Origin of the sequence: Haladaptatus sp. CMSO5 (genome assembly GCF_036689885.1) — an archaeon.
Taxonomy (GTDB): domain Archaea; phylum Halobacteriota; class Halobacteria; order Halobacteriales; family Halococcaceae; genus QDMS2.
In genome coordinates, this window is the sequence record NZ_JBAHVW010000001.1 from 1,107,550 (window position 1) to 1,165,220 (window position 57,671).

51 protein-coding genes (2 of these 51 only partly in view) are annotated in these 57,671 nt (G+C 61.2%); 19 read left to right on the forward strand and 32 right to left on the reverse strand.

All coding sequences use genetic code 11. The features are described from left to right. A protein-coding gene (locus V5N12_RS05885) for an MFS transporter (protein ID WP_332898223.1) crosses the window boundary here: on the reverse strand, nt 1-970 show its 5' portion. The gene continues 236 nt to the left of window position 1, outside the view; the window shows 970 of its 1,206 coding nt (coding positions 1-970); the start codon lies at nt 968-970; its stop codon lies beyond the left edge, outside the window. Between the two features lie 418 nt (nt 971-1,388). Then, entirely contained in the window at nt 1,389-2,693 is a 1,305-nt protein-coding gene (gene aspS, locus V5N12_RS05890) for an aspartate--tRNA(Asn) ligase (RefSeq protein ID WP_332898224.1), read from the reverse strand. Nucleotides 2,694-3,331: 638 nt separating this feature from the next. Here aspS and V5N12_RS05895 point away from each other — a divergent pair. The 3 genes from V5N12_RS05895 to V5N12_RS05905 all read left to right on the forward strand — a co-directional run bounded on the left by V5N12_RS05895 (nt 3,332) and on the right by V5N12_RS05905 (nt 4,779). Beyond that, the gene (locus V5N12_RS05895; protein WP_332898225.1) at nt 3,332-3,955 is read left to right on the forward strand and encodes a DUF7344 domain-containing protein; all 624 of its coding nucleotides are present in this window, start codon (nt 3,332-3,334) and stop codon (nt 3,953-3,955) included. Nucleotides 3,956-4,051: 96 nt separating this feature from the next. Continuing rightward, nucleotides 4,052-4,516, forward strand: a complete 465-nt coding sequence (locus V5N12_RS05900) for a winged helix-turn-helix domain-containing protein (RefSeq protein ID WP_332898226.1) — start codon at nt 4,052-4,054, stop codon at nt 4,514-4,516. A gap of 38 nt (nt 4,517-4,554) precedes the next feature. Next, nucleotides 4,555-4,779: a hypothetical protein gene (locus V5N12_RS05905; RefSeq protein WP_332898227.1), complete on the forward strand. Its 225-nt coding sequence runs from the start codon at nt 4,555-4,557 to the stop codon at nt 4,777-4,779. A gap of 180 nt (nt 4,780-4,959) precedes the next feature. On the opposite strand, the gene V5N12_RS05910 is transcribed toward V5N12_RS05905, so the two are convergent. Both V5N12_RS05910 and V5N12_RS05915 read right to left on the reverse strand, forming a co-directional pair. Next, the gene (locus tag V5N12_RS05910; RefSeq protein WP_332898228.1) at nt 4,960-5,895 is read right to left on the reverse strand and encodes a glycosyltransferase; all 936 of its coding nucleotides are present in this window, start codon (nt 5,893-5,895) and stop codon (nt 4,960-4,962) included. Between the two features lies 1 nt (nt 5,896). After that, nucleotides 5,897-6,118, reverse strand: coding sequence for a hypothetical protein (locus tag V5N12_RS05915; protein WP_332898229.1), 222 nt, complete (start codon nt 6,116-6,118; stop codon nt 5,897-5,899). A 243-nt stretch (nt 6,119-6,361) separates the two neighbouring features. Between V5N12_RS05915 and V5N12_RS05920 the strand changes: the two genes are divergently transcribed. Together V5N12_RS05920 and V5N12_RS05925 are read left to right on the forward strand one after the other, a co-directional pair. After that, nucleotides 6,362-7,486, forward strand: a complete 1,125-nt coding sequence (locus tag V5N12_RS05920; protein ID WP_332898230.1) for a Gfo/Idh/MocA family protein — start codon at nt 6,362-6,364, stop codon at nt 7,484-7,486. Further along, nucleotides 7,483-8,361 (forward strand): glycosyltransferase family 2 protein, encoded by an 879-nt coding sequence (locus V5N12_RS05925; protein ID WP_332898231.1) that lies wholly within the window; start codon nt 7,483-7,485, stop codon nt 8,359-8,361. Before V5N12_RS05920 ends, V5N12_RS05925 begins: the two co-directional genes overlap by 4 nt. A 31-nt stretch (nt 8,362-8,392) precedes the next feature. Here V5N12_RS05925 and V5N12_RS05930 read toward each other — a convergent pair whose 3' ends face one another. The 3 genes from V5N12_RS05930 to V5N12_RS05940 form a co-directional block, all read right to left on the reverse strand. Next, entirely contained in the window at nt 8,393-9,055 is a 663-nt protein-coding gene (locus V5N12_RS05930) for a hypothetical protein (RefSeq protein ID WP_332898232.1), read from the reverse strand. Nucleotides 9,056-9,103: 48 nt separating this feature from the next. Next, nucleotides 9,104-10,273 carry an FG-GAP repeat domain-containing protein gene (locus tag V5N12_RS05935; protein WP_332898233.1) on the reverse strand — a complete coding sequence of 390 codons (1,170 nt, stop codon included), beginning with the start codon at nt 10,271-10,273 and terminating at the stop codon, nt 9,104-9,106. A gap of 74 nt (nt 10,274-10,347) precedes the next feature. Continuing rightward, complete coding sequence (locus tag V5N12_RS05940) at nt 10,348-11,847, reverse strand: lipopolysaccharide biosynthesis protein (RefSeq protein WP_332898234.1); 1,500 nt, start codon at nt 11,845-11,847, stop codon at nt 10,348-10,350. Between the two features lie 242 nt (nt 11,848-12,089). Here V5N12_RS05940 and V5N12_RS05945 point away from each other — a divergent pair, with 242 nt between their 5' ends. Continuing rightward, entirely contained in the window at nt 12,090-13,058 is a 969-nt protein-coding gene (locus V5N12_RS05945) for a glycosyltransferase family 2 protein (RefSeq protein ID WP_332898235.1), read from the forward strand. Here the strand turns inward: V5N12_RS05945 and V5N12_RS05950 are convergent. From V5N12_RS05950 to V5N12_RS05980, 7 genes are all read right to left on the reverse strand, one after another. Further along, nucleotides 13,031-14,704: a hypothetical protein gene (locus V5N12_RS05950; protein ID WP_332898236.1), complete on the reverse strand. Its 1,674-nt coding sequence runs from the start codon at nt 14,702-14,704 to the stop codon at nt 13,031-13,033. The two genes, V5N12_RS05945 and V5N12_RS05950, sit on opposite strands and share 28 nt — an antisense overlap. A gap of 99 nt (nt 14,705-14,803) precedes the next feature. Then, nucleotides 14,804-17,356: a hypothetical protein gene (locus V5N12_RS05955; protein WP_332898237.1), complete on the reverse strand. Its 2,553-nt coding sequence runs from the start codon at nt 17,354-17,356 to the stop codon at nt 14,804-14,806. A gap of 504 nt (nt 17,357-17,860) precedes the next feature. Then, nucleotides 17,861-19,117, reverse strand: a complete 1,257-nt coding sequence (locus V5N12_RS05960; RefSeq protein ID WP_332898238.1) for an AI-2E family transporter — start codon at nt 19,115-19,117, stop codon at nt 17,861-17,863. A 113-nt stretch (nt 19,118-19,230) separates the two neighbouring features. Continuing rightward, the gene (locus V5N12_RS05965; protein WP_332898239.1) at nt 19,231-20,805 is read right to left on the reverse strand and encodes an alkaline phosphatase family protein; all 1,575 of its coding nucleotides are present in this window, start codon (nt 20,803-20,805) and stop codon (nt 19,231-19,233) included. Between the two features lie 58 nt (nt 20,806-20,863). Continuing rightward, nucleotides 20,864-21,979: a glycosyltransferase family 4 protein gene (locus V5N12_RS05970; RefSeq protein ID WP_332898240.1), complete on the reverse strand. Its 1,116-nt coding sequence runs from the start codon at nt 21,977-21,979 to the stop codon at nt 20,864-20,866. A gap of 20 nt (nt 21,980-21,999) precedes the next feature. Next, nucleotides 22,000-23,952: a hypothetical protein gene (locus V5N12_RS05975; protein WP_332898241.1), complete on the reverse strand. Its 1,953-nt coding sequence runs from the start codon at nt 23,950-23,952 to the stop codon at nt 22,000-22,002. Between the two features lie 87 nt (nt 23,953-24,039). Further along, nucleotides 24,040-25,248, reverse strand: coding sequence for an antibiotic ABC transporter permease (locus V5N12_RS05980; protein ID WP_332898242.1), 1,209 nt, complete (start codon nt 25,246-25,248; stop codon nt 24,040-24,042). Nucleotides 25,249-25,439: 191 nt separating this feature from the next. Here V5N12_RS05980 and V5N12_RS05985 point away from each other — a divergent pair, with 191 nt between their 5' ends. Next, nucleotides 25,440-26,528 (forward strand): DUF354 domain-containing protein, encoded by a 1,089-nt coding sequence (locus V5N12_RS05985; RefSeq protein ID WP_332898243.1) that lies wholly within the window; start codon nt 25,440-25,442, stop codon nt 26,526-26,528. An 81-nt stretch (nt 26,529-26,609) separates the two neighbouring features. Further along, nucleotides 26,610-27,071 (forward strand): SRPBCC domain-containing protein, encoded by a 462-nt coding sequence (locus V5N12_RS05990; protein WP_332898244.1) that lies wholly within the window; start codon nt 26,610-26,612, stop codon nt 27,069-27,071. A gap of 1 nt (nt 27,072) precedes the next feature. On the opposite strand, the gene wecB is transcribed toward V5N12_RS05990, so the two are convergent. From wecB to V5N12_RS06035, 9 genes are all read right to left on the reverse strand, one after another. Continuing rightward, nucleotides 27,073-28,161 (reverse strand): non-hydrolyzing UDP-N-acetylglucosamine 2-epimerase, encoded by a 1,089-nt coding sequence (gene wecB / locus V5N12_RS05995; protein WP_332898245.1) that lies wholly within the window; start codon nt 28,159-28,161, stop codon nt 27,073-27,075. Then, nucleotides 28,158-29,255 (reverse strand): glycosyltransferase family 2 protein, encoded by a 1,098-nt coding sequence (locus tag V5N12_RS06000; RefSeq protein ID WP_332898246.1) that lies wholly within the window; start codon nt 29,253-29,255, stop codon nt 28,158-28,160. Before V5N12_RS06000 ends, wecB begins: the two co-directional genes overlap by 4 nt. After that, nucleotides 29,256-30,596, reverse strand: a complete 1,341-nt coding sequence (locus V5N12_RS06005) for a nucleotide sugar dehydrogenase (protein WP_332898247.1) — start codon at nt 30,594-30,596, stop codon at nt 29,256-29,258. It lies immediately after the preceding gene. Further along, on the reverse strand, nt 30,593-31,579 hold the full coding sequence (locus V5N12_RS06010; protein WP_332898248.1) for a Gfo/Idh/MocA family oxidoreductase: 987 nt from the start codon (nt 31,577-31,579) through the stop codon (nt 30,593-30,595). Before V5N12_RS06010 ends, V5N12_RS06005 begins: the two co-directional genes overlap by 4 nt. After that, nucleotides 31,576-32,673, reverse strand: coding sequence for a DegT/DnrJ/EryC1/StrS family aminotransferase (locus V5N12_RS06015; RefSeq protein WP_442904958.1), 1,098 nt, complete (start codon nt 32,671-32,673; stop codon nt 31,576-31,578). Before V5N12_RS06015 ends, V5N12_RS06010 begins: the two co-directional genes overlap by 4 nt. 5 nt (nt 32,674-32,678) lie before the next feature. Continuing rightward, nucleotides 32,679-33,314 carry a DapH/DapD/GlmU-related protein gene (locus V5N12_RS06020; RefSeq protein ID WP_332898249.1) on the reverse strand — a complete coding sequence of 212 codons (636 nt, stop codon included), beginning with the start codon at nt 33,312-33,314 and terminating at the stop codon, nt 32,679-32,681. Between the two features lie 186 nt (nt 33,315-33,500). After that, nucleotides 33,501-34,085, reverse strand: coding sequence for a metal-dependent hydrolase (locus V5N12_RS06025; protein ID WP_332898250.1), 585 nt, complete (start codon nt 34,083-34,085; stop codon nt 33,501-33,503). 2 nt (nt 34,086-34,087) lie between these two features. Next, nucleotides 34,088-35,077, reverse strand: a complete 990-nt coding sequence (locus V5N12_RS06030; protein WP_332898251.1) for a DUF1616 domain-containing protein — start codon at nt 35,075-35,077, stop codon at nt 34,088-34,090. 230 nt (nt 35,078-35,307) lie between these two features. Then, nucleotides 35,308-35,586: a PadR family transcriptional regulator gene (locus V5N12_RS06035; protein ID WP_332900075.1), complete on the reverse strand. Its 279-nt coding sequence runs from the start codon at nt 35,584-35,586 to the stop codon at nt 35,308-35,310. A 428-nt stretch (nt 35,587-36,014) separates the two neighbouring features. Between V5N12_RS06035 and V5N12_RS06040 the strand changes: the two genes are divergently transcribed. Both V5N12_RS06040 and V5N12_RS06045 read left to right on the forward strand, forming a co-directional pair. Beyond that, entirely contained in the window at nt 36,015-36,518 is a 504-nt protein-coding gene (locus V5N12_RS06040; RefSeq protein WP_332898252.1) for a DUF7344 domain-containing protein, read from the forward strand. Nucleotides 36,519-36,582: 64 nt separating this feature from the next. After that, entirely contained in the window at nt 36,583-37,020 is a 438-nt protein-coding gene (locus tag V5N12_RS06045) for an NUDIX hydrolase (protein ID WP_332898253.1), read from the forward strand. On the opposite strand, the gene V5N12_RS06050 is transcribed toward V5N12_RS06045, so the two are convergent. From V5N12_RS06050 to V5N12_RS06060, 3 genes are all read right to left on the reverse strand, one after another. Continuing rightward, nucleotides 37,017-37,325 carry a HalOD1 output domain-containing protein gene (locus V5N12_RS06050; RefSeq protein ID WP_332898254.1) on the reverse strand — a complete coding sequence of 103 codons (309 nt, stop codon included), beginning with the start codon at nt 37,323-37,325 and terminating at the stop codon, nt 37,017-37,019. The genes V5N12_RS06045 and V5N12_RS06050 overlap by 4 nt on opposite strands. Before the next feature lie 395 nt (nt 37,326-37,720). Further along, nucleotides 37,721-38,425, reverse strand: coding sequence for a phosphoglycerol geranylgeranyltransferase (locus V5N12_RS06055; protein ID WP_332898255.1), 705 nt, complete (start codon nt 38,423-38,425; stop codon nt 37,721-37,723). A 40-nt stretch (nt 38,426-38,465) separates the two neighbouring features. Next, the gene (locus V5N12_RS06060; protein ID WP_332898256.1) at nt 38,466-40,949 is read right to left on the reverse strand and encodes a DNA topoisomerase I; all 2,484 of its coding nucleotides are present in this window, start codon (nt 40,947-40,949) and stop codon (nt 38,466-38,468) included. A gap of 166 nt (nt 40,950-41,115) precedes the next feature. On the opposite strand from V5N12_RS06060, the gene V5N12_RS06065 reads away from it, so the two are divergent. Next, nucleotides 41,116-41,592 (forward strand): hypothetical protein, encoded by a 477-nt coding sequence (locus V5N12_RS06065; protein WP_332898257.1) that lies wholly within the window; start codon nt 41,116-41,118, stop codon nt 41,590-41,592. Here the strand turns inward: V5N12_RS06065 and V5N12_RS06070 are convergent. The 3 genes from V5N12_RS06070 to gatB form a co-directional block, all read right to left on the reverse strand. Continuing rightward, entirely contained in the window at nt 41,589-43,172 is a 1,584-nt protein-coding gene (locus V5N12_RS06070) for a S8 family serine peptidase (RefSeq protein WP_332898258.1), read from the reverse strand. The genes V5N12_RS06065 and V5N12_RS06070 overlap by 4 nt on opposite strands. Before the next feature lie 23 nt (nt 43,173-43,195). Beyond that, nucleotides 43,196-43,819, reverse strand: coding sequence for an ArsR/SmtB family transcription factor (locus V5N12_RS06075; protein WP_332898259.1), 624 nt, complete (start codon nt 43,817-43,819; stop codon nt 43,196-43,198). Nucleotides 43,820-43,899: 80 nt separating this feature from the next. Then, a complete protein-coding gene (gene gatB / locus V5N12_RS06080) occupies nt 43,900-45,387 on the reverse strand; it encodes an Asp-tRNA(Asn)/Glu-tRNA(Gln) amidotransferase subunit GatB (RefSeq protein WP_332898260.1) in 1,488 nt (495 codons plus the stop codon). A gap of 178 nt (nt 45,388-45,565) precedes the next feature. Between gatB and V5N12_RS06085 the strand changes: the two genes are divergently transcribed. The 6 genes from V5N12_RS06085 to V5N12_RS06110 all read left to right on the forward strand — a co-directional run bounded on the left by V5N12_RS06085 (nt 45,566) and on the right by V5N12_RS06110 (nt 53,046). Further along, nucleotides 45,566-46,417, forward strand: coding sequence for a DUF3100 domain-containing protein (locus tag V5N12_RS06085; protein WP_332898261.1), 852 nt, complete (start codon nt 45,566-45,568; stop codon nt 46,415-46,417). Continuing rightward, nucleotides 46,417-46,875: a hypothetical protein gene (locus V5N12_RS06090; protein WP_332898262.1), complete on the forward strand. Its 459-nt coding sequence runs from the start codon at nt 46,417-46,419 to the stop codon at nt 46,873-46,875. The genes V5N12_RS06085 and V5N12_RS06090 overlap by 1 nt, the downstream gene beginning before the upstream one ends. Before the next feature lies 1 nt (nt 46,876). Then, nucleotides 46,877-48,199, forward strand: coding sequence for an amidohydrolase (locus V5N12_RS06095; RefSeq protein ID WP_332898263.1), 1,323 nt, complete (start codon nt 46,877-46,879; stop codon nt 48,197-48,199). Between the two features lie 107 nt (nt 48,200-48,306). Further along, on the forward strand, nt 48,307-48,576 hold the full coding sequence (locus tag V5N12_RS06100; protein WP_332898264.1) for a DUF7518 family protein: 270 nt from the start codon (nt 48,307-48,309) through the stop codon (nt 48,574-48,576). Between the two features lie 74 nt (nt 48,577-48,650). Then, nucleotides 48,651-52,223: a chromosome segregation protein SMC gene (gene smc / locus V5N12_RS06105; RefSeq protein ID WP_332898265.1), complete on the forward strand. Its 3,573-nt coding sequence runs from the start codon at nt 48,651-48,653 to the stop codon at nt 52,221-52,223. Continuing rightward, entirely contained in the window at nt 52,216-53,046 is an 831-nt protein-coding gene (locus V5N12_RS06110) for a ScpA family protein (protein ID WP_332898266.1), read from the forward strand. Before smc ends, V5N12_RS06110 begins: the two co-directional genes overlap by 8 nt. 228 nt (nt 53,047-53,274) lie before the next feature. On the opposite strand, the gene mtnP is transcribed toward V5N12_RS06110, so the two are convergent. The 3 genes from mtnP to V5N12_RS06125 form a co-directional block, all read right to left on the reverse strand. Next, nucleotides 53,275-54,135, reverse strand: coding sequence for an S-methyl-5'-thioadenosine phosphorylase (mtnP, locus tag V5N12_RS06115; RefSeq protein ID WP_442904927.1), 861 nt, complete (start codon nt 54,133-54,135; stop codon nt 53,275-53,277). A 36-nt stretch (nt 54,136-54,171) separates the two neighbouring features. Further along, nucleotides 54,172-54,867 (reverse strand): phosphoribosyltransferase, encoded by a 696-nt coding sequence (locus V5N12_RS06120; RefSeq protein WP_332898268.1) that lies wholly within the window; start codon nt 54,865-54,867, stop codon nt 54,172-54,174. 94 nt (nt 54,868-54,961) lie between these two features. After that, the gene (locus V5N12_RS06125; protein ID WP_332898269.1) at nt 54,962-55,126 is read right to left on the reverse strand and encodes a hypothetical protein; all 165 of its coding nucleotides are present in this window, start codon (nt 55,124-55,126) and stop codon (nt 54,962-54,964) included. Nucleotides 55,127-55,235: 109 nt separating this feature from the next. Here V5N12_RS06125 and V5N12_RS06130 point away from each other — a divergent pair, with 109 nt between their 5' ends. Together V5N12_RS06130 and ppsA are read left to right on the forward strand one after the other, a co-directional pair. Continuing rightward, nucleotides 55,236-56,135: a PhzF family phenazine biosynthesis protein gene (locus V5N12_RS06130; protein ID WP_332898270.1), complete on the forward strand. Its 900-nt coding sequence runs from the start codon at nt 55,236-55,238 to the stop codon at nt 56,133-56,135. A gap of 138 nt (nt 56,136-56,273) precedes the next feature. Beyond that, nucleotides 56,274-57,671, forward strand: the 5' portion of a protein-coding gene (ppsA, locus tag V5N12_RS06135) for a pyruvate, water dikinase (protein WP_332898271.1). The gene runs 876 nt beyond the window's last position; the window shows 1,398 of its 2,274 coding nt (coding positions 1-1,398); its start codon is at nt 56,274-56,276; the stop codon falls past the right edge of the window.

A 57,671-nucleotide genomic window follows, 5' to 3' on the forward strand; every position in this document is an offset into this window, starting at 1 on the left:
TCAGGTGCTGTTCGACCATCGGTAGCGCCGCGTTGAACGTCGTGTGCATGAGCAAGAACGCCGGGAGCGCGACGAGCGGGACGGCGAGCGTTAACAGCAGGCTCATCCCCAGCGCGAGCGATGCAGCCATGAGCCAGCGCTGGACGCCAATCCTCTCTTTGATTTGGTCTGCGTAGCCAGACGCAATCGCCCCGGCCACCGCGAACGCGGCGTACATGATGCCCAACTCGCCAAAGCCAAGGCCGATTCGCGTGCTCACCGGCTGGACGAGAATCTCGATGCTCCACGTCGCGGCGTAGAACAGCGCGACGAACATGACGAACGCCCTGAGCGGCGGGCGAAACAGCTTGCGCTGGATGACCTCGCGGACGTGGGCAAGCGAGAGCGTTTCTGCATCCGACGCCGCCTCGATGGTCGGCTCCGGCATCGTGAGCAGGACAACCGCGCTCAGCACACCCATGATGGCGAACGCGACGAACGGATAGCGGATATCTACGTCCGCGAGCCAGCCTGCCGCGAGCGACGATGCCGCACCCGTCATGAGCAGAACCGAAAAGCCTCGCCCGCGAACCCGCGTGAACGTCTCCTCCGTGCCGTACTGCTTCAGCGTGTCGTAGAGCCACGCGCTGTCGTTCCCAGAGCGCATGGTGATGGCAATCGCCCAGATGAAGTAGACGACGAGGAACGTCTCGAAGCGCTGGGCCACGGCAAACGCGAGCGAGCACCCGCTCACGATGAGCGCGCTCAACAGCATGCTCGTCCGCCGCCCGATACTGTCCCCGAGGTACCCCGTCGGCACCTCCGCGAGGACGATGGTCACCGCGAACACCGCATCGAGCACCATAATTTCGGTAAACGAGAGATTTCTCGATTCGAGCAGGACGACCCAGATGGGCGCGATGAAGCCGAATGACGCGCCTGCCATGTAGACGTAGTAGCGGACAATCAGGCTCGTCTGTGTTCGTGTCATCCCCGTCCCCTCCAGTTAATAGAAGGAGGAATGCGGGAGGGAAAGCCGTTCCTCTGGGCAGTGCTGACACTGCGCAGGTTAGCAAGTGAAGAATTAGTGGTAGTGGTTCGCTTCCCGAGTCTTCGTCCTACGGACTCAGACGTTGGCGGCCTAACGAAACTCGCTTCCGCTCGTCTCGTTGGCAGTCAGGTCTTCGCCCTACGGACTCAGACGTTGGCGGCCTAACGAAACTCGCTTCCGCTCGTCTCGTTGGCAGTCAGGTCTTCGCCCTACGGGCTCAGACGCTGACGGTCTCGCGGGAACACGGTCGCAACAAGTTGCTCCCTGCTCCCACTCGATGGGTCGCGCCGTCGCCTATGGCGACAGGCGCTGACGGTCTGGCGAGACCTTCGGCCTCGCTGAAAGCCAAGCCTTCGTCCTACGGACTCAGGCGTTGGCGATCTCGCGGGAACAGAACCGCTTCACGAATGTTCGACAGTCCGAGCATCGTCATGACGAGACGCTCGACACCGTACGCCCAGCCGGCGTGTGGCGGCATGCCGTACTTGAACATCTTGGTGTAGTATTCGAAGGCGTCCGGGTCGAGCCCCTGCTGTTTGAAGCCTTCGACGAGGTTGTCGTAGCGGTGTTCACGCTGGCCGCCGGAGACGAGTTCCATGCGTGGGTGCATGAGGTCGAAGCCCTTCGAGAGGTCGGGGTCGTCGTCGTAATCCTGAATGTAGAACGGCTTGATTTCGCTTGGCCAGTCGATGATGAAGTAGTGGCCACCGACGTCCTTGCCGAGTGCTTTCTCGCCTTCGGTCGGAAGGTCGTCGCCCCAGACGAGCTGCTCGTCGAGTTCGCCCGTCGCGTTGATGCGCTGGATGGCTTCCTCGTAGGTGAGGCGTGGGAAGTCGTCTTCTGGCACTTCGAACTCGTCTTCGAGACCAAGCAGTTCGAGTTCGCGCTGGCAGTTCTCTGCGACCGCAGTGTAGGCTGCCTTGAGCGTGCCTTCGCACACGTCCATCGCTTCCTGGTGATCGATGAATGCGCTCTCGAAGTCGATCATCGTCGCTTCGTTCAGGTGGCGCGGCGTGTTGTGCTCTTCTGCGCGGAAGATGGGACCGATTTCGAACACGCGTTCTAAGCCAGAGCCGACCATGAGCTGTTTGAACAGCTGTGGCGACTGGTTCATGAACGCTTCCTGCCCGAAGTAGGTGATTGGGAACAGTTCCGTGCCACCCTCGGTGCCGGTTGCGACGATTTTTGGCGTGTTGATCTCGGTGCCGCCAACGGAGCGGAAGTAGTCGCGCACGGCGCGGAGAATTTCGGCGCGAATCTCGAAGATGGCCTTCGTCTCGTCGCGGCGGGCGTCTAAGGTGCGGTTGTCGAGGCGCGTCGAGAGTTCAGCGTCCACTTTTCCCGATGGGTCGAGCGGAAGCTCTGGCTCGGCCGGTGCGAGCACTTCGATGGAGTCGGGGACGATTTCGACGCCGGTTGGCGCGCGTGGCTCTTCTTCTGCCTTGCCGGTGACCTGCACGACGCTTTCGCGCGAGACGTGCGTGCCCGTCTCGACGAGGTCGTCGTCCATCTCGTCTTTCTCGAATTTGACCTGAATCTTACCGGTCTTGTCGCGAACGATGAGGAATGCAATGCCGCCGAGGTCGCGCGTCTCGTGCGCCCACCCCGCGATAGTGACCGTTTCGCCGGGCGAAACGTCTGCCGTGTGTGTCCGGTCTTCCATACCGGCGCATTTGGAGGCACTCCCTTTAACACCCGCGTTTTCACCGCTCACACACACCTCCTAAAACGAGGCGCATTCGCACCACGCGTGCCCTGCAATTTCTGCAACGCGCCCGTTTTCGTGACTTTCAGGGTTAGTATATTGGATACCGCAACGCGCCTTCGCTCTTCCATTCACACGCCATAGACTTACCATTCTGTGTGGGATTTATGTCGGACTTACCTATTCTAGTAAACCTGACACTCCAACGGCAATGAATATCAAATTCTAGATAGTATCGGATCCGTTGTGTGGGAGCTTCCGAGAGACTACGGCGGTATCTGTGGTGGTATTCTCATACTACCAGTATACTCCGATTCTGCCATGTTATTTAATATCTGCACATTTTTTGCGTAAATAATATCCGTTTCTAACTATTCTCCGTCAATTCGTGCGAAAGTAGCCCAGAACATATTCAAAAACTGCAACGTTGGATTAACCTTATCTTAAGAGAGCACATACTATTGTTTGGTTAAAGGTAACCAGCATGGTGGGCGTGGGGGCCCAAGGGGAATACAATGGGGGAACGGCCAGTGTATCTGTGCCATCAGTGTCTCTTGGTAACTCGTACGTGCATTTTGTGCTCAACGGTGATATACATGAGTTCACTACAATCCGTCGCGCAAGACGCAAACGTGGGGGGAGACGTTGCTATTAGAGCAGAGCCGCTTGAAAAGGACGTCATCTTCGAAATTTTGAAGAACCGCCGTCGCCGCGATGCGCTCCGCTATCTCGAAGAGAACGGGGGAACGGCCCGTCTCGACGAGCTCGCAGAGTACATCGCAGCGAAAGAGAACAACATCACGGTCATGGAGCTGTCCTCCGACCAGCGAAAGCGGGTGTACATCGGGCTTTACCAATGCCACCTGCCAAAGATGGACGGCGCAGGCGTCATCGCGTTCAACAAGAACCGCGGGACGATTCAGCTCCTCGATGCTGCTGGCCAGCTCGACCCGTACCTGACGGAGACGCAGCCAGAAGCCGCATCGTCGCTCGGCAAGTACGTGATGGCCGTCGCCATCACCATCGGGCTCGGCGTCGCCGCGGCCCTCGCCGGACTTTCGCCGTTCACGGCGATTCCCGGCCTCTGGTGGGCCGCGCTCAGCACGGCCACGCTCGTCGCCGTCACCGGCGTGCAACTCTACCAGCAGTACCTCCCGGACGGTCGCCTGTTCGAGCTGCTCTCGGCCCTTCGCGCCCAGCAAATCCAGCCTGCCGACTGAATTCGGTCCATACCGCACCTGAAACGGCCGCTGACCGGCCCATTTTTTTTGTGAGCGAACATACATATCCGATGGCATCCTTTTAGTAACGTGAATATGGGGCATATGGGGGGCAATGGAGACGGAGGAACGACGAGCAAACGCGTCCTCGACCTACTTGGCGATGCGGTTGCGCGCGAAATTTTACAGGCGGGCGTCGATGGGCCAGTGACGATAGACGACCTCACGGCGCGCACGTCGGTGTCCCAATCGACGATCTATCGGCGTCTCTCTGCGCTCATAGAAAGCGGCCTCATGCGCGAAGAACACGGCGTGACGAGCACACCGAGTAAACGTGCGTACACCACGACAACCGAGCACATCGGCATCGACCTTGCCGAAGACGATTTCCGCGTGCACCTTGACCCGGCGATGCCGTACACGAACGCGCCGCGTGAAATCGACATCGAGCCGCTGCGCGTCGACCTCGATACGCGAACGGTTACCATTGAACTCTCGCCCGACGATGCGCTGTTCGAACAGTTCGAGCGGTTGTGGGAGCTCCAACAGGAGTCGAAATAGATTAGCGTTCAAATAGATTCGGTGCGTAGAGAACGGATATGGCTAGTGACCGACCGGCTTCGGTGGCCAAAGCAGACCACTACCGACTTCCCGATGGCACGGTTGAAATCGTGTTCGCCGTCGAAGGTGGGCGCGTACTCACGTTCAGAGAGTACCAGTCGCCAGCGGAGTTCTCCACTGCGGTAGAAGACAGTGAGTATCTCGGCAGCCATGCGGGCGTCGCAGACCTCCCGAACGTGGAAGCGTTCCGTAATGATTTGTAACCTCACGGCTCTCGAAACTGTCTCCTAACCGTGATACTATCCAGAGCGTTTATCAGCCGACAGAACAAAAATACAGTTGCTCAGGGCCGCGACGCACCTATGCCAGTTCGCGTGCCAGCGACTATTGTGGTTGCGGCCCAGAGCCATTCTTAATTCATTGACATATCAACAGCCGGTGGCTCAGGCGCGGCCTGACAGACGCGGCCGGCGTGTCCCCTGAGAACGCCGGTCTTGGGCAGCGAACGCAGCTTCGAGTTGTCCGTAGGCTTTCGCCAGTCTGAGCAGGTAAAACAGCGCAAACACGCCGACTTTCTCGCGCACGCTGAGTGTCTCCCAGCCCGCGACGAGCGTCCGCAACGCCTTGGGCGTCGGCGGCAGGTACGCACCCGGATTCACGAGTCCTCGGCGTGGCCGCCCGTACCGTGCGGGATACAGCTCCCTGAGTTGGGTTTTCCCGTGTCCAATGCGGATTGCCTTTTTCACGAGCGACCGCACCGAGGTTCGCGCCGGGTGCCGAGCGACGATGTCGGCGGCAAAGCCGAGGGGATAGCCTGCCGCCGCGACGCGGTGTCCAAATTCGAGGTCGCCGCTCGACGTAAGCCGGTCGTCGAAGGGGCCCAATTCTTCTATCAGACTCGCGCGGACCACGAGACAGCACGTCGGCGCGAAATCGAGCCGCGAGACGAAGTAGTCAACGCGCAAGTCGGTCAGGCGATTGTACTTCCCGGCGAAGGTTTCGGTGCCTGGTGAGTAGATTTCGACCGCACACGCGAGGTAGGGCACGTCTTCTGCCATGCGCGCGACGACGGCTTCGAGCCAGTCGGGTTCGACGGTCACGTCCGCGTCAACGAACGCAAGCAACTCGCCCGTCGCGTGACGAATCCCACGATTGCGCGCCGCGTAGGAACTCTGGATGTCGGCTTCGACGTGCAACTGGATGCGCGAATCGCGCGCGGCGAACTCACGCACTACCGCACGGGTGTCGTCGGTCGAGTTGTTGTCCACGACGAGCACTTCGAAGTCGTCGTCGGTCTGTTCGAGCAGGGACGAGAGGGTGAGCGCGATCCCGGCTGGGTCGTTGAAAACAGGGACGATAACCGAGACCCGTGGGGCCATCTCAATCGCTGCCGTGGCGGTCTTTCCACTCGCTTACGGCGGCCGAATCATGGCGGACGGTCAGCGTTTTCGGCTGTGTCGGTTCTTCCGCTTTGCGCGCGCTCCACCGGCCAGATGCATAGTAGAGGGTTCGCGTCTCCTCCGCTTCTTTGCCGAGCAACGGTTGGCACAGCGCACAATCACTGGTGCGTCCGCCGGGGCGGTGCGGGCATCGCTCGCTCATAGGCTTCAATCGGGAACAACTCGCTTAGTTATGAGAGCGCTTCTCACACCGATGTTGGCGGTCGGTGTGGTTAATCGTCGGTTTCAATGAGAGATTGGCGTTCCCGTCCCACAGGTCACATCAAGGTACAGACACGAAGTCGCCAAAAGACGGTGTTTTCGAGCGCCTGCTGGCCGCTCTGGTCGTGAGTGCTGTTTAACCAGTCTATACTCTTGCACGTTCCTCCCCTCCTCTCGAGTAGGAATGTTTTCAGTTGCGTTCGTGGGAACGGGAGCAAAGCAAGAAGCCCCGGGTAAACAGGGTTTTGCGATGGCGTATCGCCACGCCGCGGCGTATGCTCGCCTCCCACAGTGCCGGTTGGTTGCCTGTGCTGATATCGTCCCGGAGAATGCCCGTGCGTTCGCAGATACGTTCGACATCACGGGCGTCTACGACGACTATGCCGCGATGCTCGACGCCGAGAATCCGGACATTGTGAGCGTAGCCGTCCCGCCCGGCGCACACGCCCCAATCGTCATCGGGTGTGCGCACCATCCCTCGGTGCAGGCCATCCACTGTGAGAAGCCAATGGCACTTACCTGGGGCGACTGCAAGGAGATGGTCGCCGTCTGCGAACAGGAGGGCGTCCAGCTCACCTTCAACCACCAGTACCGCTTTGGTAAGCCGTTTCGCCGCGCCAAAGAACTCCTCGACGCGGGCGACATCGGGAGCCTCCAGCGCATCGAATTTTCCGACAGAGACCTCTACGATACGGGCACCCACCTGTTCGACCTCGCCAACTACCTGACCGACAACTCGCCGGTCGAATGGGTGCTCTGTCAAATCGACTACTCAGAGGAGAATCGCTGGTTCGGCGCGCACAACGAGAATCAGGGCCTCGCCCAGTGGAAGTACGCCTCCGGCGTCTACGGCCTCGCCGCCACCGGCTGGGGGCGCGACCTTGTCGGGTGTTATCTTCGGCTTGTGGGCACTCACGGTGTCATCGAAATCCGCGAGGGCAAGCCCGCGCTGTTCGTCCGCACGAGCGGCGAGTGGCAGGCAATCGACACCGACGGGGAAGGCATCTACGGCCCGCCAAAGCAGGGGCGCGTCGGCGCGCTGCTCTCGCGGGTTGGCAGAGGCGACGAGCCACTCAGCTACATCGACCGGGCAATCGCGTCGGTGGTTGACTGCCTCGAAACCGGCCGCGACTGTGAACTGAGCGGTGTGCACGCACTCGCCGCGACTGAGGTCATCTTCGCGTGCTGGGAATCTGCGCGGCGGCGGGGTCGCGTCACGCTCCCGCTCACCATCGAGGACAACCCGCTTCAGGCGATGGTCGACGCTGGCGACTTACACCCCGAGCCAAACACCTCACCGACCGCATGAGCGCTGTGACCGCCTCTCTCGACGCCCGCTACGCCACTCACATCGAGTCGATAACTGACTACACCATCCCCGCACACGAGGTGCTCGCAACTGTGGTCGTCACCACCGCCACGGCCAACCGCGACCTGCTTACGACGGTGCTCGACGCGCTCGACGCCCAGACCGAAACGGCTTACGACGTGATTGTCGTGGATCGAGGAACTGCGTGGAACCTCTCATCGCTCCTCGCCACGACCCGCCGGGTCAGGCTCGGGGTTCGGGTCAGAGATGACACCAGCGCGGTGCTCGCGCACAACATCGGCGCACAGCTCGCAACCGGGCCGTTGCTCATCTTCCTCGCTGACGATGCGGTGCCAACGGCGACGTTCGTCGAAGCCCACCTGCGCGCCCACCGGGTGAACAACATCGTCGCCGCACGCGGCCGCGTGCTCCCGCACACCGCCCACCTCTACAACGCGACCCAGCCCGCCTACGACCTCGGCTCCGTGCAGTTTCCGACGTATCTCGACCTCGCGGGAAACCTCTCGTTCGACCGCGACACCTTCCGGTCGCTCAGCGGGTTCGACGACCAGCCCACGGGAAACGCGGCGCTTGACTGGACGCGCCGCGCGCTCGAAGCCGGAATCCCCCGAGAGAAATGCATCTACTATCCCGAGGCGGTAACCAGCCACGACTACGCCACCGATTTCTGGTCGTACCTCCACCGCCGTCGCCGCGATGCGAGGGTCACTGCCCCAGCGCCACCCCTCGATGCCGTGGTGGCCGAGTACGACGAGCGCCCGACGGTCGAACAGCCGCCGCTCGCCCGCCGCGACCGGCTAAAACTCCGGGTTCTCACCACGCTCACCGAACCGCTCACTGTACGCACAACCTGACGACGTTGATTTTTCGAGTGAGAAAAGCCGTTTACAACAGGCCGAAGTCTGCGAGTTGCGAGAGCGCGAGTTGCGCGCCGATGACGATGCCGAAGATACCCGCCGTCGCTTTCAGATAGGTCGAAAACTGCGTGTCGAGGGTACGTCCCCAGAGGAAGGAGACGGCGGCCATCGTCACGACGGTGAGCACGCTGAACGCGCCGAGGAAGGTGAGTGCGGTTTTGACCGTCGGCGCAGACGAGACGAGCGCGATGACGAGGATTCCGCTCCCGGCGACGCCGTGGAGGATGCCCACGAGAAACGAGTCGTCGTCTACGTGCTGATGGTCGAAACCGAGCGAGAGACTACCGATTTGTAGGTGAGCGTGGACGGTATTGCCGTGGCTGTGGGCGGCCACATCGACGCCGCCGACGAGCGAGTAGAGCATGCGCGCGCCGAGGAACACGAGGACGCCACCGACGACGAGTTCGAACAGACGGGTAATCGACTCGGGGAGGTGGATGCCGAGGACGACGAACAGCACGCCAAGCGCCAAAATGGGAAGCGAGTGGCCGAATCCCCACGACGCACCGACGAACCCTGCCCGGTCGGTGTCGTCTTCGACCAGCGTCGCCACCGCGGCGAGGTGGTCCGTTTCGAGTGCGTGACGGACGCCGAGAACCGCACCCGCGGCGGCCGCTGAGAGAAGTGCCATGTCAAAACGTTCTGGCAGCACTAATTATATGTGCTGATACGGCCGCGTTCAGTCGTCTGCGACGCCCTGGTCGCCGCCTTCGTTGTACCACACGTCGACGTGGCGCTCTGGCTCGTAGGGCTTGCCGACGATGTCGAGGCGGCCGTCGTTGTTCAAGTCGACGACCTTCGCCTCGTGGGTAGGGATGCCCTCTGCGATGAGTTCCGCCTCGAACGTGCCGTCGCCGTTGTTGTGGAAGATGAACTGGCGCGGGTTCGCGTGCTCACCAAGACCCATCTCGGCAACGTAGATGTCGAGACGGCCGTCGCCATCGATATCCGCGACCTGCAGGCTGTGGGGGCAGAACAGGTCTTCGTGGAGGAAGGTCGCCTCCCACGTCGGCGGGTCGAGGATGGCCACTCGCCCGGCGTGCGTGCCGTAGGTGGGCGAATCTCCCTCTGCGAGGATAATCTCTAGCTCGCCGTCGTCGTCGATGTCTGCGACGGCGGTGCGGGTGTAGTCCCAGCCCGGCGAAATCTCCTCGTGCTGCCAGTTTCCACCCGTTTCGTCCGGCTGCGAGAAGATGTGTGGCCCGGCGACCACTTCGGTTTCGCCGTCGCCGTCTATGTCCACCGCGACGAGGCCTTCGATGGCCAGCCCTTCTGCGATGACGTGGAGATTTTCTTCCGGCCACGGCGACTGGGTGGGGTCGTCTGGCACGTCGTAATAGAAGATGACCTTGCTCTCTTGTGAGAGGCCGATGACCTCGTTTTCGCCGTCGTCGTCCACATCTGCGACGGCGATGTCGTGGTACTTGTCGTACTTGTCGTGAATTAGGTGTTCTGTCCACGGCGCTGTGGGGTCTTCTGGCTGTTCGAGCCAGAACAGTTTGGTGCCGCGATAACCCTGTCCGACGACCAAATCGACGCGTCCGTCGCCGTTTATGTCGCCAAGCGCGTTGCCGAACACGTACAAATCCGGAGAGGTGGAGAGTTTGTGGCGCGTCCACCCCGGATTCTCGTACCAGAAAATGCTCGTCTCTTTCAGCCCGAGCATGTCTTTTACGCCGGCGAGATTCGGGAGGTTGCTGTACTTGCCGCGAATCTTCAGATTCTTCATCGCGCCCATCCCGCCGACGATAACGTCCTGATAGCCGTTGCCGGTCAGGTCGGTCGTGAGGCAGATGCCGAGGCGGGTACACGGCGGACTGGGGTCGATGGTTTCGTGGCGAAACTCCATTGGCGGTGAGACGTGGCGGTACGGGTTTGTAAGCGACTGCTTAAACGACAGGTTCGCCGTAGACGGCCCGCTCGTCACCCCTTAACGACGTTCCCAATCGTCCGGAGGTTCTTCCCAAGCCCCCAGCCAAAGCGCGTCATGAGGACGAGTACAATCGCGCCGTAGACGGCAGCGCCGACGAGCACGAGGACGACGAATTCGAGCAACGGTGGAAGCGTGAGGAACGATTGAGCGGCCCAAACGGCCCCACCCATCGAGAGGCTCGCGATGAGCGGATAGGCAATCTCGCGGAAGAAACGAGCGTAGGTGGTTTCGACGGTTTTCACGACCAGATAGATGTCGAGCGGAACCGAGGGGACGAGGTACGTTGCGACCACTGCGCCTGCGGTGCCCACGATGCCGAACTGGAGCGTGGCCGGGATGATGATGAGCGCGAGGAAGATGGTGCGCAGCGTCGAAACCTTCGTCGCGTAGTCAGGGTGCCCGCGCGCCTGCCAGACCGGGCCGAAGGTCATGTTCATCGAGACGAGGAAGGCGTACACCCCGATGAGTTGGATGGGGACGATGATGGGCTCCCACACCGGGCCGAGGAAGGCGATGACGAACGTCGGAGCCACCGCGACGATACCCACCGCGAGCGGGAACGAGACGGCGGTTGACACCTGAATCATCTGGAAAAACGCCTCTCGCAAGGCGGGAACGTCGTCCTGCAGTTTCGAGTAGCTCGGGAACGCCACCGACGAAATCACGGCGGCGATTTCCGTGGCCGGAGCCATCGCAAACTGATAGGCGAGCTGGTAGAATCCGAGCGACGTGGCGTTCAACAGCCAGCCCACGACGGCGTCATCACCCTGACTGTAGAGGAAGGTGATGATGCCGCCGCCGGTCACCCACTTGCCGTAGCCGAACAGTTCGCGGGCGGCGGGGAGGTCGAAGGCGAGTGAGGGGCGGAAGTCGTGAGCGACGTAGGAGACGACGAGCCGGGCCGCATCAGCGAGCACATAGCCAAGGACGAGCGCCCAGACCGAGCCGTAGGCGACGGCGATGGCGACGGCCACGACGAAGTTGGTGAACGACCCCGACAGCTGATAGACGAGCTGTTTGTGGAACTCGAGATTCTTCTGGAAGTAGATGACACCCGGATTGCGAATCCCCGTGAGGAGCGGCGAAATCGCCACCACCTGCAAAATCGGGAGTGCGCGCGGTTCGTGAAACAGGGCTGCAACGAACGGGGCGACCGCAAACGTCACCACCGCGAGGATGAGCCCTCGCGTGATCTCCATGCTCCAGGCTGTGTTGAGATAGTGGTCGACGTCGTCCTCGCGCTGGTAGATGAGCGCCTGATTCAAGCCCAAATTCGAGAGCCTGCGAAGCGCCGTCGCCGTGAGCAGTGCAATCCCCATCAGCCCGAAGTCGGCCGGTTCGAGCAGGCGAGCGAGGATGATGAGCAACACGAGTTGCAAGCCCCTGTCGGTGAGATTCGACAGCGTCACCCAGATGCCGCCTTTGATGGTTTTGTCCGCCAGCGAGTCGCCGGGCAACAGCCGGCGGATAAGCCCGCGTGCGCGACTCATCGTCCACGCCCTCGCTTACTTGTCGGTGACACTTCCCTCAAAACGCGCGACTCGCTCATTGGGACGTAGATGGGTCACGTTCAGCAATTGTTATAACAGAGTTAATGAGAAAACGGCGTCCCTAGCCGCAGTCACTGCGGGCTACGATTCCTTCCGAATCCGGCGTGTAGTCCCGCAATTGTGTCTCCCGGGCGACGTGACAGGCGCGGGCTAACAATGTAGCCACCGGGCAAAGGAGTGGTATGACCGGTCGGGAAACAGAACCGTTGGTGAGCGTCGTCGTCCCGACGTTTAACCGGCCAGCGGCGCTCAGAGCGGCCGCAGAGAGCGTCAACGCCCAAACCTACGATTCGATTCAGCTCATCGTCGTAGACGACTCGACGACGCCCGCAGAAGCCGCGCTCACGGGTCTCGATTTGGACGCCATCGCGGAGATTCACTTCATTCGGTCTGCGAACCCACAGGGCGCGGCCGCCGCGCGCAATCGCGGTATCGCCGCCGCAGACGGTGTGTACGTTGCCTTCCTCGATGACGACGACCGATGGAACCCGGAGAAAATCGAGAAACAGGTCGAAGCCTTCGAGACGGCGGCTGCCGACGTTGGCGTGGTCTACACCGGCCAGCGCTACGTCGATGGGGCCGGGAACACGACGACGATTCGGACGCCGACCACGCAGGGGTGGGTCACCGAACAACTGCTCGCAGGCGCGCCACTCGCCCCGTTCTCGACGGTGATGGTGCGCGCGGCGGCCATCGCGGACGCCGGGACGATAGACGAACGTTTCCCCATCTGGGAAGACCGCGAGTGGTATCTCCGGCTTTCGACGGTGTGTCAGTTCCTCGCCGTTCCAGAACCGCTCGTCATCCGCTCGATGGGCGACCACGGCCAGTTGTCGAGCGACTTCGCCCGGATTCAAGACGTGTCCTACCCGTTGTTTCTCGACACCCACGCGCCACTCGCGGCGTCCTACGGGATGGAACGCCAATTCGAGGCGTCGATGGCGCGGATGCTCGCCGTCGCCGCCCTCGATACTGGCCACTACGCGGCTGCGCGCCGGGCTTCGATGCGGGCGGTTCGAGCCGAGCCAACGAACGAAACGGCGTGGGTGTATCTCGTGCTCTCGCTCGGCGGTCGCGTCACCTACCGACTCGCGCAGTCGGCCAAACGCCGAATTTCGACGGCTCAGGCTTCGAACAGCACGTCGCCATAGACACGAACAGTCGGCTCAGAACTCGTTTCTTCTCTGATGTCGGCAATTCTGATGACCGACTCGTGGGTGCCGCTCACGTACGGGGGTGCGGCGGTGACGATACACGCATCCAAGAGCTCGGCTGCGAGTTCGTGGAGCACGGGGATGGCTTCGATAACGAGTTCCTGTGAGGTGAGTTCTGGGAGGTCGCCAAGTTCGAGAAGACACTGCCCGTCCGCGAGACCGCTGTACTGTATTGTGATGGGATAGCGCCCGGCGTCGATTGTACCGCCGTCGATGAGACAGCCGACCGTGTCGATGAAGCGAATCCCATCGCGCCCCGCGCCCGGCTGTTCGATGGTGCAGTTGCTGATGGCCGAATCGGTGCCACCTTCGATGCGGATGGCCTCGCCGCCGCGCGCCGTGCCCGTGATGGTGACGTTATCGAGCGAAATCCAGTGTGGCTCCGGCGGGATTTGTTGGTAGGGTCGCCACGGTAACTCACCGGGCTTCGCCCGCCGTATCGCGGGCGTGTCGTCTAAGTCACACACGATAGTCGTGTCCCTGACAATCATGCTCCGGCCCTGTGGCGAGAGTTCGATGAGCGACTGGGATTTCGGTGAGTCGCGGGCGAGCACGGTGCAGTTTCGAATCTCCGCGCCCGGTTCGATGGCCGGAACGTTGAGTTGGACGCCGGTTTCGACCACGATTGCGCGGGTGTTAAAGCCCGTTTCGGTGGTTTCGAGTGGCGGGCCGGTGTACTTGCTGAGGTCGATTTCGATGGTGCAGTTTTCCGCGTAACTGCCTTTCCCGCCGAGGCGAATGCTCGACGCGTTGTTGTTGAGAAAGTACGAATCGACGATTTGTACCTTCCCCGGCGTGCGCGAGGTGTAACAGGCGTTGTTCCCAAACTCGCGGAAATCGCATTCCTCGATGCGAATGGTGCCCTTGTTGTCCCAGCCAACCCACACCGCGATTCGCCCGTTACCGTTCACGTAGGCGTCGATGCGCGAGCCCTGTTTCGAGACGGCTCTGCGGAGCGTGCCGACGCCGTCTGGGTCACTGACCGAGAGGAGAAACGCGCTCACCTGCCCGCTTATGGTATCGACGCCTCTGCCGAGGTACTCCACGTCCTCTACGTGAAACCGACTTCGCGCTTGGATGCGGATGCCTGCGGTCGTGTCGGGCGCAGAGAGGTCGATATCGATGTTCTCGATGACGATTTCGTCGTGGACGCCGCCGTTGGTGTCGAGCAGGATGCTGTCGAAGCCAGTCGGGGGAACGAACGTCACGTCACCCTCCCCGAGCAAGCCAACGGTGTCGGCCTCGAACAAAAACCGTCCATCCAACTGGTAACGTCCTTCCGGCACACGAATGAGCGTCCCTGCCGTCGCCGCAGTCGTGAGCAGCGCGTTGATTGGCTCGGTTCCGGTCGGGTCGGCTCCGAGGTCTGCGACGAGGTCTACGTCGCGGGAAAACTGGATGCCGTGGCGAAGCAACTCGGGCGGGCCCGCTGGCGTCTGCGTCGGGGTTTCTGTCGGTGTTTCGGTGGGCGTCTCGGTCGTCGTTGGCGTCGGCTCCTGTCTGACCTGACAGCCCGCAAGCCCGCCCAGCGCAGCCGCTCCGAGGGCGGTAAGATAGCGTCGTCTGGACGTGGGCGGGCCCATTACCGACAAAAGACGACAGAAACGTATTGTTATACCGCGATTACCGCGAGAAACCGGGATGTTCAGGGGGCGGCGTGTGGCGCAAACTGGCTGGAGGGGCTATTTGTCGAGGTCCTCGAAGGTGATATACGCAGAGCCACAGACTCTGAACCGCGTCACATTGCCTTTGAACCGGTAGGCGTCGACGCCCTCTGCGACCACGCCGACTGCCTTGCCGTCTGCGACGGTGTCTTCCATCCGGTCCCACGTCGTCGCGTCTTCGGGAGCCGTGCTGAGCGCGTCACTGCGTTCGAGTTCGCCGTCAACGGCGATGCGGTAGCCCGTCACGTCGTCGCTCAGGCTGCCGTTGATGATGAGGAGGTTCGGCAGCTCGGGCACCGTGGCGATTGCCTCGTGAGGGTGGACTCGCTCGCCGTCTAAAAGGATGATGCCGGGGCCTTCTGCGGCGATGCTGGTGATTTCACCCGTGAACTCGTAGGCGTGGGTGGCGTTTCCGACCGCACCTTCGACCGTCGTGTCGAACACATTTGCATCAAGGCCGAGGCTGCTCTCTTCGGCCTCTGCAACCTCACCGCTCACGTTGAAGTAGTAGACCGTCGGCGCGTCGCTCGTTCCCGCGAAGGCGAGCGTATGGGTCTGTTTCTCGTCGGTGGACGACTCGCTCGACCCGGCCGAGGAACTGCTGTCGGTGCTCTCTGTCTCGGTGCTCGTCTCCGTGGTGTCAGTCTCGTCGCCCGACCCAGTGTCGTTGCTCGTCGTTTCTTCAGTGTCGGCTTCCGTCTCCGAGAACGAATCCGGGTTCACGGCTTCGCCGTTGACCGTAATCGTCGGCTCGCCACCAGAGAGGCTGAAGTCGGTGATTTCGCCGGTGAAGGTGTAGCTGTCGATGCCGCCTTCGACCTGCCCGTTCGCGGTCGAACCCGAGAGCGAGTCGTTGTCGTCTATGGTCGCGCCGTTCGCATCGCTTTTCTGGAGGTCGCCGCTCACGGAGAACTCGTACTCGCCGGGCGATTCGACACCGTTGATGCTGAGGACGTTTTCGCTGTCCGCGTCAGCGGTTGTCTCCTCGGTTGCGTCCGTGTCCGTTGTGTCGGTTTCTGCCGTGTCGGACTCCGCCGAGGACTCGGTCGTCGTTGTCGTGGGTTCGTCAGTCGAGTCATCCTCTGCTGGCTCGCTCGATGCACCGATATCCGTGCTCGGGACGGGACAGGTTCCGGACTGCTCGATACCACTCGTCTCGCCCGTTGAGTTCTGGTAGTCGACGGCCGTGCCACTCACGTTGACGGTGGAGTTCGTCACGTCCACGTCGGTCGAATTGATGATGCGCACGCCGTCGCGGTCGCTGCCGGTCTGCTGGATACAGCAGTCTTTGATGTAGCTCGCGTCCGCGCTATCGATGAAGACGGCTTCGCGTCCCTCTGCACTGCCGGTGATGCTACAGTTTTCGAGGCGGACGTAGTGGGGTTTGGGTGGGGTATCCTGGTATGGCCGCCAGCTAATCGACCCGGGTTCACCCCGGCGGACGGCGGGTGTGTCCGGCAGGTCACACTGGATGCGGGTGTTTTTGACCGTTACACTGCGCCCCTGTGGGGAGACGTTGATGAGGCCGATGCCCTGTGGGGCGTTGCGGCCAATAATGTCACAGTCGATGATTTCTGCGCCCGCTGGGATGGCCGGGACGTCCTGTTGGACGCCCTGGTCTACGGAGATGCCGCGGATACCGAACTCGGTTTCCGTGTCGATTGGCGTCGGGCCAGTGTACTTGTCGAAGTCGATTTCGAGCACACAGTTTTTGACGTAGCTGCCCTCGCCGCTGATGCGGATTTGGGAAGCGTTGTTGTTGCAGAAATAGGAGTCAACGATTTGGACGTTGCCGGGCGTCCGGGAGGTGTAACAGGCGTTGTTCCCGAACTCGCGGAAGTCACACTGTTCTAACCGAATCGTCCCTTTGTTCGACCAGCCAATCCACACACCGATGCGGCCGTTGCCGCCCTCGTAGCCGTCGAATCGAGAGCCTTTCTTGGCGACGGCGTTTCTGAGGACGCCTTCGCCGTCTTCGCTTTCGAGCGCGAGGAGGAACGCGCTCGTCTGTCCGCCGCTGGCGGTGAGGCCACGCCCGAGGTATTCCACGTCCTCTATGTGGAATTTGGTTTGGCATTTGAGCCGGATGCCCGCGGTCGTGGTCTCGTCGCGGATGTCGATGTCGATGTTCTCGATGAGCAGTTCGTCGTAGCCAGACCAGCTGTCGATGAGCAGGTCATCGAAGCCCGCTGGCGGGACGAACGTCACGTCGCCCTCACCGAGGAACCCGAGTCGGTTGTTTCGTGGGATGTATTTGCCGTTGAATTGGTAGGTTCCTTCGGGGAAGGTGATGAGCGTGCCATCGCTCGCCGCCTCAGAGATGGCGGCGTTTACGGGTTCGTTCCCGGTTGGGTCTGCCCCGTAGTCCTCGACGATGTTGACGACCCGGTCGAAACTAATTCCGTGTCGAGTCGTCGCGGCCGCCGCGCCACCGCTTGCGACTGCCGTCGCGGTGGTGCCAGCCGCTGCCGCGTACGCACCCATTCTCAAGTAATCACGACGGTTGAGGAGCGTACCGTCCTCATTGTCCGCCGATTGTTGTCGCTGTTCGCGTGCCAGTTTGCGTGCCATTGCAATTGTTAAGCACAAGTTATAGGGCATAAATATTTTGTTTCTGACATTAGTTCGATTCCATGATTATCACGATAACATACTAATTTTTTCGTGAATATCATGATTGAAAACACATCTAGAAGACGGATGATTCATCCGGTCTTAACAGTTGTCGCAGCGAAATTATTTCTGAATTAATCACGTGCATGCGAACGAATTTGGCTAGAACAGCCGCGTTGACTGTCCATCTCGTGAAACAGTACGGACTGGGTGACACTCGTCATACAGAGATTTGCTCGACGGAGTTTCCACGTTCTGTGAGTATTTCTCTCCGTGGGGTATGCAGTCGTTACACACGGCCTTGAAGACGTGTTGTCCTCGCTACGAGTCTCATTCTTGTCACCTCTATAGCCACGGAACTTCGAAACCTGTTGCTTCCGGGATTTCCCTCCAGTTGTGACGCCTTTCCGACTGTACGAGCACCGTCATTCGGGTGCAAGCGTCACGAACCGATGTGCGCGGCTAGCTCCCGTCTGCGGGAGACGGCGAGTCAGCCCCGTCGGAGTCGGCTGGCGCGGGGAGGTCTGTCGCCACAGCGTCGTCTTGGTCGTCTGTGGCTACCTCGTCACTCTGTCGGTGGGGACTGACCAGCCACGGGAAGATGATTCTCCCAAACTCGTAGACGACGGCCAAGATGAGCGGGCCAAGGAAGATGCCATACCAGCCAAACAGCAACGGGCCGAAGGTGTAGGCGAGAATCACGGCCCCGATGTGGAGCGACCGGCCGCTCACGTAGGGGCGAAGCAACTGGTCTGGAATCGTATCGACGATAACAATCGAGACGACGCTGAACACGACAGGGAACCAGAGCGCCTCGGGCGCGACGAGCGCCGCCCGCGCGAAGAGAAACACCGCGACGGGTACCCAGATGAGTTTCATACCGATGACCGGCACGAGGCTTGCCACCCCGACGAGCAATCCCACGAGCGCGGGTTCGGGGATGGCAACGGCCTCCGGGGCGAACAGGTTGAGCACGATGTAGGTGACCACGCCGAGAATGCCCGTCGCAAGCGCGTTCAGGATGTTCCCGAAGTAGATCGACTTCAAGTCGGCATCGACCGTCTTGAAGTAGTGTTCGAGCGGGTTGTCGTCTCTGAGAATCGTCTGTCTGCCCCACGCCACAAGCCGGTAGTCGTCTTTGAGGAGGAAAAACGCAATCAAGAGCGCGATAAAGGCGTGAAAGCCGACGTTCAACAACGTCGAGAGCGAGGCAACCAGCACGTCAGAAAGCTGCGTGAGCACGTCACCCAGCCCGGACTCAGCGAGCTGGCTCGGGTTCGTCACGAGCAGGCGAAGCGTCTCCTCTGAGTCGTGGAGGACGCTCGTGAGGTCGAGATACGGCTCGATGAGCGCGGTCAACTCGCTTTGGCGTTCTGCGTCGAGGAACTGGGAGATGGCGGTGATGACGATGGCGAGCGCCCACCCGACGAGGCCCAGCACCGGAATCGTCACCAGAATGAGCGTGGCGACGACAGCGAACAGCCGGCGCTCGATACGCTTTTGCACCTGCCGGAACACCGGCCGCGTCACGTAGTACATGAACAAGCCGAGGACGACCGTTCCGATGAACTGCCAAACGATGAACGACAAGGTGAGAAGGAGCAGGATGGCGACCACCCACAACACGGCTCTGTCTCTGCGCATCCCCTCGAAAAACGGGAGTCTACGCAGTGCGTGCTCGCTCGGCAAACTGCTGTCTGTGTGGTTTTCTTCTGCCATGATACAGGCGGTTACCCACGACTGCTCTCCCACCCCCCAATGATGAACAGTAACGGACTCGCTTCAAAAGTGGTTGGCTCTCTGTCGGCTTAATCGTCCCGGCCCTGAACTTCCTATTCGAGGTAGCCAAGCCCGCGCAACCGGTCTTCGACATCGCTGTAATCTTCTGCGACCGCGCCAGCCGCCTGTGAGCGAGTGTACTCGCGGGTTTCGACCGCGTGCGTCGAGTCGGCGGTGAAAATCTCTGCGAGCACGCGCCCGTCCGCCCCACTCGAAACCGGCTCGCCTGCGGCGTGGAGCACGGTTGGCGCGACATCAACGACCGTGGCGTCGCGTACGGTGACGCCTGCTTCGATGTCCGACCCCCACGCGAAGAAGATGCCTTCCGGCCGGTGGTAGGCCTCTGCCACCCGCGAATCTGCGATGATGTGCGGCGACAGCGTCGGCTCGATGAGGTAGCCCTCGTTGGCCGTCACGACGATGTCCGGGCCGTCGGGGTCGCGGGGGTTCAGCGTCGCGCCGTCGTACACCGTGAGCACGCGCTCACCCGTTTCCGGGTCGGTCAGCCGTTCTAACACGCCCATCAGGTGGGTTTTCACCTGGGCCTTCTCGGCGGGCGCGACGATACCCTCGTCGAATCGTTCGGTGTCGTTCAGGTAGATGCTTCCGAGACCGTGGAGGAACGCCGTTGTCTGGCTGTGGTCAACGTCGTGAAGCTGGTGGGTGCCGGGAATCTGGCGGGCGGCGGCGTTCACGAGTTCGTCCGGGAGCGCGTGAACCAGTCGTTGCTCGGTGAGCCCGATCCGCGCAAGCGCCCCAAGGACGCGCGGCTTCGTGATGCCGAGCGTCGAGAGCACGCCGCGCGTCCCAGTCTGCGATTTCGGGACGAGGAACCCCTCCTCGACCAACAAGCGATTGACGCTCACGACGCGGTCTATTGGGCCAAACCCGTGGTCTGAGACCACGAACAGCGTCGCATCGCGCTCGGTCGCATAGTCCATCACTTCACCGAGAATCTCATCGAGCAGTTGGTAGTGAGCGAGTAGCACCGCCTCGTCCCAGATGAGGTGCTGGAGGCGGTCTGGGGCGACGTAGACGAAGAAGAACAGTCGCCAGTCGTCGTCTGCCATGAGCAGGCGCATCAGTTGACGACGGTTTTCGACGAGCGTCGTGAGTTCCTCGAGAAACTCGGCTTTCCGCCCGTCGTACTCGTGCCACCTGAGTTCGATTTGGTAGTCTGGAATCTCGCGTTTGATTTGCGCTTCGAGCGACTCCGGGAAGGCAAACCGCGCGGACAGAGAGGGCGTCATCATCCCGGTCACGAGTTTCCCGTCGATGGGGGCGGGTGGGTAGGTCATCGGCAGGTTCGCCACCACCGCCGGCGTGAGCATCTCCCAGAGCGTCGGCTCGCGGATGTCGTTTCGCGTGTAGGGCCGCTGGGTGTAGTTTTCTGCTACCTTCATGAACTCGTAGATGCCGTGGCGGTCTGGCCACGTCCCGGTCGCGATGGATGGCCACGCAACCGGCGTGTTCGCCGGTTTCGAGCTTTCGAGCGGCCCGCTCGCCCCCTCCGCGATGAGTCGGGCAAAATTCGGCAGGTCCTCCGTTTCCGTCCACTGCTCGATGAGGTTCCACGGAATCCCGTCGAGGCCGAGGATGAACGCCCGGCGACTGGTGTCTGTGACCATCGTTACTATCGCCCACAAGGTGGGCGATGGGCATTGTTAATCGGCGGCTACAGCCCCGTTACTCGATGACGACCGGCGGCGTGTCTCGGTCTATCTCGTGTGGTCGGTCGAGCAGGCGGGCGTACAGCGCGGTCAACTGCATCGCCACCTCCTGCCACGTGTACGCTTCCTCAACGAGCGTGCGATTCTGTTGGGCCATGTTCCGAACCAGCGTTGGGTCTGCAAGGAGCGCGGCCAGCGCGGTTGTGAGGTCGTCTGCATTTCCCGGCGTGACGAGACGCCCGTTTTCCGGCCGGATGAGTTCGGGGATGCTGCCAACGGGCGTCGAGAGAATCGCGTTGCCGCCCGCCATAGCTTCGAGAATCCCAATCGGTAGGCCCTCTGCGTGCGTCGGGAGGACGTAAATCGAGGCGCTGTCGAGCAGCGCGCGCTTCTCGGTTTCGCTCACGTACCCGACGTAGGAGACGTCCTGATATCGCGTGGCGAGCCCTGCTGCGAGGTATGAGAGCGGGCCTTTCCCGGCAATCGTGACGCGAAACGCCAGCCCGGTTTCTTGGAGCTGTTCGACCGCTTCGACAAACTCTCGAATCCCCTTTCGCTCGACGTGATTCGAGATGAACACGACGTGGGGTGGCGTCACGTCGAAGTGGGGGTCGTATTCGTCAGGGTCGATGGCGTTCGGGAGGACGAACAGCTTCGTCTGGCCCGAGACGGGTTCGAGGATGTGTTTCCAGTACGCAGAAAGGACGATTACCGCGGTCGCGGCGGCGAACACGCGTCGTTGGAAAAAGCGCACCAGCCACGACTCGGACTGGACGAACGTGTCGAACGCAGAGCCGTGGACGTGGAGAATCGTCGGCCGTCGCCACAGGTAGCGAGAAACGAACACGAACCACGACGAGAGGTAAAACGACCGCTCGTGTGACGTGTGGACGTGGACGATGTCGGGGCGCGACTGGAACGGGAAGCGCAGCGCACGCTTGCCCGCATGGAGGAGTTCTCTCACGAGCCACCGTCGCCCCTCGCCGTCTGCGCTGGGAGCGATGTCGTAGGTCTCCATCCCCACCGACGGCGGGAGGTGTTCGCGCTGTGCGGCGATGTAGCGCGCAATCCCGCCGGTCTCTCTGTTTGCCGGGCCGACGACGAGCACTGCAATTTCAGGTTCTGGGTTCATGGTACGGTGGGTCTGCTGGCTCACGAGTTCGACCGGAACGTGCCTTCAGGAACGGGCGGGCGTTTACCAATCTCGACGTAGAACTGGTAGAACTCGCCGTTCGACTGCACGAGGTGGACGTTGCGCTCGCGGGTTATCGCGGCAAAGCTCTCGCGTGAGTAGCGAAGTTCCTTGTACGCGACCACCTCGCGCTCGATGTCCGTCTCGGTGACGACGAGCCAGTGGTCGCGCCTAACGACCTCCTCTGGATGGTTCTCGAAGTACGCGCGCAACCCGGTGAGCATCCCCTCCTCGGTCACGGGGCCGCTGTGGACGACGAACGGCTCGTCGTAGTAGGCCGCCTCATACCGGTCCATCCCGGTGCGAATCGCGGCGTACCAGATGGTTTTGTCCGCCGGTTGGGTGTTGAACGACGCCTGATAACCCTCCATGTGCTGGGCCGAGACGTGCTGGCCGGGGAGGAAGATGTACGGCGAGGGGAACATGCTCACGACCGAGAGCACGACGACGAACACCGCGCACATCAGTAAGATGGGACGCAACAGCGTGCGCACCGACGACGTATCGAGCGAGCGGTTGAACTGATGGACGCCAATCGCCCCGAGAATCGTGGCGATGACCATCCCGAAGCCGAGGTGACGGAAGAAGTACGTCGACACGTCGCCGATGAACTGGGCGGCCACGATGGGTACGAGCGCGAGCGACCCCCACAAGAAAAACGGGAGCATGCTGTCGATGCGGCTTGCGGTTCGCTTCCCGCGAATCCGTCTGAGTACCAGCATGGCTGCGAGTGCGAGGTAGCCTGCGCTCACGAGGAACAGCTTCACGAACAGCTCGAAGATGCTCACGCCGATGTCGCTTGCCGAATCAGACTGTGCGCTCACGACCTCGCCTGCGACTTCAGTGCCGAAGAACAGCCCTTCGATGGCGGCGAGCGTCTGGTCTAGCGTGTTGAACGTCGATTGGTGCTGGTCGACCCAGAAGACGAAGATGATGAGCAAGATGAGTGCCTGTCCGTAGATGACGCGGTAGTAGGCGGTCGGACTCTCCGGGCGGGCCAGCCGATAGAGCAGTTGGACGCCCGCAACCCCGAAAACGAACAGGAGGACGTTGAGCGTGAGCTGTGGGTGGAGGATGATGAGGACGAATGCCGTCGGCGGCATGAGCAGCGTGACGGCCGTGATGCGACGCGGCAGGCGGTCGTCGTCCGCCTCGTGTACCATGTGTTTGACGAGGAGAAAGAGAAAGACGGGGAAAAACAGCGTTGCGAGCGTGAACGGGTGAAAGGAGAGGTGGGTTGCGAGGCTGTTGATGGGGAGGAGTAAGAACGCAGAGAACGCCGCGATGGTCGTCACACGGTGGTCGGGGAAGATGAGCCGTGCGGTGAGCGGGACGAACATGAAGTAGAGCAAGAGGAACACCATGACGGTGAGCATCATTGCGGTCGGCATCGCCACACCGGTCGCGCGCGAAATCGTGGCAGCGAACAGGTGACTGCCCGGATACGGAATGCTGTAGACGGTGAACACGCCCGCATTGAGCGAGCGCGCCCAGCCGAGGTGGATGAGCGCGTCAAGCAGGCCGTAGAAGTAGTACCCGCGAATCAACGGCAGGCCAACGATGGACGTTGTCGCAGCGCCGGCGAGCAGCACGCTCGCGGTGCGGACGGTGCGCCCCGACGCGTAGAAGGCGATAACAATTGAGATGAGTAACGCGACGCTGACGCCGACCCAGTAGCCGACCGGCGTTGCCTGATAAATTGAGAGTTCGTAGTTCGTCGCCGGGTCGCCGCGGGCGACGAACACCGCCGCCATGAGGCCGAGAAAACCAATCGTGAGCGCGACCTTTTCGCCGCGACGCCGGGCGTACGAGCTATCGACAACGACATCGTGGCGGTGTTTCGTAAACGCGCCGTCTACCAGTCGGTCAACCGCAGACTCCATCCGCTCTAGGTTTGTTCGATCTGGGTGCACAGACGGCTCCTTGTCTCTACCAGCCCACAGACAGGCTTTGTTATAGCTGGGATAATGGTCGGAGACGCCCGCAAAGCCGCGTTTCCGTCACCGAACATCGGTCGCCTCCGGCGGCTGTACGCTCGCTTCTCTGTACGCCAGTGCGTATTCTGAGAGCGCATAGGCCATCCACGCTTCCGCCCACCGCATCAAGACGATGCGCTTCGTGTAAAAGCGCTCTTTGCGGTAGTAAAACCGGCCATCGCCCGCATAGAGCGTTTTCAGCGTCCATTCGAGGATTCGTGTGGCAAAGTCGAGGTCGCCCGCTCGCGTGAAGACGATGATGCCCTGTGCGGCGGCGTGGATGTCGCGCGGGAAGATTCGCTTCTCGTCCCAGCGGGGCGCGCCGTCTCGCTCGAACAACTGGTCGCGATAGAACTGCAGACTCCGGTCGAGCGCCGGGGCAAACCGCGTTGCATCGACCTGTTCTGCGTAGCGCACGAGACATTCGATGATGAAGCCGTTGTGGTGGCCGTCCATCGAGAGGTGCGACGCCTCCGGCGGGTCGCGGTAGTACCACCCGCCGAGGGGCGTTTGCCGGGCGACGACGAAGGAGAGCAACGCCGTGGCCTGTTCTGCGTACGCCACGGTTCCCGTGTACTCGTACAGGTCACAGAACAGGCTCGCCGCGAGCGCGATGGCGTTCAGCGTGTGGTAGGTCGCGTCCTCCGCGGCGACGTAGGTGATGTAGGCTCCGTCTGCGGTTTCCGTGTAGTTGAGGTCACGCGTGAGGAACTCCGCGGCGCTCTCTGCCAACGTCGCGTAGTCGGGGTCGAACGCCGACAGTGCGAGCAGCGCACGCACGCCGTAGGTGGTCGAGACCACGTCGCCCTCGGACGGCACGCGCCGACTGCCGAGGTCTTGGAGGGCGTGGGCGTGGCCGCCACAGAAGCCGTGGTACCCCTCTCGACGGTTGTCTACGAGCCAGTCCGCCAGTCGCGTGGCTTCTGCATCGTAGTCCACCTCCTCGCGCCCGAGCAGGCTCGCGTTGTGGTTGGCGAGCGCGAACAGCGCACTCCCCTTGAAGCTCTGGCGTTGCTCGACGAGAAAGAGCCGCCGGAGGTTAATCGGGGCGCGTTTGATACCCTCCTGGACGACGAGGTTGAGCCACTGGTTATCGACGGGAACTGCCTGCAGCAGCCGACTGCTCATACCATCTGCGTAGTCCCAGCCCGTGTACGCCCGCGTTCGGGCGTAGCGAAGCGTCTCTGCGAGTAGCGATTCGGCGTCGATGGAGCGCTCCAGAGCGGCAGTCATTCAGCAAACAGAGGAAGGCACGACGAATTGTTATGGCGAGCGTGTGCGCGATTGCCTGACTGTAATGCCACCTTACACGAACCCACCGAATTGCGGTCTGGTGTACCCCACACATTATGTCGGGCTTACAGTGAATCGGTGAAAATATGCGCTGATTAGTAACGCCGCTTGCCCGCCTTTTTCCGGCAGAGATGCGATACCTGTTTTTCACAAACACCCCCGCCCACGTCCACCTCTACAAACACGCCGTGGCGCGACTCGAAGCCGCGGGCCACGACGTGCTCGTCCTCGGGAGAGACTACGGCGTCACCGTCCCGTTGCTTTCGTACTACGAACTGCCATACCGCGTCTACGGGAAGTGCGGCCCGTCGAAAAACTCGCTGCTTCGAAATCTGCCCAGTCAGTTTGCCACCATCTTCCGCGAGGCCCGTCGCTTCGACCCCGACCTCATCTTCGGGATGGGGTCGTACGCCGCCTTCGCCGGGGCGGTCTCGCGCACGCCCGTCGTCCTCGTTCTCGACTCTGAGCCAACGACCTTCGATCACGTCGTCTCCCGTCCGTTCGCCCGGGCAATCCTGACGCCCCGCGCCTTCCGCAAAGACCTCGGCCCGAAACACGTCCGCTTTGCGGGCTTCAAAGAGACGGCCTACCTCCACCCGGACGTGTACGAGCCGAATCCCCACATCCGCGAACTGCTCGGCCTCGACCCCGACGAGCGGTTCGCCATCGTTCGCTTCAATGCCTTTGGCTCCCACCACGACGTGGGCCACGCGGGCTTCAGCCCGACCCAGCGCCGCGACCTCATCTCCGCGCTCGCCGCCCACGTCACGGTGTTCGTCTCCGACGAGTCGGAGGCAATGGACTTCGACACCCTGCCCGCCCGCCGGTTTGCGCTGCATCCGGGCTTGCTCCACGACGCGCTCGCCGCCGCCTCCCTGCTCGTTGCAGACACCCAGACGATGGTCACGGAAGCCGCCTTGCTCGGGACGCCCGCCATCCGGTCTAACTCATGGGTCGGCGCAGACGACATGGGCAACTTCACCGACCTCGCTGCCCACGGCCTCATCTACAACATCCGGGCGTTCGACGACGTGATCGACACCGCCACCGCGCTGGTCGCAGACGAATCTGCGAAAGACGAGTGGGCCGCGAAACGCGACGCCTACGTCGCGGACAACGTGAACCTCACCGACCTCATCGTGGCCGTCGCAGAGCAGTTGGGCGACACAACCGGCCTCGACCTCACCGCCGACATCACCCCCGTCAGACCGGCGGCCTGACCCTTGTCCACGTCACGCTGACAGTCTTGTTTTCTCCACTGTTCGGTGAGTGCTATTACCTCAGCCGACGTTATGTGTCCAATGGCAGAACTCACCACTTCCATCGACATCGACGCATCGCCAGCAACGGTCTGGCAGGTGTTGACCGACTTTTCGACATACCCAGAGTGGAACGACTACATGCATATCTCGGGGTCGCCCACGGTCGGTTCGCGCCTCCACATTCGCCCCGGCCCCGCCGCCGGCCGTGTACCATCGTTCAAACCGCGCGTGCTCAAAGCCGACGAAAACCGAGAGCTGCGCTGGCTTGGCCACCTCTACGTGAACGGCCTGTTCGATGGCGAACACCGCTTCGTCATCGATGACCTGGGTGACGGCCGCTCGCGGCTCACCCAGGCAGAGCAGTTCTCCGGGCTGTTCGTCGGCCCGTTCAACCGCTTCATGGGTAGCCAGACAGAGCGCAACTTCACCGGCGTGAACGAGGCGCTCAAAGAACGCGCAGAAACACTCGAAAAATCAGTCCGCTCAGACGCGGCGGTCTAACTCAGTTTTTCACGGCAAGCGGCGCTTCGCGTGAGAGCACTTCGGAGATTTTTGCGGCGGCGTGGCCGTCGCCGTAGGGCGTCGGCTTCTCATCCATATGTAACGCAAACTCGTGGGTCAGGCCCGCGCGAATCGCGTCCGGGTCTGCGCCGACCAGCACGTTCCACCCGGCCTCGACCGTCTCCACCCATTCGGTCTCTTCACGGAGCGTGACGCAGGGCGTATCGAGGAAAAACGCCTCTTTTTGAATCCCGCCAGAGTCGGTCGCCACGCGCTCTGCGCCCGCGAGCAGGCGGACCAGGTCGCGGTAGCCAACTGGCGAGATGAGTCGCAGATTGTTGTGGGCCATATCGAGCAGTTCGAATTCCTCTAGGCGAGCGACGGTGCGCGGATGAGCCGGGAACACGACCGGGAGCGGTGCGTCACCGAGCGTCTGGATGATGCGCTTCAGCGTTTTCGGGTCGTCCGTGTTCGACGGCCGGTGGATGGTGGCGAGGATGTACTCGCCGTCACTGAGGTTGAGACAGTCGAGAATCGGTGATTCGGCCATCGCCCGGTCGTGAACCGCGAGGATGGCGTCGTACATCACGTCGCCGGTGAGGTGGACGCCGTCGGTGATGCCTTCGGTTTTGAGATGCGAGACCGCGGTTTCGGTCGGCGCGAACAGGAGGTCTGAAGCGTGGTCGGTGAGCACGCGGTTTACCTCCTCTGGCATCTCGCGGTTGAAGCTTCGGAGTCCGGCTTCGACGTGGGCGAGCAAGCAGTCTCGTTTCGCCGCGACCATCGCCGCGGCGAGCGTGGAGTTGGTGTCGCCGTAGACGAGTACCACATCCGGTTGTTCTTCGTCGAACACAGCATCCAGTTTCTCCATCATCGCCGCTGTCTGGTGGGCGTGAGTTCCGGAGCCGACGCCGAGGTTGTAGTCCGGTTCTGGAATCCCGAGTTCGCTGAAGAACACCGCCGACATCGTTTCGTCGTAGTGTTGGCCGGTGTGGATGAGCACTTCGTCGTGGTCACGGCGAAGCGCCTGCGAGACGGGGAACGCTTTTACGAACTGTGGGCGGGCGCCCACGACAGCACAGATTTTCATTGCATATCACGTCGGTTTGGTTCGAGTGTGGGCGAGGAATCAGTTGGTGACGACACCGACCGAGGGACGGGTTCCATCGCGTGGTCGCCCCGCCCCTCACCCGGCTTGTGGTGGACGAGCACGACGAGGTGGGCGTTGCGTTCGACATCTGCGCTCACGGCGAGGATGAGCAAGAGCGCAGAGAGCCAAAACATCGTTATCGTCAACATCACGTCGGCCATCATCGCCACGCCCGCAAGCACGTCACGAATCGTGAGTACGGCGGCGACGACGCCGACGAGGAGGCCAAACAGTCCGAAGATGTAGCCGAACACCGCCGGGTGGAAATCGTAGACGAAAAACTTCATCTTGAGCCGCCAGAGGAACGTTCGCAACAGGATGTACGAGAGATGCGGGACGAACGTCGAGTAGTGAATGTCGCTGACTTCGTCGCCGTAAATCGAAGGGTGGGCCACCTCCGCGAGGCGCTGGTCGTAGACGTTGAGCATGACGAGGAGGTCGTTCTCGAAGCCGTAGCCCTCGTAGAGTTCCTCGAACGGGATGGTTTTGAGCGCCTCTATGGAGATTGCGGAGTACCCGTTTTGTGGGTCGACCATCTTCCAGTAGCCACTCGCCACCTTCGTCAGCCCGGTGAGAATCGAGTTGCCAAACACCCGCCATCGGCTCATTCCCTCGCGGTACTCTTTGTACCAGAGGCGGTTGCCTTTCACGAAGTCCGCCACGTCGTCCACGATGGGGTCGAGCATGCGCGGGAGCTGCGTGGGGTCCATTTGCCCGTCGCCGTCCATGCGCGCGACGATGTCGAGGCCGTCTGCGAGCGCGAGCGCGTAGCCCTGTTTCACACAGCCGCCAACGCCCACGTTTCGCGGGTTGTTCATCGGAACGACTCGCTCGTCGTAGCCTGCCTCACTCGCAATCGCCGCGTTTGCGGTGGCAGCGCTCGCTTGAATCACGTCCCACGTGTGGTCGGTCGAACGGTCGTTAAAAACGTAGATGCGGTCGATAAAATCGGGAATCGTTTCGATGACAGCCCCAATGAGTTGGGACTCGTTGTATGCGGGCACGACGATGCCGACACGTTGCCCGCGGTACATCTATCGGCTCCCGATAGTGTAGACGCGGTGGTCGGCCGCCCGGCCGTGGAGCGTCCCGCGTCCGTCGATGACGGCCACGTTTTCGAAGCGCGACCAGTCGATGTCGTCGAACTCCTCGTGTGGCGTGACCATAATCACGCCGTCTACGTCGTACGTTTCATCGTCGTCGAGCGAGACACGAACCGCGTCGAACTCGCTCGTGTCATCGAGGATGGGGTCAACCGCGAGCACCTGCGCGCCCATCCGTCGCAGCGACTCGATGAGCGGCTTTGCGGGTGCCGCGCGCGTCTCTTTGATGGCTGGCCGGTAGGTCAGCCCGAGGACGAGGATGGTCGAATCCGCGATCTGCTTCCCGGTCGCTTCGAGCTCCTCGCGCATCTTCCCGGCGGTGAACTCGGGCATGCTGTCGTTGACCTCGCGGGCGGTGCGAAGCAACGGCATGTCGCCTTCTACCCGGCGCATGACGAAGTACGGGTAGTAGGGGATGCAGTGGCCGCCAACGCCCGGTCCCGGCGAGTGCAGGTGGCAGAACGGCTGGCTGTTCGCCACCTCGATGGCTTCGTTCACGTCCACGCTCAGGTCGTCTGCGTGGCGCGCCAGCTCGTTTGCGAGCGCGATGTTCACGTCGCGGTAGAGACCTTCGAACAGCTTCACGGCCTCCGCGGTGGTCGCATCGGAGACCACGAGCACGTCGTTCGAGTTGATTTCGTGGTAGATGAGTTCTGCCACGCGGGCGCTCTCTGCGTCCACGCCGCCGACGACTTTCGGGTACGCGCCACGAATGTCTTCGAGGGCACGGCTGCTTGAGGTGCGCTCTGGACAGAACGCGACGCCAAACTCACCGAACTCAAGGCCGCTTTCGGCTTCGAGTAGCGGAACGACGAGGTCTTTGCTCGTTCCCGGCGGCACGGTGCACTCGATGATGACGAGGTCACCCGGTTTGAGGCCACGGCCAATCTTCGAGACCGCGTCTTCGAGAATCGAAAGGTTGGGGTCTTTCTCCTCGGTGATTGGCGTCGGCACGATGACGACGTGAATCCGAGCTTCCGCAACGGCGGTGTCGGCTTCCGTCGTCGCCCGAAGCTTCCCGTCCATCACGAGTTCGGAGACGAGTTCGTCCAGTCCGGGTTCGCGCTCGATGGGGCACTCGCCCCGGTTGATGGCCTCGACAACGGCGGGGTTTACGTCCACGCCGATGACGTTGCTCGTCGCCTCTGCGTAGCATGCAGCGAGCGGGAGCCCCATCTTCCCGAGTCCGAACACGGAGACGGGAATTTCGCCCGAAACGAGTGCGTGGCGTTGGTCTTCGTGCGATTCAGTTGCGTTGTAGAGCCCGTTCATTCGGTGAGTACCTTTGCTTTCATCTCGCTCGCAGATGCGAGGCCGTCGATTTGCCGGGCGACTTCGATTGCGCGAAGCGCCTGTTCTGGGGTCACGAGCGGCGTTCCGCCGGTTGCGACCACGTCGATGAACGCGCTGAGTTCGCGCTTCAGCGGCTCGCCGGTTTCGACGAGCGGTCGTTCGGTCACGCTCTCAAAGCGCTGGCGCATCTTCCCACTCTCGTCCGTGTACTGCGGGTGGAACTGGCGGTGGATGCGCACCGTCTGGTCGATGTAATCGACCTCGATTTGGCATTCGCGGGCGGTGACGTTGAGCGTCCGCACCTTCTTCTGAGTGAGGCGGCTCGCGGTGAGCACGCCGAGGACGCCGTTTTCGAAGGCCACCTGCGCGGTTGCGTGTTGCACGCCGCGCGCCCCGGTTGCCGAAATGCGTTCGATGGGGCTGTCCACGAGCGACAGCAGAATGTCGATGTCGTGAATCATGAGGTCCATCACGGCGCTGTCTTCGATTTGGCGCGCCAGCGGTGGGCCAAGGCGGTGGGCTTCGATGGCGATGACGTCGAGGTCGCCGATGAGTTCGAGCAGCGCGCCCACGGCCGGGTTGAACCGCTCGATGTGGCCGACCTGGATGATGACGCCGTGTTCTTTTGCGAGTTCGATGAGTTCGCGGCCTTGGTCTAGGTCGTCAACGAACGGCTTTTCGATGAGGACGTGGACGCCATTCTCGATGCACTTTCGTGCCACTTCGTAGTGGAACTGGGTGGGCACCGCAATCGAGATGAGGTCAGATTGCTCGATGATTTCGTCCAGCGTGAGCGCGGTCGTCCCGAAGGTTTCGGCCACGTCGTGAGCCGCCGCTTCGTTCGCGTCACAGACGCCAACGAGGTGGACTTTCGAGAGTTCGCTGTAGATGCGGACGTGATTACGTCCCATCACGCCGGTTCCGATAACGCCTGCTTTCAGTGTGCCGTTCATGTTGTTCATAGTTGTCCTTCCGTGTAGACGGTGACCGCATCCGCGATGCGCTGTAGGTCCTCAGCCGAGAGCGTCGGGTGGACAGGGAGCGAGAGCACTTCTCTGGCCGCCTGTTCTGCTTCCGGCGCGTGGAACGTGATATCCGCGTACGCCGGTTGCTGGTGGATTGGTTTCGGGTAGTAGACGCCCGAGTCGATTCCCCACTCGTCTAAGTGCGCCATGAGACCGTCGCGGTCTGGCGTGCGCACCGTGTACTGGTGGTAGACGTGTGTCCGGTCTGCAGGCACGTGTGGCGTGAGAACGTCCACGTCTGCGAGCGCCTCGGTGAGGAACGCCGCGTTTGCCTGTCGCGCCTGCGTGAAGCCGGGTAGCTTTTCCAATTGGGCGCGCCCGATGGCCGCGCCGATGCTGGTCAGCCGGAAGTTGTGCCCGACTTCTGAGTGTTCGTAGGTGCCGACGCGACCGTGGTTGATGTAGCGCGCGGCGCGTTCTGCAACCGCTTCGTCGTCGGTGAGAATCATGCCGCCTTCGCCGGTGGTCATGTTCTTCGTTGGGTAAAACGAGAAGCAGGCGGCGTCGCCGAGCGAGCCAACGCGCTTTCCGTTCACCGTCGCACCGTGGGCCTGGGCTGCGTCCTCTACGAGGGCGAACCCAAACTCGTCGCGGAGTTCGGCGAGGTGCGCCATGTCCGCGGGAAGTCCGTAGAGGTGGACGGCGAGCACGCCGTCGATCTGTTCGCCCGCGCGAAGCTGGGCTTCGAGCGCGTGCGGGTCTACGTTGTACGTCGCCGGGTCGATATCGACGAAGCCGACGTCAGCGCCCGCGAGGCGGATGCCGTTTGCGCTTGCGATAAACGAGAACGGCGAGGTGACGATGCGTGAGCCTTCACCGAGGCCGAGTCCCACGAAGGCGGCGTGGAGCGCGGTCGTCCCGTTCGAGACCGCGACGCCGTGGGTCGCGCCACAGTAGGCGGCGAACTCGTCTTCGAACGCCCGGACTTCCGGGCCGTCTGCGAGCTGGCCACTTTCCATGACCGCGACGACGCGCGCGATTTCCTCTTTGCCCATGCGTGGGTCTGCAAGGTGGATTCGCTGGTCGGGAATCGACATCATGCGATCTGATTTCCTCCCTGCAGCGACTCCGGCAGCGGGCGATAGGTCGCGGGCACGCCGAGTGCGAGCGTTCGCGGTGGCACGTCTTCGATGACGAGCGCGCCGGCGGCGACAAAGGACTCTTTTCCGACGGTGACGCCGGGAAGAATCGTCGCGTTCGCGCCAATCGACACGCCGTCTTCGAGGGTCGGTCCGACGAGGTCGAACTCCTTTCGAATCGGGTACATGTCGTTGGTCATGGTGACCCCCGGGCCGACGAACACGTCGTTGCCGATGGTGGTGTTCGTCGGGATGTAGACGTTCGTCTGCAGGCTCACGCGCGAGCCGATGGTCGTCTGCCCGTCGATGACGGTGTTGGTTCCGACGAGCACGTCATCCCCGATGGTCGTCCCCTCGCGGATGAGCGCGTTGTGGCCGGTTCTGAGATTGTCGCCAACCGTGACATCGGCGTAGATGTTTGTCCCCGCGCGGATGGCCGCGCAGTTACCGATGGTCGTTGGGCGCTTGTGTACGTCGTACGCGGTGGCGAGATAGACGCCATCCTCGATACGGCAGTGATCTCCAAGCTGTACTTGCTGCGGTGCCGGCTCCCCCGCATTCACCGGCTGACTGTTATCGTAGCTGTGACTCATAACTCCCTGCCCTCCCCCCGTTTCCACGATACCCCGTGTTGGTGGTGGGCTTGTTAGTTGAATGCCTCTTTTCGCGCTTTGTTATTCAGGTACTGACCATCGGAAGTGTGGGATTTATTTGCGGAAAGGAATGACAAATCGGGCGTACTGTCCTGCGATTCCCGAATATATCGGTCGTTAATCTGCTCAGTCACGCGGGGCAGACCGCTCGCGGCGTCTCCGGCCCGAAAGCGAGAGTCCCGGGCGGCCATCGAGGAGCCAGAGCCCGAACGCAGCAAACAACAACCCGAACTCGAAGATGAGGTAGGCTGTGGCTTCCGGCGTTCCAAGCACGTCTACGTACTGGCCAAAGTAGTAGAAGAAGTTCGCAAGCAAGCCTTGGCGCGTACTCGACTCGACCTGAATGAGCGGCCAGAAAAACGAATCGAACTTCGGCGGGCGGCCAAGCGCAAGCGGATACAGGGCGTCGGCCGGCAGGTGAAGCAGGTAGCCAACGCCGAACGCGGTTCCCACGTCGCGCCGCCCGCGAAACAGCGCGACGATCCAGACGAGCGTGACCACCGGAACGGCGATGAGCACCGAATGGGCAAGCGATGTGCCACTCGGGAGGATGGCGAACGTCCAGCCAAGCGGTTTGTCGATCAGGTCTGGGAACTGCGAACCGAACGCTACGGCGAGTGCGGCACCCGCGGAGGGGCCTTTGCGGTGGGTGAGTCGAACGGACAGTGAATAGACGAGATAGCCAACCGCGAGGTGTTCCCAGGGCCACATGCTCAAGCAGCCTCAGTAACCGTCACCCAGAGATAGAGTTGCCGGTAGGCGTTTGCCTGCGTCGGCGTCTCCGGGGCGTCCCCCTTGTAGAGGAGGTACGCGATTCTGAGGTCCTCGCCCGTCGTCTCGGGCGTCACCGTGTGTGGGGCGACCCAGCGGTCGCCGTCCGCGACTGTCTCTGAAAATCGATCGAGTTCGGCGGTTCCCGTCACCTGCCCGGCGTCGTTTACGCGCTGTATCTGGACGACGACGGTGTACGTGACTGATCCTTGCTCGTAGTTCGAAACGGCGAAGACGAGGTTAGCTGGCTCGCCGCGAACCAACTCAGTCGGATAGCCTCCAGCGATGAGCTGGCCGTTTTCCTCTGCGAGTAACTGGAAATCCGTGTACGATTCGCCTGATTCCGGCGCGATGAGCGCGAAGCCAAGCCCGGTAAGCGACCCGGCGATAGCGACCACCAACACGAGCGTGATGGCGACATCGACGGAGTCGGTTTGCTGTCGCCAGCGGTGAATCGCTTCGTACTGTTCGTGTGGGACGACTGCAAACCGGACGGCTTCTGGCACGCGCAATCGGCGCAACGCCCCGAGCAGCGAGAAGCCAATCGTCAAAAACGAGACGGCGGTGACGAGCGGTCCAACCGAGAGGCCGAACGCCGTCTGCGAGATGAAAAACGCGGTGAGAACCACGACGATGAGGCTGAACGCGACCGAGAGCGCGAGGCGCTCTGCGGTGTCGAGACTCGGCACCACGCGGTCTGTGGCCGCCGCCTCGTCGTGGCGGTAGACGTGTCCGGGAAACGCAACCGTCGTCAGGGCGAAGCCGGGAAGGAAGGCTAACGCAAGCAACGAAAGGAGGATACGAACCGGCGATGCCGCGTCGAGCAGGATGATCGCCTGTGAGAGGAGGACGAGAACGATGACGATGCTCACGTCCCACGGCAGTCGGCGGTCGCTCGTCTCTTGGCCGAGGCCGATGCTCAACGGTTTCATCAGCTCCCTCTGGCCATCGGTTTCCCCCCACTCAGACCGTGCGTCTCCTGACTCATTTGTCTGTTACACGCGAGGAATGTGCTTTGTTAGTCGGCAGCTATCTGCCCGCTGGCTGTGGCTACTGGCACTGAGACGGTTTTTGGGAAAAAGCGGTCGTGTCCGTGTATTACTGCGATAGGAGTGTTCGAACTGTGACAGCCCGCGGACAGTCTGTCGCTCCTATGTTCTGGTTACATCACGGCGCTTAGGTACTGGCGTTCCCATTCGCGGCGCTTTTCGATGAGGTCTTTCCCCCGCTGGGTGATGTTGTAGTAGTTCGTGCGCCGGTCGATTTGCCCCTTCTCTACCAGCTCCTTTTCGACGAGCGTATCGAGATTCGGATACAGCCGCCCATGGTTAATCTCGCCTACGTACTGCTCGAGTTCTTCTTTGATCGTTTGCCCTGATGGCTTGTCCTTGCCGTTTATGACGTACAGCAGGTCGCGCTGGAAGCCAGTCAGTTCGAACATCTCCATTGACATGTAGAGCATATACTGGCGCTAGGGATTTTGTTATCCACCCGTGAATGTCTGTTAATTGCGAAACACTATTCGGGTTGTATCTGCCCGCTGTCGTGTAATACATGCTTTCTTGTACAGGTTCTTGGCAATCTGACAAAACGTCTGCTCGCGGCTCAATCGGGCGAATTGTGGCCATAGAGGACGAATAGTGTGTGCTTGAATCCCCCAGAACTCAGCGATTAGGAGATACCTGTTCTCGACGTATCATTAATCGGTGGTTTATAACGACTCTGTAACAAAGATGGTCGCTCAAGTATAGTTGGTTGTTCGGGCACATGATGCACACAAGGGTGGGCAGGGATGTCCGTGGTCGCTCTCAGGAGCTGAACATGTCACAGACGACGGATACACTCTCAAAAGATAACATATTCGAGGTATTGAGCAGTTCTCGGCGTAGATACGTCATCTACTACCTCTACTCGCACGAGGGAACAGCGGAGCTGAAAGATTTGGCGACACATATCGCAGCGTGGGAAAGTGGTGAGCCACTCGACGCCATCACTGACGAAGAGACCAGACGAGTCTACATCTCACTCTACCAGACGCATCTGCCCAAGCTCGCAGAGTTCGACATCGTTCGCTACGATAGCGACGCCAGGATTGCAGAACTCACCCCGAAAGCAGACCAGCTGTCTCGCTATCTCGACTCAGAGCCAGCGCCGACGCTTCCGTGGCCGCTCTACTACGCGGTGCTCTCGGTCGTGAGTTTGTTCTTGCTCGTCGGGCTGTGGCTGCAGTTTCCACCGTTCGATTCGATGAACGGCACCTCTGTGGCGTTCATCATTGCGATTGGTGTCATCGGCATCACGGTCGTCCACTATCTCTACACGCGCCAGCGCGGGGGCAAGGATTTGTCCTCTATTGAGTCGTTGATCGAATGACCAACAATCGAGAGGATCTTTAGGTCGAGAGTAACTAATGTGGCAGCTCTCGTCTTTGTTTTCCATGATTTCACAATGGGTGGACACTGTCCCCAAAGCCTGTGCATACATCACCCGCGAGGTCGATGGCTGCCCGCAGTTGCTCGTGTTCCACGAGGCTGCGGTTTCTGGCCTGCAAGTCCCGAAAGGCACCATCGAACACGCGGAGTCGCCGTACGACGCCGTGCTCAGAGAGGTCGCAGAAGAAAGCGGCCTCACCGACTTCTCGGCCATCCGCCCGCTCGGTGCAGATACGTGGACGCGCGAGAAAGCAGACCGTCTGAAACACTATCGTCGATATTTCTTCCACCTTGAAGTAGACGAACCGCGCGACGCCTGGGAGCACACCGTCACGGGCCGGGGCGAAGAGGTCGGTGACGTATACTCGTACTCGTGGGTGCCACTGCCGACCGATGCCGCGTTCCGACAGAACCTCGACGCACAGCTCTCGAGGCTCGGCTAACGTTGGTCTGCGAGGCGTACCGTGTTTTCGTGGTGGGGTGTAATCGAAATGTGGCCGCTACTGTGGACGCTCACCTCGTAGTTTTGGATTGAAAAGTGGATGTATCCAGAGCCACGCGGTCGCCCGTCCGGTTGGGAGTGAAACAGGCGGTCAAGGGCGTCAGGGTCGATGACGTCGTTGAGCGGGCCAAGCTCGCTCGGCGATTGCTCACTAATCGACGTGAGCGCATCCATGATTGTCGTTCCGATTCCGCCGTTGCCCGGTTCGTGGTAGCTGTGATACGCGTTTGCGTGTTGCTCGTGCAACGGTACCGTTCGGTTAGCAGTTTGGTGTGAGTCCATCGTAGGTGGGGTGAAATATCGAGTGCTCAGATACGTGGTCGCATTGTGGTGACTGCGGGTTTTCTACATTCGCTTGTGCGTTAAACCAGTATATAGTCATTCGGGTTTTGCTGGCATATAAATACCATATCGTTTTGAAATGCTGAGTGTCAGGAATATCTAGATGGGCGTTCTAGAGGTAGTGTGTTCGGGTTAACCCCTATAGTGGTTCAAATACCATACGTCCGAAATCTGGTATATTTGTCTGGCAACCGTCCGGTGGCCACATCGTTTAAGTACGACTTTCTGCGCAGTTTCCGGCACACATTGCCTACACCGGGGGCTGTCTGGTCGTCGATCGCCGGAAAATCGGTCGTCGGTTACTTCGCGTCTTTCGCGCCGCGAACGGTCGCTTCGACGGCATCGACGCCCTCGTCGTGGACGAGGTCGCCAACGATGACCGTATCGGAGACGGACGCCATCTCGTAGGCGGCGTCGTAATCACCGATACCCCCGCCGTAGAACAGCGTCGCGTCGTCGAGGGCGTCGTGGGCTGCGTTCACCGTTTCAGGGTCACCAAGCATGCCCGAGTACTCGATGTACACGATTTCTTGGCCGAACATGTGCTCTGCCACCTCGGCGTAGGCCGCCACGTCGTCCGGTTCAAGGTCGCAGTTCGCTTGGGTGTACTCAGCGACAGAGGAGTCAGGGTTGAGGACGATGTAGGCTTCGGTCGTCGTCATCTCCCAGTCGATGCTGTCGTCTATGCGCACCCACTCTTTGTGTGCGCCGGTCATCCACGTCATATCGCCCGCGTTGAACACGACTGGGATGAGATAGCCGTCGAGATAATCAGAGTGGACGACTGCCCCGGCGTGACTCGGCTCGATGTAAAGCGGCGTGTCGTACTTCCCACAGGCATCGACGACGCGAGACATCTTCTCCTCGGTCATGCCCGTCGTGCCACCGATTTCGATGGCGTCGGTTCCCGTCGCACACACGTCTTCGAACGTCTCGCCGTCGGCGAGTGTCTTGTCTGGGTCGAGCTTCACGATGTGGTCCCAGTCATCCCACGGATTTCGCATACGCTTTCAAATCCGATGGCTGACTAAAACCCCTTCGGCCTTAGTCTGCTTGGGCTTGCCACTCGCGGACGCGGTCTGCGCTCACGCCCTGTACCTGGTCTGCAACGTCTTCCGGGCTGGCGTTTTTGAGGTCGTCGAGACTCTTGATACCTGCCTCTTTGAGCTTGTCTGCGGTCTTCTTTCCAACCCCCGATAAATCTTCTATGTCTGTCACTTCGTTGCGCGACTTGTACTCCTCGTAGTTACAGATGGGACAGCCGAGTTGCCACGGCTCGTCGCCGCTGTGGACGACGAGTTCGGGCAAGTCGTGTTCCTCACAGCGCTCTTCGGTGACCTCAATCTCGCCGCGTCGAGGGAGCGGGAGCGAGTAGTCACAGTCTGGATAGCGGGTACAGCCGACGAGCCGCGACCCCGTCCGCAGGCGTTTGATGGCGAGTTCGCCGCCGTGTTCCTCGCCACACTCCGGGCAGACCCCGATGACTTCGTCTTCCTGTTCGTCGGCCTCGTCTGCCTTACACTGGGGGCAGCCGTGGACGAACGTCTGGCGACCGGCGAGCATCTTGACGTGGCGCAGCTCGTGGTCTTCACACGTTTCATCTAAGATGAGCGGCTTGCCCGTCGAAGGCAGTGGCAGCGTGTACGTACACTCGGGATAGCCGTCACAGCCGACGAAGTAGGAGCCGCGTCGGGAGCGGCGCACCAGCAGGTCGTTGCCACACTCAGGGCATGGTCCGAGCGTTTTGTCCGCCTTGAGCGACTTCTGGATGTGTTCGCCAATCTCCTCACGGGAGGCTTCGAGCTCCTCGAACACCTTTTCGAGCATCTCCCGCGATTCGGTGGTCACCTCGTCTAAGGTGGCCTCGCCGCGGGCGATTTTCTGCATGTCGGCTTCGAGTTGGCTCGTCATCTCCTCGGTGACGAGGTTCTCCGCGTAGTCTTCGCCCGCTTCGACCACCGCCATGGCGAGGCGGGTCGGACGCGGCGGGTCGGATTCGACGTAGCCACGGTCGTACAGTTTCTCTAAGGTTTCGTGGCGCGTCGCCTTGGTGCCGATGCCCATCTTCTCCATCGTCTCGATGAGCCGTGACTGACCGTATCTGCGTGGCGGCTGGGTCTGTTTGTAGTCGTTTCGCACGTTGCTGACCGCGAGTTCTTCGCCTTTGTCCACGTCGGGGACGAAGTTCTCGTTGGTCGAATAGTACGGATAGACGGCGTGGTAGCCGGGGTCGAGCAGGCGTTTGCCGTTTGCTTTGAGGCTGAGGCCTTCTGCCTCCGCGACCACGCGCAGGTGCTCCCACTCCGCGGGGTCTGCACACGTCGCGAAGAAGCGCCGAACGACGAGTTCGTACACTTCCCACTCTGCCTCGCTGAGTTCGGTCGGCGTCGGAATCTCTCCCGTCGGGTGGATCGGCGGGTGGTCGGTCGTCTCGCTGTCGCCGCGCGTCGGCTCGATGGATTCGACCTCAAGCAGCGATTTCGCGTCCTCACCGAAGGTGCGGTGGTTCTGGAACGTTTCCAGTAAGTCGCGCACGTCCAGGTCGTTCGGGTACACCGTGTTGTCCGTCCGTGGATAGGTGATGAACCCGGAGGTGTAGAGGTCTTCTGCGATGCTCATCGCCCGCTTTGCCGAGTGGCCAAGCGACCCCGCCGCGCGGATGAACTGCGTGGTGTTGAACGGCGCTGGCGGGTCGTCGGTGCGCGTCCGGCGGTTGACCGACGTGACCGTCGCAGCCGTCACTTTCTGGAGCGTCTCGAACACGTCTGCTGCCGTCTGTTCATCCCAGACGCGTTCTGCTTCCGTGCCGTCCTCTGCCTCGTAGAAGTACTGCGCTTCGAACGCCTCGTCGTCTTTGGTGAGGTCTGCGAACAGTTCCCAGTAGTCTTCGGGGTCGAACGCCTCGATTTCGCGCTCGCGGTCAACGATGAGTTTGAGCGTCGGACTCTGCACCCGGCCGACGCTGATGAAGTCGTTGCCCAGCTGTCGGGCCGAAAGCGAGAGGAAGCGCGTGAGCGCTGCGCCCCACACGAGGTCGATAATCTGGCGCGCCTCGCCGGAGGCCGCGAGGTCGAAGTCGAGGTCGTCGGGGTCAGCGAACGCGTTGGTGACCTCGTTTTTCGTAATCGAGGAGAAGCGCACACGCCTGACGGGTACGTCCTCGTTCACCTCGCGGACGAGTTCGTAGGCTTCCTTGCCAATCAGTTCGCCTTCGCGGTCGTAGTCGGTCGCAATCGTGACCGTGTCTGCCTTCCGCGAGTAGAGGCGCAGGGTGCGGACGATGTTCTCTTTGGTCGCCGTTTTGACGACCTGTGCGCCGATGAGTTCGACCGGTTCGACGTCGCGCCAATCCGAGTACTCAGGCGGGAAATCCACGTCCACGACGTGGCCGGACAGCCCGATGACGCGCTTGTCGGCCCAGCGATAGACGTTGACGCCGTGTTCGCGCTCGACGCTCGCGTGCTCGCCGGAGAGAATGTCGGCAATACGCCGGGCGGCGATGTCCTTTTCTGTAATTATCAGCTCCACGAGGGGACACCCCGCGAGATTGCAGTCATTACCACCGACCTACGCGCAGGTCGTTTCTATACTTTTCGCCGTAAAACCGCCACACAGCGCCCGTGCGCGTCGTGCGCTTGCGCACGCGAGAGTGAGAATCGATTGCCTCTTACCCTATGGTGCCAAAGCCGCGGGCATGGACAAGGGAACCGTCCGCGTCCTCGAATTCATCGCGGCGCAACTCGTTCTCATCTCGGTGGGCGTTCACCTCTTTCTCGGTATTCCCCGCGTGCTCGTCTACTCCCGGCCGAGTGCCGTCTCCTACTACCTGAACTCGGCGGCGTTCCCTGACCCACGCCCCTTCTTGTTCACGGTGTCCGCCATCGTCGTCCTCGTCGGCCTCTACGCGCTGTTCAATGGCCTACTCGACCGCAAGCTGCTCTACCTCCTCGGCATTGCCATGATGTGCACCTACATCGGAAGCTGGGTGCTTTGGCACACCGTCATCAACCACGGCCAGGCGTTTCTCGCGGCGGGCGGCCACACCCACGGCGGGGGCATCCTCACGACGGTCATCCAGCACCTCGTGGAGGTTCCCTTAGACGCCGCCTCGAAACTCTCTGAAGTGGGCGCGGCGCTCATCTTTGGCCTGCTCTACTGGAAAACGGATTAGGGTTCGGTGGCCATGCCGGTGTCGCGCGGCTCGTAGGTCTCTTTTGCCCGCTCGTAGGCCGATGAGACGTTTATCTCGCCGTAGCCGCTCGCCGCATCCACCCCGTCTCTATCGATGTCGGTCGCGGAATCGGTGAGCAACGCGGTGATTTCGTCGCTCGACAGGCTCGGATACGCGGATTTCAACAGCGCGGCCGACCCAGCGACGTAGGACGCAGATACTGAGGTTCCCGCAGAGACGCCCGCAATGTCGACGCCGCCGACACCACCCGGCGCGACGAGGTCAACGCCGGGGTCGCCCGCCGCGGTCGGCCCGCGCGAACTAAACGCGGCGACGGTGCCGTTTTCGCTCGCCCCCACGGTCACCACCGACGGCGTGGTTGCCGGGGCAGCGAGGCTTCCCGGCGCGGTCGCATACGAGAGCGTGTGACTGGTCGAAAACAGGTTGAGCGTCGCGTTCCCGGTGGTGTCCTCGCCGTAGATAGCGACGTAGTACTCGCCTTTGGGCACCACCACGGAGATGCGCTCGACACCGTCTGTCCCTCGACTGGTCGATTTGGCAACCACGGTGTCTTGGCCGCCGGTCTCACGAAGCAAGTAGAGGTCGTAATCTTCGCTCGTGTTCCACGTCAGCGTGAGGTGAACTTCGCCTCTGACGGGGTCGCCACCGGCGAGCGCGTTGCCTTCGACGCCGTCTGCAAACGCGACCCACGGCTCGTCTGTCGGCTGTAATTGCCCTTGCCAGTGGCGCTCTGCGTAGTTTCCGGCGGAAGTGACGAACAGCACCTCTTCGCTCGCGCGGGCAGCGATATCGTTGATTTCTGACTCGCGCTCCCCGTGGTCGAAGTAGCTGCCCGCATCGAGGATGATGTCCACCTTTGCGTCGAGCAGCCACGTCACCGCCGCGTCGTATTCATCGGAGGTGGTCTCGGTGCCCACATCAGCGAGATACAGCGATGCATTGGGGGCGGTGTCCGCGACGATGCTCGCAACCGCCGTCCCGTGGGCGTCTACAGCGGGCGGCGAGTCTTCTGTCGAGAACGTCCGATACGCGCCGACAGAATCTGCGATTTCGGGGCTGCTCACGCGAAAGCCCCGGCCGACGATACCAACGGTCACGTTCTCACCGGTGATGCCGTGGCGGTGTAACTCGGTCGCGCCAATCGTCTCGACGCCTGCAGCCACGCGATTTTTGAGTCGTGGCATGTGCGGTTGGCTCTCGATGAGGATGGTTTCGGTACTCGGGTCTCGAGAGAGCATGGTAATCTCAGAGTACGGAATCGAGCCGTGGAGATACTGGCTACCTTCGCGCTCCTCTACGCGCTCTATCTGGAGGCTATGGCCCGTTGGCACTGGTGCGCCCTGTTTCAACATCACGACGACTTGCGCGTCACGGTCTACCTGCTCGTGGCGAAACTCCTCTTCGACGGGGCGAAGCTGCTCTTCGAGTTGCGCAAGTCGCTCCTGACTCGGCCCGTCGAACTGGTCGCCCGTATCGAACACGAAACCGGGAGCGACGGCGACAGCCACCAGTGCGAACACCAGTACAAAAACTGCAAACTGCCCCCCGCGCTCCCACATACCTATACCCCTGTTATTAATCGTTAAATTCTTTCTCTTTTAGGTGTGCCCCGTTCGTTGACGTAGAGCCAGCCCGCGACGAGCGCGAGGACGAGCGCGCCACCGGCGAAGAACAACGCGCCGGGTGGCACGGCGTCGAAGAACGACAGCACACTTCCCGACGACCCGACGGAGTCGGGCACGCGCGGAAGGCTGCCGGGGCTGCCAACGCCAACGACGGTCGTTTGGACGAGCAGTTGGACGAGCAAGCTGGCGACGGCGAGCACGCCAACGGCGGCGAACAGCCGCTTTAACGAGTCGACGAAGCCGTCTTTTTTCTCTTCACGCCCGACGAACACTACGAGCGGTTCCTGTGCCGGGGCATAGACGTTCATCTCACGACCCTTTGGCGAATAGCGCATGTCCGCGACGCGAATCAGCCCCGCGTCGTCTAAGTTGGTGAGGTGATGGCGTACGTTCTGGAGCGAGGTTCCCACGGAATCGGCCAGCTCAGAGGCTGCCTGTGGCTCTTTGTGGAGCTCCGTGAGAATCGCCCGTGCCGTCTCGGAGGCGAGCGACGATAGCAGGTCACCCGCGTCCTCGTTGTCTAGCCAGAGCGTTCGCAGCTCGCCCTCTTGGTTCGAGAGAGCATCGCTGTCGGAGGGCATCAACCCTGACATTGTCATGGATACGATGTGGAGCCATATTAAGCCCCATTGCCACCCGTCTGTTATCGTGAACGTTCGCCTCAGGCGTCGAGGCGCTCGCGTAACAGCTTATTGACGGTTCCGGGGTCTGCACTACCGCCGGTTTTCTGCATCACCTGGCCGACGAGGAAGTTGAGCGCGCTCCCCTCGCCGCTGTGGTAGTCGGAAACGGCGTCTTCGTTCTCCTCGATGGCCGCTTCGACTGCCTGCTCGACTTCGCCCGTGTCCGCTTTGCCGAGGCCTTCTTGCTCGACGATGGTGTCGGGGTCTGTGCCCTCGTCGAGCATCGCGCGGATGACGGTTTCCTGGGCGTGTTTGACCGTGATTTCCTCAGTATCCACGAGTTCGATGAGCCGCATGAACTCGTCTAAGCGGTCTGCAACGTCCGTAATTGCCATGTCGCGGTAGTTGAGTTCGCCAAGCAGGTTGTCCGCGACCCACGTCGCCGCGAGGTCGGGGTCGAACTCGGTGGCGACCTTCTCGTAGAAGTCTGCCACCTGCTTCGTGGAGGTGAGTTTAGAGGCGGCTTCCCCAGAAAGGCCGTACTCCTCTTGGAACCGTTCGCGGCGGGCGTGTGGGAGTTCTGGGATGTCGAGTTCTGCTTTCCAGTGGGCGACTTGCAGCGGCGGCAGGTCTGCTTCACCGAAGTAGCGGTAGTCTTTTTCCTCCTCTTTCGAGCGCATCGAGACGGTGATGCCGCGCGATTCGTCCCAGTGGCGGGTCTCCTGTTCGACCTCGCGCCCGCGCATGACGGCGTTCTTCTGGCGGGTGACTTCGTAGGCAAGTGCCTTCTCTGCACCCTTGTGACTGGAGATGTTCTTCACCTCGGTGCGGTTCGCGGCGGCGAGGTTCTCGTCGCTAATCGACCCGTCGGCTTCGACCTTGTCCGCGCCGATGAGCGAGATGTTCGCGTCGATGCGCAGCGAACCGTCGCGCGTGGAGTCGAACACGCCGAGGTAGTCGAGCACTTCCTCTAGCTTCTTCAGGAAGGCACGCACCTCGCCCGGCGAGCGGAAGTCGGGCTTGGTCACGATTTCCATGAGCGGCGTCCCCGCGCGGTTGTAGTTCACGAGGACGTAGTCTGCGGTGTCGATGGAGCCGCCGACGTGCTGGAGGCTGCCGGGATCTTCCTCAAGGTGGGCGCGCTCGATGCCGATGACGCGCGCGTCGCCTTTGACGTTCACTTCGAGTTCGCCGTCTTGGCAGATTGGCGCGTCATACTGCGTAATCTGGAAGTCTTTGGGCAGGTCGGGGTAGAAGTAGTTTTTCCGGTGGAAGGTGGTCTCCTCGGGAATGGTCGCCTTCAGCGCCTTGCCGATTTTGACGGCGGCTTCGACGGCTCCCTCGTTGAGGACGGGCAGCGCCCCCGGGAGGCCAAGACAGACGGGACAGGTGCGGGCGTTCGGCTCAGCGTCGGCCGCGTCGGTCGAACACCCACAGAAGATTTTCGTGGCAGTCTCTAGCTGGACGTGGACCTCTAACCCAATCACGACGGCGAGGTCCTGCGTCTCGGCAGCTTGTGCGGTCATTAGCCGCGATTTGACGGCTGGCGGCTAAAGACTAACGGGAACGGCCGGCCGCCGAATTTGAAATCTCGTTCAACTATCGCCCACATATTATGTGGTAATGTCAACATTATCTCCGGTGGCTGAATATTCTTATATACTAGTGTGATAACCTCACAACTCACACGAGAAAAAGTAACACATGACTTCTGACTCATCACGGTGGGAGCCAATCCGCACCGCCGGGCGCTGGTCTGCACACCTGCGGACCCACGGAACCGTTTTCGCAATCGTCGTCGTCGCAGAACTCATCGGAACACAGGTCTTCCCCCTCGGACCGGGGCAGGTCGTTTTACTCCCGATGCTGTTCGCCGTCATCTTCGGCATTCTGCTCAGCTACAGCGTGCTCGGTAAAGTCGTCGAGCCGCTTCGCAACGTCGTTTCGAAGGACGTGAGCAAGATTGCCTCGCCGCTGCTCATCATCGCGCTCATGCCACTCGGCGTGAAGTACGGCTCACTCGTCGCCCCTGCCTTCTACAGCCTCGTCGAAGCAGGCCCGGCGTTCGTCCTCCAAGAGTTCGGCAACCTCGCCACGATTCTGTTCGCGCTGCCACTCGCCCTCGCGCTCGGACTGAAGCGCGAAGCAATTGGTGGGGCAGTGAGCATCGCTCGGGAGCCGACCCTCGGCGTCATCACCGACAAGTACGGAATCGACTCGGCTGAGGGCCGTGGCGTTCTCGGTACCTACATGACCGGAACCGTCCTCGGGACCGTCTTCTTCGGCATCCTCGGCGGGTTCGCCCCCGCAACGGGCCTGCACCCACTGTCGCTGTCGATGGCCTGTGGGATGGGGTCTGCGAGCATGATGACGGCGTGTTCGTCGTCACTCGCAAACGTCGTCACGACCGTCCCCAAAGAGGACATCCTCGCATTTGCAAGCACGAGCAACCTGCTGACCGGCATCACGGGCCTGTACATGGTGCTGTTCATCGGTCTGCCGGTCATCAACCGACTCTATGCGAAACTCGCTCCGCTGTTCGGAGGTGACGACTGATGGAAACCTCAGAGTTCACCACAGAATCGCTGAAAATGTTGCTCGTCATTGGTTTCCTTACGCTCACGGCGAACACCATCGCCACGGACACCGGCCCGATTGCGGCCCTCCCGGGAATGCTCATCATCATCGCCATCGGCCTCGCCGCACTCTTGCTCGGGCGGGTCGTTCCGCTCGACCTTCCGGCGTTCGCCTACGCCATGATAATCTCGTTCTTGCTGGCGATTCCGTTTTCGCCAGTGCAGGGCGTGTTTCTCGAATACGTAGAACGGATCGGCTTCCTCGCTACGACGACGCCGATTCTCGCCTACGCCGGACTCTCGATTGGTCTGCAGACCGGGCGCATGAAAGAGGTGAGTTGGAAACTCGTCATCGTCGCCGTGTTCGTCTTCTTCGGGACGTTCTTCGGCTCTGCACTCATCGCAGAACTCATCTTGAGCGCACAGGGGATTATCTGACGTGACCGACGCCCTCAAACGGCGCGTCTGTGCCGCTATCGACGACCACCGCGAGGAGATTATTGCACTCGCACAGTCGATTCAAGCCGAACCGGAACTCGGCTTCAAGGAAGTCGAAACCACAAAGAAGGTCGCCGCGGTGTTCGAATCGCTCGATTTAGAGGTGGAGACGGACATCGCCATCACCGGCGCTCGCGCTCGCGCTGGCTCTGGTGAGTTCACCGCCGCGGTGTTCGGCGAGCTCGACGCGCTCGTCAACCCCGAACACCCGCTCGCAGACCCCGAGACCGGCGCGTGTCACGCCTGTGGCCACCACGCGCAGGTGGCGAATCTGGTCGGCACGGCGTTCGGCCTCGTCGCAAGCGACGTGGTAGACGAACTTGACGGCGAAGTCGAGTTCATCGGCGTCCCCGCAGAGGAGTATCTCGACCTTGGCTATCGCCGCGAACTGGTCGAATCCGGTGACATCGAGTTCTTCGGCGGGAAACAGGAACTCATCCGTCGCGGCTATCTCGATGACATCGACATGGCGATGATGATGCACGCGGGCAGCGATGAACCCGACCGCGTCATCACGAGCAACTTCTCGACCAACGGGTTTGTGGGCAAATTCGTCACCTACACCGGGAAAGAAGCCCACGCGGGGGCCGCTCCCGAAGAAGGTATCAACGCGCTCAACGCCGCGATGATTGGGATGAACGCGGTTCACGCCCAGCGTGAGGTGTTCAAAGACGACGACGCCGTGCGCGTCCACCCGATTATCACGAAGGGTGGCGACGGCGTGAACGTCGTCCCGAGCGACGTGCGCATGGAGTCGTATGTTCGGGCGAAAACGGTGGACGCCGTCACGGAGGCAAACGAGACGGTCAACCGGGCGCTCACATCGGGCGCGCTCGCGGTCGGCGGCGACATCGAAATCAACGACTTCCCCGGCTACATGCCGCTTCGAACCGACCAGACTATCGTCTCAGCGTACGACGAAAACGCCCGCGAACTGGTGGGCGAGGATGCGGTCACACCGGGCCGTCCGCACATCACCGGTTCGACGGACATGGGCGACGTGACGCAGATTCTGCCGGGCATCCACCCGTGGACGGGCGGCTTCGAGGGCAGCGTCCACTCTCGGGAGTTCGGCGTCGTAGACGAGGAGATGGCGTACATCCTGCCGGCCAAACTCACCGCCTGCACGCTGGTTGACTTGCTCACCGACACCGAAGCCATGGACACCTTGCGGGCCGAAAAGGCCGAAAAACTCTCGTCCGACGAGTATTTGTCCATGATTCGGTCGATTCGAGCCGACGTCGCCGAATCCTACCGCGACTAATCGACTCTCCGATTTCACTGGTTATTTCCCCGAACCATCTCCAAACCTGTCATGTTTTTTCACAATGTCTGACGTATGTTTATGGGTGTAGAAAGGCGGGTATAAGTATGACTCGCGGCAACCGTGTCGAGGAACTCGAAACGCGCGTGAAAGAACTCCAGGCCTCCGTCTCAGGGCTGACCGACGAACTCATCGAGACCAAAGAGCGTGTCAAAGCGCTCGAAGAGGAGGTACAACCAGAAGACCTGCTCGACCGGAAACTAACCCGAAAAACCGAAGCCGAGGACACCTCCGAAGCCACTAAAGGGCAGGAGAGCGAGGATGCAGACAGCACCGACAAGGAATCGACGCAGACGGACGACATCATCGTCGCATAACACAGCCGACACCGTCGTCACCCAAGATTCCTGGCCGCGTCGCGCGCCAGCTATGCGCGACATCTCGCTGACCTATGCATATCAAAGAAATCGTCCTTGACAACTTCAAAAGCTTCGGGCGCAAGACGCGCATTCCGTTCTACGAGGACTTCACCACGGTCTCTGGCCCGAACGGGTCGGGGAAGTCGAACATCATCGACAGCGTGCTGTTCGCCCTCGGACTCGCCCGAACGCGCGGTATTCGCGCCGAAAAGCTGACCGACCTTATCTACAACCCCGGCGACGACGGCGACGCCCGCGGCGACGAAACCCGCGAAGCCAGCGTCGAAGTCGTCCTCGACAATTCAGAGCGGACGCTCAGCCGTCAACAGGTCGTGAGCGCCGCTGGCACCGAGAACATCGGTGAAGTAGACGACATCTCCATCCGTCGACGAGTGAAGGAGACGCCCGAGAACTACTATTCGTACTACTATCTGAACGGCCGTTCGGTGAACCTTTCTGACATTCAAGGGCTGCTCGCCCAAGCGGGCATCACACCTGAAGGCTACAACGTCGTCATGCAGGGCGACGTGACTGGCATCATCCAGATGACGCCGTACGAACGACGGGGCATCATCGACGAAATCGCCGGTGTGGCCGAGTTCGACGCGAAAAAAGACGCCGCCTTCGAGGAACTCGAAGTCGTCAAAGACCGCATCGCGGAGGCCGAACTCCGCATCGAGGAGAAACAGGCCAGACTCGACCAGCTCAAAGACGAACGCGAGACAGCGCTCGAATACAAGGGCTATCGCGAAGAGAAACAGGAGTACGAAGGCTACCTGAAAGCCGCGGAACTCGAAGACAAGCGCGCGGAGTTAGCGAAAACCGAAAAGCGAATCGAGCGCCACGAAAAGAAGCTCGAATCGCTCCAGTCCGACTTAGACGAAAAGCAGGGCCGTGTGCTTCGCTTAGAGGAAGAACTCGAAACCCTCAACGCCGAAATCGAGACGAAAGGCGAAGACGAGCAACTGCGCATCAAGCGTGAAATCGAGGAGGTCAAAGGCGAAATCGCCCGCCTCGAAGACGCCATTTCGGCGGCAGAAGAGCGGATTCAAGAGGCAGAACAGCGCCGCCGCGAGGCGTTCATCCAAATCGACCGTAAGCAGGAAACGGTCGATGACGTCGAAAGCGAAATCCGCGAGACGAAAGTCGCAAAGGCCTCCGTCGTCGCGGAGATTCAACAACACGAAGCCGACCTCGCAGAGCTACAGGCGGAAATCGACGCGGTTGACACCGAGTACGACGAGGTGAAAGCCGAACTGACCGAGAAACGCGAGGCCTTAGAAGAAGCGAAGACGGCGAAAAATGCCACCCAACGCGAGCAAGACCGATTGCTCGACGAGGCGCGACGGCGCTCGAACGAGCAGGCAGAAAAGCAGGCAGAAATCGAGACCGTCCGCGAGGAGGTTCCCGCGCTCAAAGCCACCGTCCGCGACTTAGAGGACGAACTTGAGAAGGCGAAGAAGAATCGGGAAAACATCTCACAGGTCGTAGACGACCTCAAACAGCAAAAACGCGAGTTGCAAGACGAATTAGACGAGGTCGAACAGCAACTGCGCGCCCGCCAACAGGAGTACGCAGAACTCAACGCACACGCAGACGAGTCCGGCGATTCGTCTTATGGGCGCGCAGTCACGACCATCCTGAACGGGGACCTCGATGGGGTTCACGGCACGGTTGGCCAACTCGGCGGCGTCTCCCAGCAGTACGCGACGGCGTGTGAAACCGCGGCTGGTGGCCGTCTCGCCCACGTCGTCGTTGGTGACGACGGCATCGGTCAGCGGTGTATCGAGTACCTGAAACGCCGGAATGCGGGTCGCGCGACGTTTTTGCCCATCAACAAGATGCACACGCGGCGCTTGCCGAGCGTGCCGAACCACGACGGTGTCGTTGACTTCGCCTACAACCTCGTTGACTTCGACAAAGAGTACGCGGGCATCTTCTCGTACGTCCTTGGCGACACGCTCGTCGTGGACTCCATCGAGACCGCCCGCGACTTGATGGGTGATTTCCGGCTCGTCACGCTCTCTGGCGAACTCGTCGAAAAGAGCGGCGCGATGACCGGTGGGTCGTCCAGTGGCTCGCGCTACTCGTTTTCGAAATCCGGAAAGGGGCAACTCGAACGCGTCGCGGAGAAAATCGCCTCGCTCGAAGACGAGCGCCGCGAGTTGAACGAGGAGATTCGTGGCGTCGAAGAGCGCCTTGACGACGCGCGTGACCGAAAAACGGACGCGACCGACCAAGTCCGGGACATCGAAGCCGACGTAGAGCGCGTCCAAGGTGAACTCGACAGCACGGACGAGCGCATCGAAGCGCTCGAAGCGCGCATCACGGAAATAGAGAGCGAGCGCGAAGACGTAAACGAGGAGATGCAGTCGCTCGAAGCCGACCTGTCGGCCCACGACGAGCGCATCGCGGAGATTGAGTCGGCCATCGCGGAGCTGGAATCGGAACTCGCAGACTCGAAGATTCCACAGCTCACGAACGAGATGGACGAGATTCGCGCGAGCATCGAGGAGTACGAGGCTCAACAGGACAAGTTCGACGCGCGGCTCAACGAACTCGGCTTGGAGAAACAGTATGCAGAGGAGTCCATCGAAGACCTCCACGGCGAAATCGAGTCCGCCCAGAACAAGAAGGCAGACCAGCAAGAGCGGATTGCCGACCTCGAAGGCAAAATCGAAGACCAGCACGCCGTTCTCGAAGAAAAAGAGAGCCAAGTCGAGGACTTAGAGGACGAACTCGCAGACCTCAAAGCAGAGCGCGAGGAACTCAAAGGCGACCTCAAGGCAGCCAAACAGACCCGCGACGAGGCCCGCGAGAAGGTTTCAGGGGTCGAATCCAAACTCGACAGCGCGAAGAGCGCCGCAGACCGCCTCGAATGGGAGGTTGACGAACTCGCCGCGCAGGTGGGTGAGTACGACCCCGAGGAAATTCCAGACCACGACGAGGTCACACGCACCATTGGCCGTTTAGAGCGGAAGATGGAGGCCTTAGAGCCGGTCAACATGCTCGCCATCGACGAGTATGACGAGGTCAAAGACAGCTTAGACGACCTCACTGACAAGAAGGGGACGCTCGTAGACGAACGAGAGGCCATCAACGACCGCATCGAGTCTTACGAATCCTTGAAAAAGGAGACGTTCATGGACGCCTTCTCGGACATCAACGACAACTTCGAGGAGATTTTCGCAAGCCTCTCGCGCGGGTCTGGTACCTTGCATCTCGAAAACGAGGCCGACCCGTTCGACGGCGGTCTGACGATGAAAGCTCAGCCGGGCGACAAGCCAATCCAGCGCCTCGATGCGATGTCCGGCGGCGAGAAGTCGCTGACTGCGCTCGCGTTCATCTTCGCGCTTCAGCGCTACAACCCCGCGCCGTTCTACGCGCTCGACGAGGTGGACGCCTTCTTAGACGCGGTGAACGCCGACCTCGTCGGCGAGATGGTGGACGAGCTCGCGGGCGACGCCCAGTTCGTCGTCGTCTCCCACCGCTCTGCGATGCTCGAACGCTCAGAGCGCGCCATCGGCGTCACGATGCACGACGACAACGTGAGCGTCGTGACTGGTATCGACCTGAGCAGTCAGGAGGTGCCCGCCGATGACTGAAGCCGAACCAAAACCGATCATCGAAGAAGAGGCCCACGAAGAGCCGGTCGAACTGCTCGTACAGTTGGCAGAAGAGGGCGAAATCGAGCCGTGGGACATCGACATCGTTGAGGTCACAGACAAGTTCCTCGCCGCACTCGACGAAGCCGACCTGCGCACCTCGGGACGGGCGTTGTTCTACGCGAGCGTGTTGTTGCGGATGAAATCAGACGCGCTGCTCGAACCGGACGACCCGGAACCCGAAGAGGAGTGGGTCGAGCCGTGGGAAGCCCCGCCCGGTCAGGAACCCGAGTTCGACGGTCCCGACCCCATCGCCGGACTCGAAGCCGAGATGGAGCGCCGTCTCGACCGTAAATCGGTACGCGGCACGCCCCAGACGCTCGACCAACTCGTGCGCGAACTGCGCGAGGCAGAGCGCGGAACGTGGTGGAAAGAGAGTCGCCAGTACGACACCTCGAACTCACCGAAGGGCTTCCGTCGGGGTACGCAGACGCTCGACTATCGGTCGGCCGACGACTTCCGGATGGACGACGAACCGACCGAAGAGGAGGTCACGGGCACGGCCCACACCGAACACATCGAAGAAGTCATCGACGACGTGTGGCTGATGCTCAAAGAACAGTACGAACACGGCCGCACCGAAGTGCTGTTCGAGGAGGTTTCCTCTGCAGGCGGTTCGCGAGTCACGACGTTCCTTGCGCTCTTGTTTATGGCACACCGTGGGCGGGTTCATCTGGAGCAAGAGGACATCTTCGGTGACCTCTGGATTCAGAATCCGTCTGCCGTTTCGACGGCGAGCGATGCGGTGGCGGAGACCGACTGAAGCGGTTTTGTTGTTTTCGGTGTTCTCAGTGTCGAGTGGCGATACAATTATAATGGAAAACCATGTATGGTAATGTGTAGCATGACTCCAACGAAACTTCAGGAACGGCTCAAAGAGACGGAAGGACGGGTTGACCACGACGAACTCCTCCGAGCGCTCACGTACGTGCGACATACCCGTCGGTAATACCCTCTTTACAGCTGTCGAAAAACGCCGTGAGCGACGGCGCTACAGGTAGTCGCCGACGAGCAGTTCGACGCGCTCGCGAGTTGCTGCTGGAATCGCCTCCGCTGGCGTGTTTATCGTGCCTTCGAGCGCCGTGTGCGCGCCACATTCGAAGTCCTCGGGGAGCGTGCGGATGGCTTCCTCGACCGTGCGCTTGATGGCTTCTTGATTCTTTTCTGCGTTCTCTAAGACTTCAGCGAGTGTGACTTCGTGGTCTTTTTTCCACACGTCGTAGTCGGTGACGCCGGCGACGGTGGCGTAGGCGATTTCGGCTTCGCGGGCGAGTTTGGCTTCTGGAATCGAGGTCATCCCAACCACATCCCAGCCCTGTGCGCGATAGAACTCGGATTCTGCGCGCGTCGAGTACTGTGGGCCTTCGATGCAGACGTAAGTGCCGCCCTCTTGGACGTTGGCGTTCGTGACTTCTTTCGCCGCCGCAGAGAGGTGGCTCACGAGTTCGGGGCTGTACGGTTCGGTGATGGGCTGGTGGACGACGATGCCGTCGCCGAAGAAGGTGGATTTCCGGTGTTTCGTCCGGTCGAAAATCTGGTTCGGGACGACGAGCGTGCCCGGGTGCAGGCTCGATTTCAGGCTGCCAACTGCGTTGCTCGCGAGGATGTACTTCACGCCGAGCTTTTTGAACGCGTAGATGTTCGCGCGGTAGGGCAGATGCGTCGGTGAGCGACCGTGTTTCGAGCCGTGGCGCGGGAGGAAGGCGACTTCGCGGCCGGTGTCGCCGAACTCCCCGATGGTGACGGGTGCGCTTGGTTCGCCATACGGCGTCTCGACAACCTCCTCGCGGGTGTTTTCGAGCGGGAGGGCTTCGTAGATTCCACTGCCGCCGATAAAGCCAATCATAGACAAAACTTCTCGACCCCGCCACCTAAGAATTGCGAGACGCTACTCTGTGAGCGTCCACTCGCCCTGCCCGACCGATGTGATGACGCCGCGGCGGTTCATCTCACCGAGGACTTCGTTCAGGCGATTTGGCTGGGCGATTTCCATCTCGATGCGGTCTACTTCGTGGTAGTGTTTGAGGAAGTGGCGGATGTCCTCTTGGGTATAGCTGTCCTGTCCGGCTTTCTCCATCACGCCGCTCGTGAGGTCAATCATGTCCTCGATGAAGTTCCACGGGTAGACGACCCACGCCCACTCTTCGAGTTTTTCGCCAACGAAATCCGGCTCGAACTCGCTCGTCCCGAGCAGTTGGAGGGTTGCGGTGCGGACCTCGCCGGGGTTGCGGTCGCGGACGTATTCGTCTGCGCGCTTGATGGAGCCGCCCGTGTCCGCGATGTCGTCGATGATGAGCACGTCTTTGCCCTCGACGGAGCCTTCCGGCATGGGATAGCGCACTTCGGGGCTGCCCGATTTCTGGGCGGTGCCGACGTAGTGTTCCATCTTGAGGCTCGTGAGGTCGTCAAGCCCGAGGAAGTCACAGATACAGCGCCCGGCGAACCAGCCACCGCGGGCGAGTGCGACGACCACGTCCGGCTCGAAGTTCGCGGCTTTGACCTCGTTGCTGACCTCTCTACAGAGGCCATAGATGTATTCCCAATTCGTGATGGTGCACTTGAATTCGTCCGGCAGGTCGCCCATACTAGATGTTCACCACCACGTCGGAGGTGGCGCGGACAATTAAGTGGTATGAAAGCGCTCAGCGGGGTGCGTGCCAGCGCGAAAAAACGGGGACTCAGACGATAGATCGGCCACCACGAGCGTGGCAGTTCGGGCATTCGACCTTCGCCATGTGTTGTTCGGGCGATTCGAACTCGGTGTCGCATTCGAGACACCGATACGAGTAGGTTTTCTCCTCGCCTCCCGGGACGAGGCCTTTTATCTTGTCTGTGAGGCTCATACGGCTGTCCTCGACAAAATTGCGTGCTGAAATACAATAAAGAAAATGGCCGTTTTTTTGGACTGTCCCCGTCGGAGACTTGATAGGCGGGGCCGCCAACGGGTGAGCTATGGAGACACGCCGCGCGCTACAAGTGGACGCCTTTACCGACGAACCGCTCACGGGTAACGCAGCCGGGGTCGTCCCCGACGCAGACGGTCTTTCTGACGGCCAGATGCAGGCTATCGCCCGCGAGTTCAACCAAAGCGAGACGGCGTTCGTCCTCTCGACGGGAAGCGCAGACCGACGGGTGCGTTATTTCACGCCGAAACAGGAAATCGAGCTCTGTGGCCACGCCACGATTGCGATGCACGCTGCTCTCGCTGAAAACGGCGACCTCGACGTGGGCGACCACACGCTCGAAACGAACGTCGGCGTCCTCGACATAACTGTTGAGGAAGATGACACTGTCTGGATGACTCAGAGCCAACCCGCGATTCGTGAAGTGGACGTAGACCCCGTCGAGGTGGCAGACGCCCTTGGCATCGACCCGGCGGCGCTCACAGACATCGAAGACGAACTGCCAATCGCGCGGGCGACTACCGGCTTGCCGTTTCTCATCGTCCCCGTCACCTTCTTAGAACAGCTCGGACAGGCAGACCCGGACATGGCGGCGGTTGAGCAACTCAGCGAGGAGGTGGACGTGACGGGCCTCTACGCCTTCACGTTCGACGTACTCTCTGCGCAGGCGACGCTCCACGGCCGGATGTTCGCGCCGCGTGCAGGCGTTCCAGAAGACCCCGTGACCGGCACCGCGAGTGGCGCGACGGGCGCGTATCTGCGCCACTTCGGCGCGTTCGATACGATGCCCGACGAAGTGCTGTTCGAGCAGGGGCACTTCATCTCACGGCCGGGTACGGTGCGCGTGCGCGTCGGTGACCAGATTCAGGTTGGTGGGCGCGCCGTAACGTCATTCGACGGGTCGGTCGTGGTTCCCACGCTCGACGAAGACGAGATTCTCGAAGCCTGAATCCTGTCAGTTTATCGCAACTGAGGAGGCGGATTCCGTCTGCGAATTTTGCCCAAACCCGCAGTTCATGCTACGTTATCTCATCCATAAGAGCCGGAACCTTCTTTATCGCACTTAGTCAGCATATGGATGAAGATAATGCCTGTACTCTGGCTGGACGAAATCAGGGCTGATGACCTCGAATTCGTAGGTGGCAAGGGCGCGTCCCTTGGTGAGCTTACGAATGCGGGGCTTCCCGTACCCCCGGGATTCGTCGTAACGGCGGGTACGTACCGAACATTCATCGAAGAAACCGGCATCGACGAGGAGCTGTTCGAAGCAGTTGACGTCGATGCCGATGATTCGAAAGCACTCGCGGAAGCCGCACAGCACGCGAGCGACCTCATCCTCAAGACCGAGATGCCCGACGACCTCCGCGAGGAGATCCTCGACGCATACCGGAATCTTGGAGAGGGAGATTCGTTCGTCGCGGTGCGCTCGTCTGCGACCGCAGAAGACCTGCCTGATGCGAGTTTCGCGGGCCAACAGGAGACCTTCCTCAACATCCGGGAAGACGAACTCCTCGATAAGGTTCGCGAGTGCTGGGCGTCGCTGTTTACCCAGCGGGCGATTTACTACCGGCAACAGCAGGGCTTCGAACACGATGTGGTGAACATCGCGGTCGTCGTCCAGCAGATGGTCGATTCTGAGAAAAGTGGCGTCCTCTTTACGAGCCACCCCTCGACTGGCGACCCGCGCGTCATCATCGAAGCCGCGTGGGGGCTTGGCGAAGCGGTCGTCTCCGGGTCTGTCTCTCCTGACAACTACGTCGTAGACCGCAAATCCGGCGAGGTCGAGGAAGTCACCATCGCGGACAAGAAAATCAAGTGCATCAAAGACCCAGAGACGGGCCACACCATCGAAACGGAAGTCGAAGACGACCTCCGAACGAAGCGCGTCTTGACCGAGAGCGAAATCGAGCGCCTTGTCGAACTCGGTGAAATCGTCGAAGCCCACTACGACACGCCACAAGACGTCGAATGGGCCATCGTCGACGGCGAAGCGTTCATGCTGCAGTCACGCCCCATCACGACCATCTCGAAGGAGGCCGCGAAAGCCAGCACCGACGGCAACGGGACGGCCACACAGAAACACAAAGACAGCGTCATCTTGAACGGGCTCGGGGCCAGCCCCGGAATCGCCAGTGGCAAGGTGCGCATCGTCCGCAAGCTCGACCAGCTCGACAAGGTCGGCGAAGGTGACATCATCGTCGCCGAGATGACGACGCCCGACATGGTGCCTGCGATGAAGCGCGCGGCGGGTATCATCACGGACGAAGGCGGCATGACGAGTCACGCCGCCATCGTTTCGCGCGAACTCGGCGTCCCTGCCGTCGTCGGGACGGGAAGCGCCTCGCGCGAACTCTCTGACGACCAAGTCGTCACCATCGACGGCGACAAGGGCACCATCCGCGAGGGCGGTGCAGCGGACAAGGCACAGGAGCGCGACCCAATCGAGGAAGCCCGACCGAAGACGCCGGTCAAGCCGATGACGGCG

Bases quoted from the DNA above. Each gene is read 5' to 3' on its own strand.
- aspS (WP_332898224.1), bottom strand. From the start codon at position 2,693: ATGGAAGACCGGACACACACGGCAGACGTTTCGCCCGGCGAAACGGTC.
- V5N12_RS06120 (WP_332898268.1), bottom strand. From the start codon at position 54,867: ATGGGCGACCTGCCGGACGAATTCAAGTGCACCATCACGAATTGGGAA.
- V5N12_RS06055 (WP_332898255.1), bottom strand. From the start codon at position 38,425: ATGCGAAATCCGTGGGATGACTGGGACCACATCGTGAAGCTCGACCCA.
- V5N12_RS05925 (WP_332898231.1), top strand. From the start codon at position 7,483: ATGAGCGCTGTGACCGCCTCTCTCGACGCCCGCTACGCCACTCACATC.
- V5N12_RS05935 (WP_332898233.1), bottom strand. From the start codon at position 10,273: ATGGAGTTTCGCCACGAAACCATCGACCCCAGTCCGCCGTGTACCCGC.
- V5N12_RS06085 (WP_332898261.1), top strand. From the start codon at position 45,566: ATGACTTCTGACTCATCACGGTGGGAGCCAATCCGCACCGCCGGGCGC.
- V5N12_RS06090 (WP_332898262.1), top strand. From the start codon at position 46,417: ATGGAAACCTCAGAGTTCACCACAGAATCGCTGAAAATGTTGCTCGTC.
- gatB (WP_332898260.1), bottom strand. From the start codon at position 45,387: ATGACCGCACAAGCTGCCGAGACGCAGGACCTCGCCGTCGTGATTGGG.
- V5N12_RS06110 (WP_332898266.1), top strand. From the start codon at position 52,216: ATGACTGAAGCCGAACCAAAACCGATCATCGAAGAAGAGGCCCACGAA.
- V5N12_RS05920 (WP_332898230.1), top strand. From the start codon at position 6,362: ATGTTTTCAGTTGCGTTCGTGGGAACGGGAGCAAAGCAAGAAGCCCCG.
- V5N12_RS06065 (WP_332898257.1), top strand. From the start codon at position 41,116: ATGGACAAGGGAACCGTCCGCGTCCTCGAATTCATCGCGGCGCAACTC.
- V5N12_RS05955 (WP_332898237.1), bottom strand. From the start codon at position 17,356: ATGGCACGCAAACTGGCACGCGAACAGCGACAACAATCGGCGGACAAT.
- smc (WP_332898265.1), top strand. From the start codon at position 48,651: ATGCATATCAAAGAAATCGTCCTTGACAACTTCAAAAGCTTCGGGCGC.
- V5N12_RS05965 (WP_332898239.1), bottom strand. From the start codon at position 20,805: ATGGTCACAGACACCAGTCGCCGGGCGTTCATCCTCGGCCTCGACGGG.
- V5N12_RS06035 (WP_332900075.1), bottom strand. From the start codon at position 35,586: ATGTTCGAACTGACTGGCTTCCAGCGCGACCTGCTGTACGTCATAAAC.
- V5N12_RS06125 (WP_332898269.1), bottom strand. From the start codon at position 55,126: ATGAGCCTCACAGACAAGATAAAAGGCCTCGTCCCGGGAGGCGAGGAG.
- V5N12_RS05910 (WP_332898228.1), bottom strand. From the start codon at position 5,895: ATGGCCCCACGGGTCTCGGTTATCGTCCCTGTTTTCAACGACCCAGCC.
- V5N12_RS05985 (WP_332898243.1), top strand. From the start codon at position 25,440: ATGCGATACCTGTTTTTCACAAACACCCCCGCCCACGTCCACCTCTAC.
- V5N12_RS05905 (WP_332898227.1), top strand. From the start codon at position 4,555: ATGGCTAGTGACCGACCGGCTTCGGTGGCCAAAGCAGACCACTACCGA.
- V5N12_RS05950 (WP_332898236.1), bottom strand. From the start codon at position 14,704: ATGGGCCCGCCCACGTCCAGACGACGCTATCTTACCGCCCTCGGAGCG.
- V5N12_RS06130 (WP_332898270.1), top strand. From the start codon at position 55,236: ATGGAGACACGCCGCGCGCTACAAGTGGACGCCTTTACCGACGAACCG.
- V5N12_RS06100 (WP_332898264.1), top strand. From the start codon at position 48,307: ATGACTCGCGGCAACCGTGTCGAGGAACTCGAAACGCGCGTGAAAGAA.
- V5N12_RS06070 (WP_332898258.1), bottom strand. From the start codon at position 43,172: ATGTGGGAGCGCGGGGGGCAGTTTGCAGTTTTTGTACTGGTGTTCGCA.
- V5N12_RS06075 (WP_332898259.1), bottom strand. From the start codon at position 43,819: ATGCCCTCCGACAGCGATGCTCTCTCGAACCAAGAGGGCGAGCTGCGA.
- V5N12_RS05940 (WP_332898234.1), bottom strand. From the start codon at position 11,847: ATGAGTCGCGCACGCGGGCTTATCCGCCGGCTGTTGCCCGGCGACTCG.
- V5N12_RS06045 (WP_332898253.1), top strand. From the start codon at position 36,583: ATGATTTCACAATGGGTGGACACTGTCCCCAAAGCCTGTGCATACATC.
- V5N12_RS05945 (WP_332898235.1), top strand. From the start codon at position 12,090: ATGACCGGTCGGGAAACAGAACCGTTGGTGAGCGTCGTCGTCCCGACG.
- V5N12_RS05960 (WP_332898238.1), bottom strand. From the start codon at position 19,117: ATGGCAGAAGAAAACCACACAGACAGCAGTTTGCCGAGCGAGCACGCA.
- V5N12_RS06030 (WP_332898251.1), bottom strand. From the start codon at position 35,077: ATGAAACCGTTGAGCATCGGCCTCGGCCAAGAGACGAGCGACCGCCGA.
- V5N12_RS06020 (WP_332898249.1), bottom strand. From the start codon at position 33,314: ATGAGTCACAGCTACGATAACAGTCAGCCGGTGAATGCGGGGGAGCCG.
- V5N12_RS06010 (WP_332898248.1), bottom strand. From the start codon at position 31,579: ATGAACAACATGAACGGCACACTGAAAGCAGGCGTTATCGGAACCGGC.
- V5N12_RS05915 (WP_332898229.1), bottom strand. From the start codon at position 6,118: ATGAGCGAGCGATGCCCGCACCGCCCCGGCGGACGCACCAGTGATTGT.
- V5N12_RS05930 (WP_332898232.1), bottom strand. From the start codon at position 9,055: ATGGCACTTCTCTCAGCGGCCGCCGCGGGTGCGGTTCTCGGCGTCCGT.
- V5N12_RS06025 (WP_332898250.1), bottom strand. From the start codon at position 34,085: ATGTGGCCCTGGGAACACCTCGCGGTTGGCTATCTCGTCTATTCACTG.
- V5N12_RS05970 (WP_332898240.1), bottom strand. From the start codon at position 21,979: ATGAACCCAGAACCTGAAATTGCAGTGCTCGTCGTCGGCCCGGCAAAC.
- V5N12_RS05900 (WP_332898226.1), top strand. From the start codon at position 4,052: ATGGGGCATATGGGGGGCAATGGAGACGGAGGAACGACGAGCAAACGC.
- V5N12_RS06000 (WP_332898246.1), bottom strand. From the start codon at position 29,255: ATGTACCGCGGGCAACGTGTCGGCATCGTCGTGCCCGCATACAACGAG.
- V5N12_RS05980 (WP_332898242.1), bottom strand. From the start codon at position 25,248: ATGACTGCCGCTCTGGAGCGCTCCATCGACGCCGAATCGCTACTCGCA.
- V5N12_RS06005 (WP_332898247.1), bottom strand. From the start codon at position 30,596: ATGAACGGGCTCTACAACGCAACTGAATCGCACGAAGACCAACGCCAC.
- wecB (WP_332898245.1), bottom strand. From the start codon at position 28,161: ATGAAAATCTGTGCTGTCGTGGGCGCCCGCCCACAGTTCGTAAAAGCG.
- V5N12_RS05895 (WP_332898225.1), top strand. From the start codon at position 3,332: ATGAGTTCACTACAATCCGTCGCGCAAGACGCAAACGTGGGGGGAGAC.
- V5N12_RS05990 (WP_332898244.1), top strand. From the start codon at position 26,610: ATGGCAGAACTCACCACTTCCATCGACATCGACGCATCGCCAGCAACG.